Source organism: Rhizobium sp. RAF36, assembly GCF_052114105.1.
Taxonomy (GTDB): Bacteria; Pseudomonadota; Alphaproteobacteria; order Rhizobiales; family Rhizobiaceae; genus Rhizobium.
Genome location: NZ_JBFREC010000003.1, coordinates 671,909 through 729,579, shown reverse-complemented (window position 1 = coordinate 729,579; position 57,671 = coordinate 671,909). Strand labels below are relative to the sequence as shown.

General features: G+C 58.6%; 50 protein-coding genes and 1 pseudogene (2 of these 51 running past the window's edge). 18 read left to right on the top strand and 33 right to left on the bottom strand.

Annotated elements, in window-relative coordinates:
- Both AB4Z25_RS15055 and AB4Z25_RS15050 read right to left on the bottom strand, forming a co-directional pair.
- Positions 1-1,094, bottom strand: the 5' end (the start) of a protein-coding gene (locus AB4Z25_RS15055; protein ID WP_442208323.1) for a type II toxin-antitoxin system ParD family antitoxin. The gene continues 2,035 nt to the left of window position 1, outside the view; the window shows 1,094 of its 3,129 coding nt (coding positions 1-1,094); the start codon lies at positions 1,092-1,094; its stop codon lies off the left edge, out of view.
- Between the two features lie 333 nt (positions 1,095-1,427).
- Positions 1,428-1,577 carry a hypothetical protein gene (locus AB4Z25_RS15050; protein ID WP_162698781.1) on the bottom strand — a complete coding sequence of 50 codons (150 nt, stop codon included), beginning with the start codon at positions 1,575-1,577 and terminating at the stop codon, positions 1,428-1,430.
- Positions 1,578-2,114: 537 nt separating this feature from the next.
- Between AB4Z25_RS15050 and AB4Z25_RS15045 the strand changes: the two genes are divergently transcribed.
- Positions 2,115-2,633 carry a hypothetical protein gene (locus AB4Z25_RS15045; RefSeq protein WP_112390617.1) on the top strand — a complete coding sequence of 173 codons (519 nt, stop codon included), beginning with the start codon at positions 2,115-2,117 and terminating at the stop codon, positions 2,631-2,633.
- Between the two features lie 85 nt (positions 2,634-2,718).
- Complete coding sequence (locus tag AB4Z25_RS15040) at positions 2,719-2,916, top strand: DUF2934 domain-containing protein (protein ID WP_112390616.1); 198 nt, start codon at positions 2,719-2,721, stop codon at positions 2,914-2,916.
- Between the two features lie 411 nt (positions 2,917-3,327).
- On the opposite strand, the gene AB4Z25_RS15035 is transcribed toward AB4Z25_RS15040, so the two are convergent.
- Positions 3,328-3,576, bottom strand: coding sequence for a DUF6894 family protein (locus AB4Z25_RS15035; RefSeq protein ID WP_310300624.1), 249 nt, complete (start codon positions 3,574-3,576; stop codon positions 3,328-3,330).
- A gap of 728 nt (positions 3,577-4,304) precedes the next feature.
- A protein-coding gene (locus tag AB4Z25_RS15030) for an IS3 family transposase (protein ID WP_112390950.1) occupies positions 4,305-5,518 on the bottom strand; the annotation gives its coding sequence in 2 pieces (ribosomal slippage) (positions 4,305-5,182 and positions 5,182-5,518; 1,215 coding nt in all).
- A gap of 770 nt (positions 5,519-6,288) precedes the next feature.
- On the opposite strand from AB4Z25_RS15030, the gene AB4Z25_RS15025 reads away from it, so the two are divergent.
- Positions 6,289-6,792, top strand: coding sequence for a YciE/YciF ferroxidase family protein (locus AB4Z25_RS15025; protein WP_112386765.1), 504 nt, complete (start codon positions 6,289-6,291; stop codon positions 6,790-6,792).
- 66 nt (positions 6,793-6,858) lie between these two features.
- Here AB4Z25_RS15025 and AB4Z25_RS15020 read toward each other — a convergent pair whose 3' ends face one another.
- The 4 genes from AB4Z25_RS15020 to AB4Z25_RS15005 all read right to left on the bottom strand — a co-directional run bounded on the left by AB4Z25_RS15020 (position 6,859) and on the right by AB4Z25_RS15005 (position 10,267).
- Complete coding sequence (locus AB4Z25_RS15020) at positions 6,859-8,019, bottom strand: PAS domain-containing sensor histidine kinase (protein WP_112386767.1); 1,161 nt, start codon at positions 8,017-8,019, stop codon at positions 6,859-6,861.
- A gap of 8 nt (positions 8,020-8,027) precedes the next feature.
- The gene (locus tag AB4Z25_RS15015; protein WP_112446015.1) at positions 8,028-8,816 is read right to left on the bottom strand and encodes an alpha/beta fold hydrolase; all 789 of its coding nucleotides are present in this window, start codon (positions 8,814-8,816) and stop codon (positions 8,028-8,030) included.
- Positions 8,817-9,113: 297 nt separating this feature from the next.
- On the bottom strand, positions 9,114-9,638 hold the full coding sequence (locus AB4Z25_RS15010) for a 2'-5' RNA ligase family protein (protein WP_112386770.1): 525 nt from the start codon (positions 9,636-9,638) through the stop codon (positions 9,114-9,116).
- Positions 9,635-10,267: a TetR/AcrR family transcriptional regulator gene (locus tag AB4Z25_RS15005; RefSeq protein ID WP_112386772.1), complete on the bottom strand. Its 633-nt coding sequence runs from the start codon at positions 10,265-10,267 to the stop codon at positions 9,635-9,637. The genes AB4Z25_RS15010 and AB4Z25_RS15005 overlap by 4 nt, the downstream gene beginning before the upstream one ends.
- 88 nt (positions 10,268-10,355) lie before the next feature.
- Here AB4Z25_RS15005 and AB4Z25_RS15000 point away from each other — a divergent pair, with 88 nt between their 5' ends.
- Positions 10,356-11,129, top strand: coding sequence for an SDR family oxidoreductase (locus AB4Z25_RS15000; RefSeq protein ID WP_112386773.1), 774 nt, complete (start codon positions 10,356-10,358; stop codon positions 11,127-11,129).
- A 323-nt stretch (positions 11,130-11,452) separates the two neighbouring features.
- Here the strand turns inward: AB4Z25_RS15000 and AB4Z25_RS14995 are convergent, their stop codons facing one another.
- Genes AB4Z25_RS14995 through AB4Z25_RS14985 form a run of 3 tightly spaced genes read right to left on the bottom strand, consistent with a single transcriptional unit; the run spans position 11,453 to position 14,479 of the window.
- On the bottom strand, positions 11,453-11,851 hold the full coding sequence (locus AB4Z25_RS14995) for a cupin domain-containing protein (RefSeq protein WP_112386774.1): 399 nt from the start codon (positions 11,849-11,851) through the stop codon (positions 11,453-11,455).
- 54 nt (positions 11,852-11,905) lie between these two features.
- Positions 11,906-12,667, bottom strand: a complete 762-nt coding sequence (locus AB4Z25_RS14990) for an alpha/beta hydrolase (protein WP_112446016.1) — start codon at positions 12,665-12,667, stop codon at positions 11,906-11,908.
- A 36-nt stretch (positions 12,668-12,703) separates the two neighbouring features.
- Positions 12,704-14,479 carry a cytochrome c biogenesis protein DipZ gene (locus AB4Z25_RS14985; RefSeq protein WP_162698909.1) on the bottom strand — a complete coding sequence of 592 codons (1,776 nt, stop codon included), beginning with the start codon at positions 14,477-14,479 and terminating at the stop codon, positions 12,704-12,706.
- Between the two features lie 321 nt (positions 14,480-14,800).
- Here AB4Z25_RS14985 and AB4Z25_RS14980 point away from each other — a divergent pair, with 321 nt between their 5' ends.
- From AB4Z25_RS14980 to AB4Z25_RS14965, 4 genes are all read left to right on the top strand, one after another.
- On the top strand, positions 14,801-15,835 hold the full coding sequence (locus AB4Z25_RS14980; protein WP_112386777.1) for an alpha/beta fold hydrolase: 1,035 nt from the start codon (positions 14,801-14,803) through the stop codon (positions 15,833-15,835).
- A 119-nt stretch (positions 15,836-15,954) separates the two neighbouring features.
- The gene (locus AB4Z25_RS14975; protein WP_112386778.1) at positions 15,955-16,695 is read left to right on the top strand and encodes a response regulator; all 741 of its coding nucleotides are present in this window, start codon (positions 15,955-15,957) and stop codon (positions 16,693-16,695) included.
- Positions 16,692-18,017 (top strand): ATP-binding protein, encoded by a 1,326-nt coding sequence (locus AB4Z25_RS14970; RefSeq protein ID WP_112386779.1) that lies wholly within the window; start codon positions 16,692-16,694, stop codon positions 18,015-18,017. Before AB4Z25_RS14975 ends, AB4Z25_RS14970 begins: the two co-directional genes overlap by 4 nt.
- 157 nt (positions 18,018-18,174) lie before the next feature.
- On the top strand, positions 18,175-18,591 hold the full coding sequence (locus AB4Z25_RS14965) for an organic hydroperoxide resistance protein (protein ID WP_112386780.1): 417 nt from the start codon (positions 18,175-18,177) through the stop codon (positions 18,589-18,591).
- 688 nt (positions 18,592-19,279) lie between these two features.
- Here the strand turns inward: AB4Z25_RS14965 and AB4Z25_RS14960 are convergent.
- From AB4Z25_RS14960 to AB4Z25_RS14945, 4 genes are all read right to left on the bottom strand, one after another.
- Positions 19,280-19,744 (bottom strand): pyridoxamine 5'-phosphate oxidase family protein, encoded by a 465-nt coding sequence (locus tag AB4Z25_RS14960; protein WP_112386781.1) that lies wholly within the window; start codon positions 19,742-19,744, stop codon positions 19,280-19,282.
- A gap of 48 nt (positions 19,745-19,792) precedes the next feature.
- Complete coding sequence (locus tag AB4Z25_RS14955; RefSeq protein WP_112386782.1) at positions 19,793-20,023, bottom strand: hypothetical protein; 231 nt, start codon at positions 20,021-20,023, stop codon at positions 19,793-19,795.
- A 452-nt stretch (positions 20,024-20,475) separates the two neighbouring features.
- Positions 20,476-20,718, bottom strand: a complete 243-nt coding sequence (locus tag AB4Z25_RS14950) for a DUF6894 family protein (RefSeq protein ID WP_112446017.1) — start codon at positions 20,716-20,718, stop codon at positions 20,476-20,478.
- A 265-nt stretch (positions 20,719-20,983) separates the two neighbouring features.
- The gene (locus tag AB4Z25_RS14945) at positions 20,984-21,160 is read right to left on the bottom strand and encodes a hypothetical protein (RefSeq protein ID WP_162698873.1); all 177 of its coding nucleotides are present in this window, start codon (positions 21,158-21,160) and stop codon (positions 20,984-20,986) included.
- 464 nt (positions 21,161-21,624) lie between these two features.
- Between AB4Z25_RS14945 and AB4Z25_RS14940 the strand changes: the two genes are divergently transcribed.
- The 4 genes and pseudogenes from AB4Z25_RS14940 to AB4Z25_RS14925 all read left to right on the top strand — a co-directional run bounded on the left by AB4Z25_RS14940 (position 21,625) and on the right by AB4Z25_RS14925 (position 22,935).
- Positions 21,625-21,834: a cold-shock protein gene (locus AB4Z25_RS14940; RefSeq protein ID WP_037135461.1), complete on the top strand. Its 210-nt coding sequence runs from the start codon at positions 21,625-21,627 to the stop codon at positions 21,832-21,834.
- Positions 21,835-21,964: 130 nt separating this feature from the next.
- Positions 21,965-22,190, top strand: a pseudogene (locus AB4Z25_RS14935) (hypothetical protein).
- A 31-nt stretch (positions 22,191-22,221) separates the two neighbouring features.
- Entirely contained in the window at positions 22,222-22,578 is a 357-nt protein-coding gene (locus AB4Z25_RS14930) for a DUF6481 family protein (protein ID WP_112386786.1), read from the top strand.
- Positions 22,579-22,659: 81 nt separating this feature from the next.
- Positions 22,660-22,935, top strand: a complete 276-nt coding sequence (locus AB4Z25_RS14925; protein WP_112386787.1) for a hypothetical protein — start codon at positions 22,660-22,662, stop codon at positions 22,933-22,935.
- Positions 22,936-23,357: 422 nt separating this feature from the next.
- Here the strand turns inward: AB4Z25_RS14925 and AB4Z25_RS14920 are convergent, their stop codons facing one another.
- The 8 genes from AB4Z25_RS14920 to AB4Z25_RS14885 all read right to left on the bottom strand — a co-directional run bounded on the left by AB4Z25_RS14920 (position 23,358) and on the right by AB4Z25_RS14885 (position 36,314).
- Positions 23,358-24,233, bottom strand: coding sequence for a transglutaminase family protein (locus tag AB4Z25_RS14920; RefSeq protein WP_112386788.1), 876 nt, complete (start codon positions 24,231-24,233; stop codon positions 23,358-23,360).
- 87 nt (positions 24,234-24,320) lie between these two features.
- Positions 24,321-25,421 (bottom strand): extracellular catalytic domain type 1 short-chain-length polyhydroxyalkanoate depolymerase, encoded by a 1,101-nt coding sequence (locus AB4Z25_RS14915; protein WP_112446018.1) that lies wholly within the window; start codon positions 25,419-25,421, stop codon positions 24,321-24,323.
- 95 nt (positions 25,422-25,516) lie between these two features.
- On the bottom strand, positions 25,517-26,566 hold the full coding sequence (locus tag AB4Z25_RS14910; protein ID WP_112386790.1) for a fatty acid desaturase family protein: 1,050 nt from the start codon (positions 26,564-26,566) through the stop codon (positions 25,517-25,519).
- Positions 26,563-26,739, bottom strand: coding sequence for a DUF4167 domain-containing protein (locus tag AB4Z25_RS14905; RefSeq protein ID WP_112386791.1), 177 nt, complete (start codon positions 26,737-26,739; stop codon positions 26,563-26,565). The genes AB4Z25_RS14910 and AB4Z25_RS14905 overlap by 4 nt, the downstream gene beginning before the upstream one ends.
- Before the next feature lie 483 nt (positions 26,740-27,222).
- Entirely contained in the window at positions 27,223-29,520 is a 2,298-nt protein-coding gene (locus tag AB4Z25_RS14900) for a glycosyltransferase family 4 protein (RefSeq protein ID WP_112386792.1), read from the bottom strand.
- Entirely contained in the window at positions 29,517-32,756 is a 3,240-nt protein-coding gene (locus AB4Z25_RS14895; RefSeq protein ID WP_442208360.1) for a glycosyltransferase, read from the bottom strand. The genes AB4Z25_RS14900 and AB4Z25_RS14895 overlap by 4 nt, the downstream gene beginning before the upstream one ends.
- Complete coding sequence (glf, locus tag AB4Z25_RS14890; protein WP_442208322.1) at positions 32,749-35,097, bottom strand: UDP-galactopyranose mutase; 2,349 nt, start codon at positions 35,095-35,097, stop codon at positions 32,749-32,751. Before glf ends, AB4Z25_RS14895 begins: the two co-directional genes overlap by 8 nt.
- A 68-nt stretch (positions 35,098-35,165) precedes the next feature.
- Positions 35,166-36,314: a glycosyltransferase family 4 protein gene (locus tag AB4Z25_RS14885; protein ID WP_442208321.1), complete on the bottom strand. Its 1,149-nt coding sequence runs from the start codon at positions 36,312-36,314 to the stop codon at positions 35,166-35,168.
- 257 nt (positions 36,315-36,571) lie between these two features.
- Between AB4Z25_RS14885 and AB4Z25_RS14880 the strand changes: the two genes are divergently transcribed.
- Both AB4Z25_RS14880 and lov read left to right on the top strand, forming a co-directional pair.
- Positions 36,572-36,742: a hypothetical protein gene (locus AB4Z25_RS14880; protein ID WP_162698876.1), complete on the top strand. Its 171-nt coding sequence runs from the start codon at positions 36,572-36,574 to the stop codon at positions 36,740-36,742.
- Between the two features lie 119 nt (positions 36,743-36,861).
- Positions 36,862-37,908, top strand: a complete 1,047-nt coding sequence (gene lov / locus AB4Z25_RS14875) for a blue-light-activated histidine kinase (protein WP_112386796.1) — start codon at positions 36,862-36,864, stop codon at positions 37,906-37,908.
- 160 nt (positions 37,909-38,068) lie between these two features.
- Here the strand turns inward: lov and AB4Z25_RS14870 are convergent, their stop codons facing one another.
- The 8 genes from AB4Z25_RS14870 to AB4Z25_RS14835 form a co-directional block, all read right to left on the bottom strand.
- Positions 38,069-40,429: a PAS domain-containing protein gene (locus tag AB4Z25_RS14870; RefSeq protein WP_112386797.1), complete on the bottom strand. Its 2,361-nt coding sequence runs from the start codon at positions 40,427-40,429 to the stop codon at positions 38,069-38,071.
- A gap of 30 nt (positions 40,430-40,459) precedes the next feature.
- Positions 40,460-41,098 (bottom strand): chemotaxis protein CheX, encoded by a 639-nt coding sequence (locus AB4Z25_RS14865; protein WP_112386798.1) that lies wholly within the window; start codon positions 41,096-41,098, stop codon positions 40,460-40,462.
- Positions 41,095-41,478: a response regulator gene (locus AB4Z25_RS14860; RefSeq protein ID WP_442208320.1), complete on the bottom strand. Its 384-nt coding sequence runs from the start codon at positions 41,476-41,478 to the stop codon at positions 41,095-41,097. Before AB4Z25_RS14860 ends, AB4Z25_RS14865 begins: the two co-directional genes overlap by 4 nt.
- A 346-nt stretch (positions 41,479-41,824) precedes the next feature.
- Positions 41,825-43,783, bottom strand: a complete 1,959-nt coding sequence (locus AB4Z25_RS14855) for a chemotaxis protein CheA (protein ID WP_442208319.1) — start codon at positions 43,781-43,783, stop codon at positions 41,825-41,827.
- On the bottom strand, positions 43,784-44,650 hold the full coding sequence (locus tag AB4Z25_RS14850) for a CheR family methyltransferase (RefSeq protein ID WP_112386802.1): 867 nt from the start codon (positions 44,648-44,650) through the stop codon (positions 43,784-43,786). It abuts the gene before it with no gap.
- Positions 44,650-45,735 (bottom strand): protein-glutamate methylesterase/protein-glutamine glutaminase, encoded by a 1,086-nt coding sequence (locus tag AB4Z25_RS14845; RefSeq protein WP_112386803.1) that lies wholly within the window; start codon positions 45,733-45,735, stop codon positions 44,650-44,652. The genes AB4Z25_RS14850 and AB4Z25_RS14845 overlap by 1 nt, the downstream gene beginning before the upstream one ends.
- A gap of 2 nt (positions 45,736-45,737) precedes the next feature.
- The gene (locus tag AB4Z25_RS14840) at positions 45,738-47,171 is read right to left on the bottom strand and encodes a chemotaxis protein CheW (RefSeq protein WP_112386804.1); all 1,434 of its coding nucleotides are present in this window, start codon (positions 47,169-47,171) and stop codon (positions 45,738-45,740) included.
- 4 nt (positions 47,172-47,175) lie between these two features.
- On the bottom strand, positions 47,176-49,113 hold the full coding sequence (locus tag AB4Z25_RS14835) for a methyl-accepting chemotaxis protein (protein ID WP_112386805.1): 1,938 nt from the start codon (positions 49,111-49,113) through the stop codon (positions 47,176-47,178).
- 633 nt (positions 49,114-49,746) lie between these two features.
- Between AB4Z25_RS14835 and AB4Z25_RS14830 the strand changes: the two genes are divergently transcribed.
- On the top strand, positions 49,747-50,160 hold the full coding sequence (locus AB4Z25_RS14830) for a hypothetical protein (protein ID WP_112386806.1): 414 nt from the start codon (positions 49,747-49,749) through the stop codon (positions 50,158-50,160).
- 351 nt (positions 50,161-50,511) lie between these two features.
- Here AB4Z25_RS14830 and AB4Z25_RS14825 read toward each other — a convergent pair whose 3' ends face one another.
- Positions 50,512-52,491 (bottom strand): adenylate/guanylate cyclase domain-containing protein, encoded by a 1,980-nt coding sequence (locus tag AB4Z25_RS14825; protein WP_112386807.1) that lies wholly within the window; start codon positions 52,489-52,491, stop codon positions 50,512-50,514.
- Positions 52,491-56,138, bottom strand: a complete 3,648-nt coding sequence (locus tag AB4Z25_RS14820) for a FecR domain-containing protein (protein ID WP_112540851.1) — start codon at positions 56,136-56,138, stop codon at positions 52,491-52,493. Before AB4Z25_RS14820 ends, AB4Z25_RS14825 begins: the two co-directional genes overlap by 1 nt.
- Before the next feature lie 112 nt (positions 56,139-56,250).
- On the opposite strand from AB4Z25_RS14820, the gene AB4Z25_RS14815 reads away from it, so the two are divergent.
- From AB4Z25_RS14815 to AB4Z25_RS14805, 3 genes are all read left to right on the top strand, one after another.
- Complete coding sequence (locus tag AB4Z25_RS14815; protein WP_112540852.1) at positions 56,251-56,790, top strand: Pycsar system effector family protein; 540 nt, start codon at positions 56,251-56,253, stop codon at positions 56,788-56,790.
- 136 nt (positions 56,791-56,926) lie between these two features.
- On the top strand, positions 56,927-57,247 hold the full coding sequence (locus tag AB4Z25_RS14810) for a hypothetical protein (protein ID WP_442208318.1): 321 nt from the start codon (positions 56,927-56,929) through the stop codon (positions 57,245-57,247).
- Between the two features lie 394 nt (positions 57,248-57,641).
- Positions 57,642-57,671 carry the beginning of a response regulator gene (locus AB4Z25_RS14805; RefSeq protein ID WP_112386810.1) on the top strand. Its footprint extends 369 nt past the window's final position, so only the first 30 of its 399 coding nucleotides appear in the window; it begins with the start codon at positions 57,642-57,644; its stop codon lies beyond the right edge, outside the window.

Genomic DNA, 57,671 nt, shown 5'->3' with positions numbered 1-57,671 from the left:
GCGCTATTGGTCCATAGGATCCCGTGGACCGCGTCCATGGCGGTGCGGAAGCGCCCATTGCTGAATGCGATGGCGGCCTCGCGGGTCGCACGCTCCTCCACATCGATGCCGAGAATATGGACGCCCGGTATCGAACCATCGGGCTCGACATGCGGTACATACCGCACTTCCAGGCGCCGCACTGTACCGTCGGCACGCGGCATAGTCGTTTCAGCTGAAAATGTCTCGCCCGATAATCCACGATCGATCGAGGCTTTTCGGTCGGCGTAAGCCTGCTTGCCTATCATACTTTCTACGTGCTGTCCGACCATCGACTGAGGATCGATATCAAACCAGTCTCGGTAAGCGGCGTTTGCAAAGCGATAGATGTGGTCGCGATCCACGTAGGAGATCAGCATTGGAACGGCGTCTGTGACCCGACGCAGCTCGGCCTCGCGTGCAGCAAGCTTGGTCTCCGCGGTAACCTTCGCACTGTTATCGACGATCGTGCACATAACCCCGCCCACCGAACCGTTTGCGTCGTAGACAGGCGTGTAGAACAGGTCGAGCATCATTGTCTGAGGACCATCCGGTCGTTGAAAAACGATCGGTTGATCACGATGAACCACGGTTTTGCCGTTCAGGCCGACTTGCAGAATCGCCTGGTTCCAGTCCCAGACCTCGGGAAAGGCGGTTGCAACGGGCGTGCCCAATGCCATCGGATGACGCTCCCCTGCGATCTCCCGGTAGGCATCGTTGTAAAGCATGATGTGATCAGCGCCCCACATGAGCACCTTGGCGACCGGTGAATTTACAATATTGGCGACTGTCGCCCGTAATTCCGCAGACCATTCCTCAACCGCACCAAGGATATGATTGGCCCAGTTCTTGGATCGGATGAGGTTGCCACATTCCCCGCCGCCAATGGGCCAGCCGGTAGCAGGGGTTGGCTTCGGCTTTCCATCCACGTCCCTAAGGGCGCGAAGGCCCGCGCGCACGACCTCGCTGGCATTGGCAAAGTTGCCGGATGCGAGACATTGGTTGATGAAACCCTCAAGTTCGGGCGTAAGTGAAACGTTGCGGGATTGACGATTGATCATGGCTGTACGTGCCATTGCGAACTGACTGTGTCAACTGATGTCACGGTCCAGGAAATTTTGCGGATTGGTATAAAACTGACTTGCCAGATCCCCGCTCTATAGGGCTGATTTAGGAGCGATTTCCTGGAGCAGCGGGATGACTGGCACCTGACCGATAGCCGAACAAATCGCCCTCTCCATCCAGTCCATCACCGGACTTCCGAGACCACCGTACCGATCAATATCAGACCCGCTATACCAACGTAGATGCTCCACAGGACAGCTATAACCCGTGGATTCGTCTTCGCTCTTAATATGCGGCCATCTATTGGAGCATGGCGTGCTGAGACGTCTTTGAACCTAGACATTTTACGTTTTCGGCCCGTCTTTCGAAGGTTTTTCTCTGGCGTCTCGCAAGCCTTTTTCTGCCTGGTCCTTCAATTTCTCACGGGCTTCATCCGCCGTGTTGGGGTCGGTTCGTGCCGCGTCGCTGGTCGGGTCGGGGTTCTTATAGGTCATAGCTTCATCCTCGTTGCACAGCGAACAACCAAGGGGCGGTATAGTTCCCTCAGTTTCATCGCCTATTCTGGCACGGCGTTGACAAGGCTGCGTAGGTGTCGCTCGCGTTGGTTTGAAGCAAGACTGCGGTCACTACGTCCTATCGTACGAAGCGATGAAATCGTTATGCACTGAATCATGAGCGTATGGTCGGCATGGAACCGGAACCCTCAACTTTGGAACGTCCAGCCCCACCATACATGGCGCTGTGAGCGAGGATCATGCCGGGGCTTGGAAGATCGTAGACACGACGACGGGACTTCCAGCGGCAACCAACGGCAGAGATTTCGTTCAACTGAGCAAGGTCGATGCGAAGGAGCTAGCCGACGAGTTGAACGCGTGCGATGCCCAAGGAAATGCAGACCCGCTCCTGTAGAAATTCGCAGGTGGAGTCTTCTGCAGGGAACAAAGACGTGGTGAGAAGGTTTGCGTTCATACCTTCCTCTGTTACCAGCACATGCCGACCTAGCATCGGACGCGGTACGAAAGAGAATTTCCATGCATCGACACCTCACCCAGTCCTTAGCGACTGCGATCACACTGCTCGTCCTTTTGTCAGGCAGTGTTGCCCATGCCGATGAGGCGCCCTTTTTGAAATCTCTTTCTGGAAACTGGAGCGGCAAAGGAACCGTCAAGGTGCGTGTCAACGCCCCGACCATAAATGTCACCTGCCGCTTCAGGTCCGACACCAGCACCAATTCATTAGCCCTCGGTGGCAAGTGCACCAGCCTTGCCATCTTCTCGCGGGTCATATCCGCAAACCTCAAGGCGAACGGTGGCCGTTACTCCGGCTCTTATGTCGGCGCGGGCACGGGAACGGCCGGTCTCGGTGGGCAACGTTCTGGCGACACCATCAACCTCGGCATCACCTGGGCGAAGGAGGTTAACGGCGACAGGAAAGCGCAGATGACTATCGAAAAAATCGGCTCATCCGGAATGCGTCTTACCACCATTGATACGGATTCGAAGACAGGCAAGCCGGTCATAACCAGCCGAATTGAGCTTCGCCGAAACTGAGGCTCGAGAAAGCTTTTGTCATGAGCCCTCGAACGCGCCGCACGCCGCAAGACGACTTCATCAAGTTCAACATAAGGAACACGCCATGCAGCGGTCCCATGACGATCAGCTTCGAGCTCGCGCCTATGCCATATGGGAGCGCGAGGGGTGCCCCACCGGAAAAGCTCTGGAGCACTGGGCTCTTGCGATAAAAGAGATGGCCGGCCAAGCTGCTCCATCTCTTGATCAAGGGTCCTGGCGCACTCCCCAGGAAGATGGTCCCCAGGCAGACGGGAAATCCTGAGACTTTCTTCTGGCCAGCGACGCGTGAGAGGCTAGTCCGTCATGCCGTGTCAGCGCTGTGTTGTTTTTTCCAGCCGGCAAGGAGAAACTTGTAGAGGTTTCTACCGCGCGTCTTGACCCCCATCGTGATGTCTGTAACGAAAGGGAAGTGCCGCGAAGCCTTCGCCGCATATCGCTCTGCTGCCGGCCACGGAGAACGCGCCGCCGATCTGGCGGACTCATAAGATCATAGATGGGCTTCTTCATCTCTGAGAGAGTAAACCTCAATTTCCGCGAACCAGTAGTGCCGTGCAATGTTTCGACTGTTCCGGATGAAGTGGTAGGCAGCAGGAGGTTTCGCGACGTAGGGTAGGGGAGTGGCAAGCCTTACCTAGCGCCGCGAAACAAAAGCCGCCTTTTCGGTAAACCGTAGTCATTTCACCACTGCCATTAATGGCACTTCACCGACGACCTCACCGCGCTCGTCGCGGATCACAAATGTCATGCCGTCAATCGGCACTGCATGGCGAACGTACTCAGCCACCATGTCACGAGCTGCAGCAAGCGCTTCACTGTGGGCGGCATCAGATGAAGGCAAGTCTATGCCCTCAACGTCTTCTTCGAGGTTATCACCCTCCCGAATATCAAAATAATACCTCATCGCGTTGGAATGCAAACCCAAACAGAATAGTTCCGCGTTTTCAGTGGTTCGCACGCTATAGGACAGAAACCCTATCGGTAATTGCGCGTTAAGGTTCGTGAGCAAACAGTAATATGCCTACTCATGGAGGAGTCGATGTTAGCAAGTCACCTCGTAGATCATTTGAACGCAGCGAAGAAACTCGCGCAGTTAACGAACCAACCGTTTGTCGTCTACCTGATCCAAATGGCAATTGATGCAGCGATACGAGCGAGCCGCAAAGCGGCCTAAGTTCGCACGGCGATTGGGTGATTAAGGAAGCCACTGCCGCCTGTGATGACCCCATCAGAGAACTGTCGCGGCGACAGTCGTGGGGCTCTCTTCTTTAAAGGACCGTCCGCCGCAGGCTCGGTTGGTTCAGGGCTAACAGCGGACGATCCCATACGATGGCAGTGACACTCATCGTATTTCAACTTAGTTCAGGTCATCAGCGGGCTTTTGTAGAGCGCACAATGACCTCTAAACAAATGTCGCAATCGGTCTATATGCACGGTAACGGACAAAACGGTGGAGGGAAAGCTCTAGTTCCGAGAAGTTGAGAGCAGCTGCACTGCAAAGTGTGCAGTTGCTAATGCATCTAAGGGATTACCATGAACGTATCATGGATATGGACGGAACCTACGTTAGGTAAGTCAAAGAATCCAATGATCTTTTTTGATTGGCACGGTATAATTCTATTGGAGTGCCCCCCATTTCGCCGGACAGCTCAGCTATTGAGACAATGCTTTGATGAACTCCCTTGGGGAGGCCATTTTGAGCGCTGAGTGTGGATGGATTTCATTATAGTCTTCAATCCATCCGTCGATCTTCCGGAGAGCTGTGTCGGCGTCCGGAATGGATGAGATGCGTATGTAGTCCCGCTTCAAGGTTTTGACGAAGGCTTCAGACATGCCGTTCGATTGTGGGCTGGCCACGGGCGTGAAGCATGGGATCAGGTTGAGGGCTTGGGCAAACAGCCTGGTCTCCCTCGCGGTATATGCACTGCCGTTATCAGATAGATGTTCTATTGCATGCGGGGCGCTGATTGCGCCGAAGCGCTTTTCGACGGCCTCCAACATCATGTCTCGAATGTCGGAGCCGGATATCCCGGCATTGGCGACGGCTGCCCATGAGATAATTTCCCGGTCAAACGCATCGATAATGAACGCGAGACGAACCACCTCGCCATTCCAGCAAGTGAACTCAAGCCCGTCCGAGCACCAGCGGAGATTAGACCGCATCACCATGACCTTGCCGTCGTGGACACGACCAATTCGCACCGCCGTGTGTTTCTCAAGGATCATGGCGTGATTGGCCATGATGCGATGCACTCGCTTGCGATTGACGACGGGCAGATCGGCGGCTCGCCGCTGCCTGTTGAGAAGGGCAGCGATCCGCCGATAGCCATAGGTCGGCCGAGCATCCACGAGTTTACGAATGGCAGGCAGCAGCTCGGCATCATCCGCTTTGAGATATGATCCACGCGGCTTAGACTTGCCTTTAAGACGCTCCACGAGATTGGACCTCGATACGCCAAGGACGTCAGCCACGGTCTTCATCGGGAACCGTCCTTCGGCAACAAGATCGGCCGCGATATCGGTTTTTTTGAGTGGGCTTTGGAAAGAGCTTCGCGGAGAATCTCGTTCTCCAACGTCTTGCGCCCGAGGATGCGCTCAAGCTCGCGCACTCGATCTTCCAGCTTCTTCACCTCGGAATTGCCGATCACTGGCTCGTCAGAATCCACGGCCACCGCACCTCCCTCGCTAAGGAGCCTACGCCAGCGATACAGAAGATTTGGCGCAACTCCATGTCGCCGCGCCGCGGAGGAAACGGTCTCCCCGGCGGCATAGCTTTCCTCGATGATCTGCAGTTTGCGCTCCGTTGTCCAGCGTCGCCGCCGGACGTCACCGATCATCAGATCAACCTGTCGAAACTCGTTAGACATAAGCTTATCCTCAAGCCTGTGCTTGAGCCTTCCTGCTTATGCTGAGTGTCCGGTCGAAAGTGGGGGCAGTTCATCTATACAGTGTTCACGCATTCACGTCCGCACGATAGGTGACATACGTTGCGACGATTCCTCCATGAAGGGAAGCGAGCCCTGTTTGCGCGCTCGTCAATGACGACCGCGCCGGATCGATTGAGGCTCATCAATCTATCCCCTCCAATCAGGGTATGCTCAAGCAGCGAGTTGTCGCGTTGTCGACCGTGGTGGCCCGAAATCTTTCACTGGAGCATTCGCCGGGACGAGCAACGGATATGATTTCCCGGCGTCGAGCCGTGCGCCGCTCCTGTCCTTGGCGGCGCTGCTGCATTGCGAGCCAGCCCATGGGGCCTTTTCCACCATCCCATCCGCGATTGTGATCGCCTTGACGCCTTAACTCCTGCAGGCGCCTCAATCTGGCCGGCTATGTCAAAAGGCAAGGATCCGTCTGGCTTCCGATGTACGAAGGCCAAAGGTCTGCGCGTGCTCCTGGATGGCGCGGGAAGGACGGAGTCTAATCTGGGTGAGGTCGATAAGTGCGGTCATGCGTGGAACTTAACCTCTCGGGGTCGGTTCATACGTCACGGTCGTGATAGTCGCGATCGAAAAAAGTCTCTCCGACCCATCGCATGATGTTCGCTCGGCGCCTTCGATGCGCGATCACAGCCTTATCGACCGCCACCCTGACGAAGCGGTGCATTCCCAATAGAGATACAGAACCCCAAGGAGCTATCATGGCCAAGGAATCCAAAACGCTTGACGTCCTCTTTCACGACACCCTGAAAGACGTCTATTTCGCCGAACACAAGATCGTCGCCACGCTTCCCAAGATGGAGGAGGCAGCCCAGAGCAAGCAGCTTAAGGGCGCCTTCGTCAAGCACCTGGGAGAGACCAAGGTTCATATCGAACGTCTCGAGGAGGTCTTCAAGATCATCGGAAAGAAGCCGGAACAGAAGACCTGCGATGCCATGATGGGCATCGTCAAGGAAGGTTCTGAGGTCATGGAGGAGTATGCCGGCACACCAGCTCTTGACGCCGGCCTTCTCGCCGCTGCACAGGCAGTCGAGCATTACGAAATGTCGCGCTACGGCACGTTGCGCACATGGGCGCTAGAGCTTGGGATGAAGGAGGCAGCCAAGCTGCTGCAGACGACGCTCGACGAAGAACAGGCCACCGACCTTGCGCTCACATCGATCGCCACCTCTGTGGTCAACCAGAACGCCGAAAAGGCAGCCTGACCAACACTCGGCCGTTTGCGGGCGGCCGAGCCACAACCCCGTGCAGACGGGTAGCAGTCTTAGTTCCTATCGGACGCCGACATTGTCGTCGGCGATCTGCGCAAGCGGCATCGTGAAGGTGAAGCGGGTCTCGATGGCATCAGACGCAACGTCCAGCCTCCCACCGTGGGCGCGAGCGATTTCCGATGCGATATGAAGGCCGAGGCCCAGCCCCTGACGATTGCCGCTAGCCTCCCCGCGGATGAATGGCTCAAAAAGGCTTGCCTGCACGTCCTTGGGAATCGGCGTGCCCTGGTTTGCTACCCAGATCTGAAAGTTCTCACCGCTCACGCCAGCGAATATCCTGATTGGTGCGTCAACCTGTCCATAGGTGATTGAGTTCCCGACCAGGTTGGATACCATTTGGCCTATTCGTCCTCCATCGCAAGCGACAGGCTGATCGAGATTGATGTCGGCCTCAATGATGCGATCAGGATCGCTGGAACGGAGTTCGTCGACAACGTGGAGAATGATCGGGGCAAGCTCTTCCGGCCTGATCTGCAGACCTATTCCGCCTCCGAGGCGACCCCGCGCGAAATCAAGCACGTTGTCGATGAGATCGGACATCCTCTGGACGCTACCCTGCATGAGGTCGAGTAGTGTGGTTGCCTTTGCCGTCGCCGTTTCCCTTCGAAGAAGGCGACTTGCGGCGCTGATCGATGCGAGCGGATTTCGAAGGTCGTGGCCTAGAACGGCAATAAACTGTTCTCTGAGTTCGGCATTCCTGTGCTCAATATCGAGTTCTATCTGCATTTCTGCGCCCGCGGCATCGGCCGCCGCACGGGCATCGACGAGCTGGCGTTCGTAGCGCCTCCGTTCGGTTGCCCGAAAGAGCATCACACGGGTAAAGAGAAGCTCGTTGTCGGCGTTGCGCTTTTCCGTTGCGTTTGCGATGACGGGAAACCTGCTCCCATCCTGCAGTTTGAGATCGAGCGCGACCTCGTCGAAATGACCCTGCAGTCGAAGAAGTGGCGCAAAGTGGGTTTCGTAGAATATGCGGCCGGCTGTGTTCAGCAGGTCGCGCATGCGTTTTCCGAGGAGATCTTGCGCCGGAATACCCAACCACCTCGATAACGTCTTGTTGGACTTGATGATAAGGCCATCCGGCCCGAGCGAGAGATACCCGCAGGGCGCGTTTTCGTAGAGGTCTTCCAGATCTTCCGTCTGCGTGTCGCGGTCAGAATCCATCAAGGTTCTCAAAGGAAGTCACGGATCGCGGCGATCACTTCGCGAGGCGCGCTCAGGTTTGGGCAGTGTCCAGTTGCGTCCAAAAGAACAATCTGGCTGCCCGGTACGTGTTCATACACATAACGACCGACGCCTTCGGAAGCGATGATGTCATCGCGGCTTTGAAGTACGATTGTCCGGGCCGTTACATTCGGAAGGTCGGCGCGATTGTCGGAAGTGAAGGTGACGCGGGCAAACGCCTTGGCGATCTCCGGATCGGTTCGACAGAAGCTGTTCGTCAGTTCCTCGCCCAACTCTGGTCGGTCTGGGTTGCCCATGATCGCAGGCGCCATTGCCTCGGACCATCCCATGTGATTGTCATCCAGAAATTCCAATAGCTCTTCGATCTCCGCAGGTCCAAAGCCACCAACGTATTCGGCGTCGTCGATGTACCGCGGGGATGGGCCCACAAGGATGAGGCTCTCGAAAAGGTCAGGCGCTTTCAGCGACGCAAGCACGCCGATCATCGCGCTCACGGAATGGCCGACGAATACCGCGTTGGAAAGTCCTATCTCCCGGCCGATCTCGACGACGTCATCAGCGTAACCGGACAAACTCGAATACTTTGCCGGATCGTAGGCGGAGAGATCTGAGTGACCCGCCCCGACATGATCGAAAAGTAGGGTCTTGAAGCCAAACTCGAACGCGGGGGCAACGAACCTCCACATGTTCTGATCGCATCCGAACCCGTGGGCGAAGACAATCGTCCGCGTGCCGTTACCTTGGATATGTACGTTGTTGCGGACAACGACTGACATGGTTCCCTCTGGTTACCCTGTCTAGCGTGTCTCAAATAACTCGGGATTTCGAGCGTTTCGAACCTAACCCCCACCCAAGTTTTGTCAAGGAAGCACGGGTTGAAGGTTCACATCCTTCAAGAGGAGCTTAGAACACTTGAGCCACTCGGTTGACGCGATCGCTTCCGTGATGCCCACATGCCCGAGGGACCAGTGATTCCGGTCGCGTTGACTGAAGCCGGAGAGCCATTCGCCCACCTGACATTTAAGAGTTTTTCGCCCGGTTCCGGGCATGATTGGCAATATTCCGTTTTGCCCTCATCCCAAAGGCCGCGTGTCGAAAGGCAAAAATTTCAAATGCTCCCACGGCCCCCCAAGATAGTTCCACAGATCGAGGCCGAGGATTTCAATGGTGTGGGGTTCTAAGCTCGTGGTCAGGTCGCGATAGAGCGCGTCGGCGGTTGCTCTCGGCGCCTTATTCTGGATTGTGATATGCGGCCGCCAGGTCTGAACGTCCTGCGAGCCCAGCCACGCGACGAACTCGGCCTTCAGTCCTGCTCGGATGTCCTCCAACTCTGGGCATGTGACGATGAAGGCGACGCCTGCGCCGAGGTGTCGGAGGCTGCTGACCGTCGCTGTCGTTACTCTCGCCTGTGCCGCAACGTTAGTAAGCGTTTTACAGATCCTGTCACGATACTCGCCTGGCAGCCTGTGAAACACTGTCAGATGCGCGCCGAGAACATTGCGGTCCGGGGGAAAATGCCTCTGCCGAAGGCGATCGAACGGCTCGATATCCCTCTCGGCTATCCTCGCGGTGACAATAAGTGGCTGACGGGTCTTCAATCCAAGCTTCCGGTGACGGTCGTGCGTTTCCCGGGCCAGGCTGTCAGGGCGACGTCGATCAGCCGTTTCAGAAGCGCGTTGCAAGCACCATCGCAGGCTTGGGCCGACATGCCCTGAATGATCGCTCCATAGAAGCGTGCCAGCGTGTCGGTATCAGTCCCGGCTGGCAGTTCGCCCTCGCTGACGGCGCGATCGAAGCGGGCTTTTAGAACCTGCATCGATGCCTCTCGAAGGGCTGCCGTCATTCGAGCGACCGAGGCATTTTCTTCCGCATGCTGCAGAACTGCGGTGGAGACCATGCAGCCCGCGGGCTTGTCCGGCTGGGTATCGCCATCGGCAATATTGTAAAGGTAGCGACCGAGTGCCTCATAAGCGGGCAGGGCGGATGCCAGGATTTCCCCTCGGCAACCGCTTTCGCGGGCGATGCTGAAATCCAGCGCCTGTCGATACAATTCCTCTTTCGAACCGAAGGTTGAATAGAGCGTCGGCGGGTTGATCCCCATTGCTTTGGTCAGGTCGGCGGTCGACGTCCCTTCGTAGCCTCGTTCCCAGAACAGGCGTGCCGCGATGTCGAGCCCGGTGTCGCGATCGAGCACGCGGGGCCTTCCTCGTTTACGAACCGGCTCCATTAAAATAGTGGTCCCTATTTAATTGTTGACAGATATGTTTCCACCCTTAATATAGCGATCACTATTTTAATTGGCAACGGAGTAGATCATGTCCAGGAAACTCGCAGACAAGATTGCGCTTATCACCGGAAGCTCACGGGGGATCGGACGGGCGGTCGCGCTCGCTTTTGCAAAGGAAGGTGCCGCGCTGATCGGTGTGCACTACACCGCCAATCCGGATGCGGCCAAAGCCACCGTGCGGGAAATCGAGGAACTGGGCGTCAAGGCCGTCGCGGTAAAGGCTGATCTGCTCCAGGGCAAGGAGGCGGCCGACAGCCTCTGGACACAGTTCAGCGACGCGGCGCGTGCGCAAACGGGATCGGTCGGGCTCGATATTCTAGTCAACAATGCGGGCATTGCGCCTGCGGTCCCGTTGAAACAGACTAGCGAGGTTGTCTTCGACGAGGTGATGACTATCAACTACAAGGCGCCATTCTTCCTGATCCAGGCGGTAGCCGATCATATTCGCAACAATGGCCGCATCATCAACGTCTCCACAGGGTTCACCCGGATCGCAGCACCCACCCACCCGGCCTATGCTGCTTCCAAAGGCGCGCTGGAGACCCTGACGCTCGCACTGGCGCCCGACTTCGCGGTCCGCGGGATCACCGTCAATGCGGTCATGCCAGGGGTTACCGAAACGGACATGAATGCCGAATGGCTGGCGTCGCCGGATGCCCGCGCCGGCGCCGAGGCACTGTCGGTCTTCTCGCGTGTCGGCCGTCCTGACGACATTGCAGATGTGATCGCTTTCCTTGCATCGAACGATGCCCGCTGGACGACCGGGCAGATCATTGATGCCACGGGTGGCGCCCGGATCTAATTGATCCAAAGACTTCGCGATCTCTTCAGGCCATCAGAGGAGTCGCCATGGGGCGTATTCCCAACGAAATGCCGAAAAGCCCGCGCCCCGTCTGACCGTTAGACCAGGCCGCGCTTAGCGACAAGTGACCTTCAGCAAGTCGTGGAGATTGGTGCGATTACGCGTACGAGTGAATGTCGGCATACCCGATATTCGCTTTTGTCGCAGAAACAGGTACTGCAAGTGGGTGAACGACTGTTCGCTTCCTGAAACTGCCGGACATAGCCAACGCATCTCGTCGAATGCGCGGGAAGCCAAAGCTCCCGCGCATTCGGCGCAGCTTCTCACTTTGACTGAACCACAAGGGTCTTTCCGTCTTCCACAATATAGGTTGCGAGCTCTGATGCTTTGCCGGTGCCGACGTTTCGAGCTGAATGTACAACGCCGGTCGGGATGAATAGCGACTGACCGGCAGAGAGGATGACCGGCGCGCGCCCGTCTAATGTGTATTCGAGAGTTCCTTCAATCACAAAAGCAATTTCTTCACCGGGATGGGAATGCCTGGCGGCCAACACCCCGGGCGAGAAATCGACACGAACCTGCACGACCTCGTGGCCAGGCACATCGATGTCGTTTTTAATAAGATCGGTGCGTCGCAAGGGCTCTACGGCGAACGCAGGCGATGATGCCGCTCCAATGATTGCGAACAATAGGACGGCGACCGTTGCAGGTGATTTTTTCATGGCTATCTCCTTTTTAATTATGTTGAAGGTTGAGGATGTCGCGAGTGCTGTTGCTCATTGGCCGCCAATCTGCCGCGCCGCGGCTTCGATAACCTCGGCAACCTTTTCAGGCTGCGATGCGAACACGGCATGGCTTGCCTGGATCTCCGTCACATGGCTTCCGGCGCGCTTTGCCATGTCCCGTTCGAGATCAGGATTGATCGAGCGGTCTTGGGTGGCGACAACCGTCCAGCTTTTCTTGGTCTTCCATGCGGGATCGCCGACCTTTGCGGAGAAGGCGTCCCTGGATGCGAAGACCTGTGATTTTGCCAGGAAGGCGGCCTCGTCCTTCGGCAGGTCGGCAGCGAAGTCGTTGGCGAAGGCGGCTGGATCGAGAAAGAGATATTTGCCGTCCTTCGTCTCGCGGATATTCATACCGCCGGCCGGCTTGGAGCTCGCGAGACTGATAAGGCTTTCGCCCCTGTCCGGCTGGAAGGCCGCGATATAGACGAGACCCGCGACATGAGGGCTGTTGCCGGCTTCGGTGATGACCATACCGCCATAGCTGTGGCCGACGAGCAGTGTCGGGCCGTCTTGGAGGTCGAGGACCCGGTTGGTTGCGGCGACATCGTCGGCGAGCGAAGTGATCGGCTCCTGCACGATCGTGACATTGAAGCCGCGCCTTTCGAGGATTTCGGTTGCTTGGCGCCAGCCAGAACCATCGGCGAGAGCGCCGTGGACGATGACGATGTTCTTCACTTCGGCCGCTTGGGCCACAAAGGCAATGGCGCTGGTGACGAAAGCAAGGGCGAGGGTGGAGAGATAGTTGCGTTTCATGGTGGTGCTCCTGTCTTTTTAGGTTAGGTGAGGGATTCAACCGAAGGTGAAGGCGTAGGCTTGGACGCCGGGGTCGAGGAAGCGGATCTCGAAGGTGCGCGCGTCCACTTCGCCGGTCTGGCGCACCAGTTGGTAGAGCTTCGTCGTGGTTACCGTGCCATTTCCATCCGCATCGATATCGCTGCCGCGGTTGGCTTCGGGCGCCTTGCCGTCGACCGTCACTCGAAATCGGACCGGCTTTCCATCTGCCCCTGGGCCGAGCACGAGGTGCAGGTCGCGGGCGCTGAAATGATAGGTGATACTGCCGCCCGCCCGATCGAGGGTCGCCTCTTCGGCGCCGACGGTCCATTTACCGGAAAGGCCCCACTGGTTGAGACCTGGTTCGGTGACCGAATAGTCCCTGCTGGCATCCGCACGCATGCTCTCGTTCGAGGCAAAGCTGGTGGCCTGTTGATAACCGATGTAGGTTTCACCCGAGCGGACATGTTTCAGGTCCGCACTGGCCTCCACACCTTTTGCGTCAGGTGCAACCGGCGCGCTTTCGGCCATTTCACTGCCAGCCTCGTGCAGCAGGCCCTGGATTGCCTGTTCGGTCGGGCCGTAATTGCCTTCGCCGAAGTGATGGTACCGGATCTGGCCCTTGGCATCGATCAGGTAGTGAGCCGGCCAATAGCTGTTGGCGAATGCGCGCCAGATTCTGTAGTCGTTGTCGATTGCGACCGGATAGTTGATCTGGAAATCACCGACAGCCTTTTTGACGTTGTCGATCTTCTTCTCGAAGGCGAATTCCGGTGCATGCACACCGATGACGACCAGACCCTGGTCCTTGTACTTGTCGGCCCAGGCCCGAACGTACGGCGTGGTGCGGATGCAGTTGATGCAGGAATAGGTCCAGAAATCGACGAGCACGACCTTGCCGCGAAGCTGCTCCGTCGTGAGCGGCGGCGAGTTCAGCCATTCGACGGCGCCATCCAGTGAGGGTGCGGGGCCTTCAACAGGCAAGTCACTGCGGAACGGTTTGGTCGCATCGGTAAGACCGATCGACTTGTCGTTGCTCGCAACCTCCGGCGGAATGCCATCGGTCGGCTCAACATTCAGCCTGTCCAGGACCGCTTGTTCAAAAGACGCGTTGCTGGCATAGGAGAGCCGCGAAAGCAGCCCCGTGTCGAGGCCAAGTGCGATGACGGCGACACCGGCGATGACGGCGGCGCCCAGGCCCTGGCGTATCCGTTCGCTGACAACGAGCGATTTCTTCAATCCGGCAAAGATTTTTCCACCGACGGAAAGCGCGATTGCCAGCGAAGTGGCGGCGCCGGTTGCGTAGGCGAGCAGCAGGATACTTGTCTGCAGATTGGCGCCCTGGAGGGCAGCACCAGTCAGCACGAGACCGAGAATCGGGCCAGCGCAAGGCGCCCAGAGAAGCCCGGTCGCGACGCCGAGGATCAGCGCGCTTGCGGCGGTCGGCGCAGCACCGGGCTTGCCGGAAGCGTTTAGCAGGCGGTTGCCAAAACCGACGACCGGTTGGGTCATCAAGCTGGCGATACGCGGCGAAATCAGGCTTAAGCCTAAGATCGCAAGCAGGATGAGCGCGGCGAGGCGACCATATTCATTGGCATTGATTGCCCAGCTTCCGCCGACGGCTGCAAGGGTCGCCACAAACGCAAAGGTGGTGGCCATACCGATCAGCATCGGCAGCGTACTGCGCACGAAAGGCTGCCCGGCGCGGGCAAAGACGAAAGGCAGGATGGGGAGGATACAGGGACTGAATATGGTCAGCACCCCTCCGAGGTAGGCAATGATAAGAAGTGTCATCATCGTTTCCTTTGAAACCGGGTGATCGGGCACTGGACGGCGATGTGGCCCGACCAGCAACTGCGCCAATCTGATCGAGGCGATGTATCCCGGATGTGTCCGGTTCGGAGGCAATATGTACCGAAGTGTAGGAAGAGCGCCTGTCTGCAGCCCTGCTGAAGCAGATGGAGCAGATTCCGTTTGAGGAGGCAGCCAACTGTATCAGAATGTATCCCGCAGGCCGGAGGCTACATCCGGACGCAATAATAGCGGATATCGGAAACACTCGGGATACATGCCGGTTGTTTTCTCCATGTCACTAACTCGAAACGGAGAGAGACAATGTCCAGCGAAATCAATCTTCAGCGCCGTCACTTCTTTGGTCTTGCCGCAATGACAATGGCAGCGGTCGAATTCGGCCTGAGCAGCGCTGCTGCCGCCAAGGCAGCCGCACCGGCCGTCAAGGCCGGTTCGCATGCATCTTTCGCGGCGTTGAAGCAGATCAAGGCCGGCGAGCTCAATGTAGGCTACGCCGAGGTCGGTCCCGCCAATGGTTCGGTCGTGCTGCTGCTGCATGGCTGGCCCTACGATATCTACAGTTTCGTTGATGTGGCTCCCGTGCTCGCCGATGCCGGCTACCGGGTGCTGATCCCCTATTTGCGTGGTTATGGCACGACCGAATTCGTCTCTGCCGATACACCGCGCAACGGCCAGCAGGCCGCAATAGCCACAGATATCATCGCCTTTATGGATGCGCTGAAGGTCGAGCGCGCCGTCATCGGCGGTTACGATTGGGGCGGGCGCACTGCCGATATTATGGCTGCGATCTGGCCGGAGCGCTGCAAAGCGCTGGTTTCTGTCAGCGGCTATCTGATCGGTAGCCAGGAGGCCAACAAGAAGCCATTGTCGCCGCAGGCCGAACTGTCGTGGTGGTATCAGTTCTATTTCGCCACCGAGCGTGGCCGCGAAGGTTATGCCGCGAATACGCACGATTTTGCCAAGTTGATCTGGAAGCTCGCCTCGCCGCAGTGGGATTTCGACGACGCGACCTTCGATCGCTCGGCCAAGGCCTTCGAAAACCCCGACCATGTTGCCATAACCATCCACAACTACCGCTGGCGGCTTGGCCTCGTCGATGGCGAGCGGAAGTATGATGAACTCGAAAAGAAACTTGCTGCTTTCCCGGTCATCACCGTACCGACGATCACCATGGAGGGCGACGCCAACGGCGCGCCGCATCCGGACCCTGCGGCATACGCCAAAAAGTTCACCGGTAGATACGAGCATCGCACCATATCGGGCGGCATCGGCCACAATCTGCCGCAAGAAGCACCACAGGCCTTTGCCCAGGCCATTCTGGACGTCGATCGTTTCTAAAACCTGTCCTGACAGCCGTGAACAGAATTGTCTGTTTCGCGGCTGCCGATTCAGAGTCAAAAGAGAAAGCGGCGAGTCTGCCATTCGCCTGACCGATAGAAGGATCCGGAAGTTCGAACATGGAGCATATCGACCACATCCTGATCGTTGATGACGATCGTGAAATCCGCGAGTTGGTTTCGAGCTATCTGACGAAAAGCGGACTTCGTACGTCCGTCGCGGCCGATGGACGCCAGATGCGCAGTTTTCTGGAAGGCAACACGGTCGATCTGATAGTGCTCGATGTCATGATGCCAGGCGATGACGGGCTCGTGCTTTGCCGCGAGTTGCGCGCCGGCAAGCACAAGGCGACGCCGATCTTGATGCTGACGGCTCGTAGCGACGAAATGGACAGGATCATCGGTCTCGAAATGGGCGCCGACGACTATCTGCCGAAACCGTTTGCGGCGCGCGAACTTCTGGCGCGCATTAAAGCTGTGCTGCGCCGCACCCGTGCGCTGCCGCCGAACCTGCAGATTTCGGAGGCCGGACAGTGGCTCCGTTTCGGCGACTGGCGCCTCGACACGATCGGCAGGCACCTTCTCGACAAGGACGGGACCGAGATTGCGTTGAGTGGCGCCGAATACCGGCTACTGCGCGTCTTCATCGATCATCCGCAACGGGTGCTTAACCGCGATCAGCTGTTAAACCTGACCCAAGGCCGCGATGCCGAACTCTTCGACCGCTCGATCGATCTGCTTGTTAGCCGCGTTCGCCAGCGGCTGGGGGATGATGCGCGTGAGCCGACCTATATCAAGACGGTGCGCAGCGAAGGTTATGTCTTTGCTGTTCCGGTGGCGATAGAAGAGGCCAGATCATGAGCGCAGCTGTTGCTATTCGCTCCGGATTTTGGCCGAGCACCCTGCGGGCTCGGCTTTTCGTTATTTTGTTGCTGGGCCTGGCTGTTGCCTATGGCCTGTCGTTCACGGTCCTGTTCGTCGAGCGTTCCATGTCGGCCAAGGCCGTCATGCTTGGCACACTGGAAAGCGACGTCGCAACCTCAATTGCTGTTCTCGACCGCCTGCCGGCGGATCAGCGCGCCGACCTGCTCGACCGACTAAGCCGCGGCAACTATCGTTTTGAGCTTGGGCCGGGACTACAGGGCGTGCCGGACAATTCTAGCAAGGGTAAGGAAATCGGCGGTCGAATCCAGGAGGCGATCGGCGGCACCTATCCGATCCGCATGGAATCCATCCCCGGCGATATCAGCCGCCTGCAGGCGCATCTGACACTGAGCGACGGAAGTCCTTTGACGATCGATATTACGCCGCGGCCTCCGATGCCACTCGCGGCATGGTTGCCATATGTCCTTGCCATCCAGATGGTGCTCCTGGTGCTTTGCACATGGGTCGCCGTGCGTCAGGCGATCCGCCCGCTGGCTGCGCTCGCGGCCGCCGCCGACGCGCTTGATCCCAACAAGAAGGGACCACCGCTCAGCGAGCGGGGTCCGTGTGAAGTGGCGCATGCGGCACGCGCTTTCAACGCCATGCGTGAAAGGATTTCCCACTACCTCGAAGAGCGGGTGCAGATCCTTGCGGCGATATCGCACGACCTGCAGACGCCGATCACGCGGATGCGACTGCGCGCCGACATGGCCGACGATTCCCCCGAGAGGGACAAACTGGTCCGTGATCTGGGTGAAATCGAGCGGCTCGTGCAGGATGGGATCGCCTACGCCCGCAGTGCGCATGGCAATGGCGAGAAATTTTCGCGCATCGATCTCTCGTCCTTTATCGACAGCATCGCCTACGACTATCAGGACATGGACAAGGCCGTCAGCGTTGCCGGTCTCGTGCAGGGCATTGCATCGACCAAACCGCATGCCCTTCGCCGCATTCTCACGAACTTTATCGACAATGCGTTGAAATTTGCAGGTAGCGCCGAAATCAGCGTCGAGCGGAAGAAAGAGGGTGAGATTGCCATCACGGTGATGGATCGTGGTCCCGGTATTCCGGATGCCATGCTGGAAGCTGCCATGCAGCCGTTTTTCCGGCTGGAGCAGTCCCGCAATCGCGAGACTGGCGGCACAGGGCTCGGCTTGGCCATCGCCCAGCAGCTGGCGGCTGCAATCGGCGGTTCCGTCCGGATATACAATCGTGACGGCGGAGGCTTGGCAGCCGAGGTCAACATTCGGGCCAACTGATTTTCTTCCTGCTTTGTATGCGAAGTATCGAGATCTGCCGACGGTACGCTTTGATACAGTTCGGCCGATTTTAGAAACATAGGGGATACGTCAAAGGGTCAAAACCACTCCGTCACCAGATGTCGCAGATCGCGGTATCAAACCAAGGAGTGTTCCCATGATCACGATTGAAAATGTTCTCTATACCGGCAAAACCCGCACCACCGGCGGCCGCGATGGCTCAGCCCGCAGCAGCGATGAGCAGCTCGTCGTGAAGCTGTCTCCTCCGGGCAGCGTCCATGCGGGCACCAATCCCGAACAGCTCTTCGCAGCCGGATGGTCAGCCTGCTTCATCGGCGCGATGGGCCTTGCCGCCGGCAAGCGCAAGCTCCGTCTTCCCACCGATACCGCCGTTGATGCGGAAGTCGATCTCGGCATGACGGGCGATGCTTATTTTCTGCAGGCCCGCCTCAATATCAGCCTGCCGGGTCTGGACCCGGAGCTCGCTCGGTTGATCGTCGACGAAGCTCATCAGACCTGCCCCTATTCCAAGGCAACACGCGGCAACATCAACGTTGCTCTGACAGTCGTTTGAGCACACCCAGGAGATCTTGATGAAACATATCCTGTTGGGCACATTGGCGGCTATCATCTTTGCTGCACCCTGCGCTTATGACGTCCTCTCGCAAGAACCCTCGCCGTTGGCTGGTCTTGTTGCTGTCGTAGCGGTTGCTGGTCAATCCCACTGGTAACCGGCACCCGGTCGCGGCACGGACAAGCGTCCATCGCAACTTGAAACGAAAGGACTGCAGATGCGAATCCGCCGTCGAAAGAGAGCCGCCGTTTGACACGGCGGCTTTTCGGTTTGAACTTACGTTTCCTGCTTCTGTACGCCTTTTAAAGAATGATCTGGTCGTCCTGGCGGATCGCAATGAGGCGTTCAGATTGCCGGCCGGCCGCGGTGACCAGTTCGTCCATGGTGACGGTCCGGATCCGCAAGATACTATGAAGCCGGTTTTCGCTCCACGCGATATGTTCCTTTCCACGGTCATATCGACAGGCTCAAGATCAAGGCGGGGAATTTTCATTGGCGTCGGTACGGTTGCGCGCACTGGCCTGAAGTGCCGGGAGTAAACGCCCGAGATTGAACCAGCATAAGACAAGCCATGGAAGCCAGACTTCCGATGGCACGTTTCCAACCGCGGCCATGTTTGAAGGACTACCCTGTCCAGCGTTCAAATTAATGGAGGCTTCGCGCGGCTTACGCAGGGTTGAAAACGCTGCTATCGCCCACTCCCAGGTGCCGCGTTCGACTGGCGTCCGGACACCACGTCGAGCGACAAGCTAAAGAAGATCGGACCGCCGCTAGCCGTTTCTCTTCCCGCGCTTAGTTCGAAGGTCCCGGGCTCCCACCAGAATGGGCGTTTCTGCAATAAGGCCCACGCATGAATACGTTCATTGCGCCGCTCGGGCGTGTCCGGCAGTTCATCGAAGTGGCCTTGAACAAGCACGCTTGTCCAATTTCTGTCATTCGCCAATTCTTCAACTTGCAGGCTCGCAAGCGGTCTGCGCCGCAGGTATTCGATTTTCCTCCCCGCCATCGAGAACATAAAAACCTTGTTGGCATCATATGCGTAGTGAACGGGGATCACATATGGGTAGTCTTCCCCCAGACATCCGAGATGTCCAAAGGTGTGCCTTTCGAGAAATGATATACACGCGTCTTCGGTCATTCGTCGCAGGTCCATAATAACCTCCCGCTCTTGGTTAGGTTGCGCCTCAGTGTTGCCCTGGCGTTATGACTTGGCGTCTAGCGCCGCTTCGATTCGCTTCAAGCGATCGATGGTGCGGCGCTTGAGGTCGTAGAGCCGCAGCAGCAACTCTTTGTCCAGGTCAACGGGTTTGCCGTTGCCGCGCGACTTGGCAACAATCACTTTCTGTTTGGTTAGCCACTCATCCACTTTCGCGGCTTTGCCCTCCGCAAATCTCAGATTTCTTAGTTTGTACCGAACGCACTTCATGTTCATTCAAACCAATTCGGTCGTTCGCAACGTCGTTGCGCCCCGCGCGACCAAACAAGAGACACCGCCGGTACCCGCTTAGCTGAAGTCTGCATGAATGTGTGCGCCGGCGAGGTGCCGGTGTCGAGGTGAGAAAACGTGTCAAGCGCGCAAAACATCAACATCCAGCCGTCTGCGCTGAGCTGTTGCCGAGCTGACTCAGAGGCCCGGATCTCCCAATTTTCGAACTCGAGTTTCAAGCGATCGAGATCATAGGAGGAAAATCTGCCGTTGTGATCTAGCCGATCAGTAAGGAGCATTGTCCTTCTCCCCAAGTTGGGGCGGGAGCACTGCGCTCTCAAGCGGCAGTGCCCGATTACGTGGCTGCCGACCGAACTACCCTAGGCTTGTGCACTGCGAACGCAACAACTCATTTGAATCGGCGATCAAGGTGAGATCCACTTGGCCGTTGTGCTTGATCATCTATCGCGAAACAGTTTTGCAATCACAGCATCGACCCGTACAACGCCCACCTCGCTGCGGTCCGCGCATATCTGGATACCGCTGATCGTCCAGCGACGCGCAGTGCCAAGCGCATCGACCAAGAGCCCATGGAGACTATTCTCGGCGGCATTGCGCGCTTCAAGAAATGTGGTGAATTCTCTGCCGTCTTCGTCTTCAATTGTGTGGTCGAGGTGCAGGATGTGGAAATGGTAGCGCACAGGCCAACCTCGCGGAGATAAAGAGGAGCCTGCTCAGGGTTCAGGCAGGCCCCTGGTGAAAGACCCCGCGATACAGGAATATTGAGGGCCAGACGGGTACGAACTGTCTGTGCGAGACGATGTTCCCGCTCTAGCAAAATAAATGTCCGATATCGGACATTTGTAGACACAGCAGAGATCACTATTAGCTAGACTTAAGTGATCACGAATGGAACGTTGCGCTTGTACTTTAACCGGCGCATAACACCCCATCGAGGCCAACCTTTCACGGGAGGCTCCGACTGGAAGTGACCCCGCTTCCGACCCAACGTGAAAGGACGCACCATGTTTGGCTACGTCCGAACGCGCCATCGAAAGCAGCAAAGCCGATCATCTCGCGCAGCAAATCGGCATCAGCGCTCTTCTCAACGAGTGAGCGCAGGTTCATCATGTCATCGGTCATCGATAGTGTCCCTAAGGGTGGTCATAAGCAACCCGACCCTACCGGAAATCACCGATGGCTATGAAATCCAGCTACACCACTCCTTGGGACACGATCCCATCGTCGGAATTTCGCGAGACCAACTCCCTGCTAGTTCCCGGCGCAACTCCTCCTCTTCGACCCTATGATCGAAACCATCAGGCCAGCTCGGAAAGATCATGCAGATCAATCAAGCGCACAATTCCAAGAAAATCATTTTCTTTTGATTGGTATGGACGCAAATAATTTTTAAGCGGAAAAAGATTAGTTGACCCATGTAGGAAAATAATCTATTGATGTGTTCATCGATCTTTTGCTTGCCGAACTTTGTCTACTGCGCGATTGGCACCGCGTTCTAAGCGAACTTCCTCTCAAAAATAGTCGTTATCACCGTCCGCGAAGCGTTGCTTTAGCGGTCCCTACTCTATGCTTTGAAAGGGTTCATCATGACCACAGGCACAGTAAAATGGTTCAATTCCACCAAGGGCTTCGGCTTCATTCAGCCTGACAACGGCGGCGCTGACGCTTTTGTCCACATCTCTGCCGTCGAACGCGCCGGAATGCGCGAACTCGTCGAAGGCCAGAAAATCGGCTTCGAGCTCGAGCGTGACAACAAGTCCGGCAAAATGTCGGCCTGCAATCTGCAGAACGCATAATTCGGTAGCTGCTGTCCCTTTGACCACGGATGTACTGGCATTGCCGGAGGCACGTTATCAATTCAAGGCCAGGCGTTCTGCCTGGCCTTTTTCTTTTTCGCCCGTCCATCGGGCACGTGATCGGAACCATGTGACAGAGAGATTTAGCAAATCCCGCCAGCAGGCGGAAATCGCCTTTGGCAACGTCCAGACGCAATTTCTTGCGAAGCACAAGGCCGTGGAAGAAGTTCAGTCCACTGATAAGGCCCGTGATGCGAAGACATTGAGGCTTCGCGAAGCGCGCTTGGCGAAGGAAATGGACGATCGCGCCGCGCGCGACCTCCGGTGTTCTAGCGAAGCGCGCCAGATCTAAATGATCAACGGGCAACAACCTTATGAGGATGAAATTTGAAGAAGCCTAAAACCACTGACCTTGTTGACCGGCGCACCGCAGCAGCGGATGCTAGAAAAGACCTTGTCAACGCCTACCGTGCCGCACAGGTCGCAGATATGCCCGCCAGGGTCGCCAAACGGGAAGAACGAGCAGCGATTGCTTCTGCCCGGGAAATGCGCCGTCTCCAACGTGAGCGCTTGAAGGTGGAAGAACGTCACCGGCTCGCAACCGAGGAAGTAGACCGGCAGACTGCGGCGGATGCGGCTGCACTTGCTGATGCCGACCGCATAGCGAAGGTCGTCAATGACGAAGCGGAGCGAAAGGCCGAACGCGATCGGCGCTACGCCAATCGGAAGGCAAGACGAGCGTAATTTCGCCGCCATCGATCGATTGGCCCTTCGCCTTGCTCATCTCGATGGCGAGGTGAGACCACTACCACCATAGGAGCATCCATGGTACCGGATAAAAATGAGCTCCAGGCGATCAACACGTCCTGGCAGATCGCGATCCAGGAAATTTTGCGGATGGTCATCCGTGACATGTATCACTCTGGCGGCGAGGCAGCGTTCAAAACACATATCAAACGGATCGAGGAGGCAGCGGTGGATAGCATCCACTCTGACCTCAGGCTGCGCGGCACTGATGAATGGACGGAAGTCTTGGTCAAGGAACGGGCAAGTAACTTCGTCACGACCCTGCTGACGTCGTTCACCTATGATCGCGCCTGAGAAAGCCTATCTGCCGATGGAGCGTGTGGGCCGAATGCTTCACGCCGCCAGCAGCTGGTCACCTTTCAATGTCCCCAGGGTGATTAAACGCGCATACTTAAGTTCGTCAGCTTAAAAAAATGAAATGCGCCTTGCTTAAATAAAGTACGGGCTTTCGCGCCATTGCCGTCCGAGCCGGTGATTGTGCTTTCACTATTAGAGCGTCTGAGCTTGGAGAGCGCTCGTTAGATCGCTTGGATGGTATCACAATGCTGCTGCCGCGAAAGGAGCTGCTTCCTCTAAACGAAGGCACCGATCCCCCGCCTCTCAGTTCATGACAGTCAGCAAATAGATGGGCCAGGGTTTCGGTCTCCATCATGAGCGAAGGGTGGGCGAGGCTCGAAATCAGCCAAGCCAATACGATCGTTCTCGTGCCGCCTGGCCTATGCCGAGACGATTGCTTTTACTTCTATGGTCACGTCCATCGACCGGAACGCGTCCGCCGCGCCCGCGAAGCTCCCTGAAACCGGAACGGCCTGGGCGATGTCGCGGCTCACGGCGACCGGGATCAGGTTGGCGCTGCCCATACTGCGGTTCGTCGGATCGAATGTGATCCAGCCAGCGCCTGGAAGGAAGACCTCTGCCCAGGCGTGCGTCGATCCACAGTCCGTGGAACCGGTGAGGGAGCTGTCCGGATCGAACAGATAGCCTGAGACGATCCGGGCGCCAAAGCCCAGGGTGCGGACAGTTTCCACGAATAACACGGCAAGGTCCCTGCAGGAGCCCCAACGCCGATCAAGGGTGATCAGCGGCGCTTGCGTGCCTTCCTCTTCCCGGCTCTGGTAGGCAATGGCCGATGCGATACCCAGACTGATATCCTTGAGGAGCGACAGTGTATCCGTAGGCCTGCCGGCGACGAAGCCGCGCGCCCATGTCGCGAGGCGGTGCTCGGCATCGTCATAGCGCTGAACGGTTAGCGCTCCAAGGTCTGTCCAATCGCTCTCTGGGTAGAGGAAGGGATAGTTGATCGCCGAAGCCGCGATGTCGAACACGGGCCACGCCGGTGCCTTCAAATCCACGGTCGCCGAGCTGTTCACAACAAGGCTGTCGCTGGGCGTCTGAAATGTCGCTAAAGCGATTATATTGCCGAATACGTCTTGCGACCAGCTTAGCTCAGCCTCGGGGGAAGTGGAAATTTCATGGCTCAGCAGCCTGAGCTCGCGGCCCTCGCGCGGCCTGAGCATAAGGCGGTGCGTCGACAACGATACGGTCTGTCGAAAATTGTAGGTAGTACGGTGACGAATACCAAGCATCGGCATGAAGAGCGAACCCCTGAAAGTTGACGGCAAAACCCCCGCCCTTGACCTGGGGCAACAGCTTGTCTTCTGCACGCCGCGCCAGTTCAATCAACGCATCAGCCCGGCTGCACGAAGCGCATCGTTGATCACCTTGCCAACACCTTGTTCGTCGCGACCTGCGGCATCGCGAGCCGGGCCGGGTTTTGCATAGGCCATTGCCTTGGCGATCACAGCTTCAATGCCTGAGGGCGCGGCTGTGAACTCCGGGCCACGCTGATATGCGTCTTCGGCGATGGCGACATCAGCATCATCGGCAAGACCCCAAGACCTGGCAATACGTGCGGTCGACGAAACACCTGCCTCCAGCATAAACGGCCCGGAATTTCCCAGTGGAGCTTCAGCCGCAAATGACAAAGGAACACCATGAGCCATGCCCGTGATGAGATTGACCTCGATGACCTGCCTGCCGCGTTCATCGAGCCAGACCTTACGACTATGGCCATTGATCGTTTCGATCACATCAGGTGTGCCGGAGACGTGGTGCACGCCGGCCCACTGTTGGACGATCTGCTCTGCGTTGACGGGCTTCACCGTCTGGTCATGTGTTCCGTGCCACACAGAGATACGTGGGTAGTCCCCCAGCTTGATTGCCGCGGTCGTCAAGGCCAATTGCAACTGGCTGACGCTCGGGGCTTTATGGCCTCGCATCCGCTCGAATGCCTGCCCCACACCTGAAGCGATCCCATAAGGGAGCCCGCCGATGATCGCGCCGGCCGCAAACAATTCGGGATAGGCTGCCAGCATGACGTTCGCCATTGCGCCTCCGGCCGACAGTCCGGTGATGGAGACCTTGTCAGGATCCATTCCGTGCGACACAACGACGTGGCCGATCATCTCACGGATTGACAGAGCCTCGCCCGCATCGCGCCGAATATCGCCCGGCTCAAACCAGTTGAAACACAGGTTGGCGTTGTTCGCCCGCTGCTGCTCGGGAAACAGGACCGCAAACCCTTTTTCTTCCGCCAGCTTTGACCAGCCGGAACCGTGGTCATAGGTCGCCGCATTCTGCGTGCATCCGTGCAGGACGACAACGAGCGGCGTTTTGGGAGCAAGGATGGTCGGCAGATAAAGCCAGCATCTGAGCAAGCCGGGGTTCGAACCGAAGTTCTTCAGCTCGGTCAGCTGGCGAGAATTCTTTTGCTGGATCACGTCCGTCTCCTCTGTCCAATAGGACACTCGTTCGTATATGGGCGCGAATGCTGCGCCGCACAATTTTTTCTGCAAAGGTATCCTGTGGGCAGATCTCAATGAGTTTCCTCGGCGACCCGTGCGATACCGGCTGCCTCACGAAAGGAGATCAACCGCCGACTACTTTCGTCCCACAGGACTAGCTTTACGCATCTGAGGCTTTGCCCCAGCGTGATCCTGCCGATTTCGCCGAGTTCCGGGTGGTTCTGTACGACCTCCGGCAGGCGATAGTAGGGGACCTTGCTTGAGAGATGGTGCACGTGGTGGATGCCGATGTTGCCAGTCAGCCAGCGCAGAGGTTGCGGCAGATCATAGTACGAAGCACCGTGCAGGGCGGCTTTTGGAAACTGCCATTCCGGCTCTTTCGACCAGTGTGTCTCCTCGAATTGATGCTGCACGTAGAATAGCCAGACGCCAATCGAACCGGCAAAAAGGACAATCGGTAGGTGGACGATTAGAAAGGAGACAGGGCCGATCACCCAGATCAGGAGCGCGGCAATCGCGACAACTGCGACATTGGTGGCCATCGTCGACACCCATGGCAGCATGCCATTGCGCATCATGCCCATCGGCAGGCGCTGCTGAAACAGGAAGAGCCAAGCCGGGCCTATGCCAAACATCACCAGTGGATGCCGGTAGAGACGATAGCCGACCCGTCCCCACCGAGACCGTTCATAATATTCCGTCACAGTAAGAGTGGTGATGTCTCCGACGCCCCGCTCATCGAGATTGCCGGCTGACGCGTGATGCGCAGCGTGCGCCCTGCGCCAGTAATCATACGGGGTCAGGGTAAGGACGCCTAAAACACGGCCTGTCCAGTCATCGAAGTGCCGCCGGGCGAAAAAGGAGCCGTGGCCGCAATCGTGCTGGATCATGAATAGCCGTAGCAGAAATCCCGCTGCAGGCATGATCAGGACCAAACCCCACCAGAAGCCGTAATGGACCGCCAACCAGGTCAGCGTCCAGAAGGCGGCGAACGGGATGGCTGTGACCACCAGCTCAAATACGCTCCGGCCCGCATGCGGCGTGCGATATTTTGCAAGGATTTTAAGCCACGCCTTTTCATCCCTGCTCTCAGGAGCGGTGTACATTGGCTTCGTGTTCATTGTGGCTGGCCAGCTCTCTGCAGGGCGGCCGTGCGATAAAAGTGTTCCGCGTGCTGAGAGAGGTTCTCGGCCTCGATCCGGTCACCGGTCTGGGCGGCCTCTCGCGCCAGAAGCATATACTGCTCGTATCGCCTCATCAGGCTCTGCGAATTGGTTGTTGCGGTGGCATCCATGCTGGCGCGTGCCGGTCGGCTGGCCGACGAAGGGGAATTTTGGCTTGGTGATTTCAAAAAAATAATTCAAGCCGTTACAAGGCTTGCTCCATAAACGTAATGATTTCGGGAAACTTCGACCGCTAAGTGCGGGCTACTTTGTCATCGGCATCGCCGCCTCGGCGCGGCATCGCAGTTCGCTCACCATGTATCGCGTTAATGCGGCCGTTTGATGTTGTCTAGGTGTCTAGCCGCGCGCGGCACGCTTCCAGTTTCGTGAGGCGGCTCGACTAAACAGATCGAGACACAAGGCCTAAACTTTCGGTTTCTGAAAGCGTCTCGGTTCAAAGCCCGCCTTGGAAGTCACTATCGCGCAGTCGAAATTGGCGGATTGATACCTACGGCGAAGGTCTCACGCGTCCCAGACTGACTGATTTGGCATCGAGCATGGATATCCTACCAAAATTCCCGCGCCAGTGAACAAATTTTATACCCAGACATTGGTCAGTGAGTGATTGCTGGCGGGCCTGTTATCCTCGCCGCCTGCGTTACTATCGCGTTCGGGATCGGCCCGACTCGCCGGATAGCCGAAGACAACGCCGCATCGGCTTGCCGCCCTCCGATCGACACCTCTGCAGACAGGAGCCCGTTTTCACACATACGATTGTCGTCCCATCCCGGATGATCGGCGATTGGATATAGACATAGCCCTTCCAATGGCACGCCTGCTTTCATCGCCAAGCGCGCCTGTGAAGAAACATAGCTGTACCACGCAGCGCGTCGTTCACCCTCGATGCCCGTTTCTGCGATTATCAAAGGCCTACCATAGCGGGCATAGGTCTCGATCAGGATATTGCTAAACGGCTTATAAAGAGGATGACCGATGTCAATCGGCGGACCGCCATGGATCCACTGATTATTGAAGTAGTAATTAACGCCGATGACATCGAGATAGCGCTCCTGGCCGCCGATCTGCGGCCAGAGGCGGCCTGAGATCAGGTCCCACCCCTGAAATTGTGATTGCCGATGACTTTCGGCAACGCCCCGTTCCCATGGGCGAGATGGGTCAGTGATGACGTTTATCACCGGATCGCAATGGACGAAACGCGCTCGGCCGTCTGCGGCAAGGATCGCTTCCATGGCAGCGATCGCAGCGCGTGCCAGTTGCACCTTCAGCTCGAACCCACGCCCGCTAGCAAAGGGATTGAGGTACCCGGCGTCGCCACCCCCCCATGAGAAGAAAGAAATCTCGTTGACGGGACAATAAAACGGAACTGTGTCGCATTCTTCCCGAACAATTTTGGCACATTCGCCCGCAAAGCGTGCGAAACGGTCAGCGAAGCCCGGTGACCAGATGTCCAGATCGTCGGGCCAGCCATAATGGAGCAGGTCCCAGATCACCTGCGTACCGGTCGTTTGCGCCGCTTGCAACATGGGCCTAATGCTTGACCAGTCGTAGTGACCGGCCCGGTCGATCAGGTGCCAGCGAAAGCCGTCGCGCACCGTACGAATGCCGAACTCCGCCAGTTGACGATAATCCTGGGCGGCATGGCGGTCGTGGCCGATCGCGGCAAGCATGTCGAGCCGGCGGCCGACCTTCTCGTCCTTATGGGGACGAAGCCGGTGGCTCGAGCATTCGAATCCGCCCTGCAGGAAGGATTGAAAAAGGCCGGTTGGCCCCGACGGCACCCTTTCTGCTAGCACGTCGGAAAACAGTTTTCTCCAGTGGGGGACCACAGCTTCCGTGGCATAGCGCTCCTTGACGCTATCCCGCAGTGCAGCGCCGAGCGACCGCCGCAGTGCAGGGTCATCGATCAGCCGGGCGATGTTTTTCGCCACGGCCTCAGGGTCGCTGTAAGAAACAAAAAGACCGGAAATCTCGTCTTCGATCTGCTGCAGCGCGCCGTTGTCGGGCGTTGCGATGACTGGAAGAGAGGCGGCCCCGGCCTCGGCGATCACATGCGGCATACCTTCGCCGCGAGAAAGCCAGACGAAGATGTCGAAGGCAGACAGTAGCTCGGGAACATCCTTCCGGTCGCCGAGAAACTGCAATTTCGCTGCCAGTCCACGCTGCTGAGCCAGCGCCTTAAGGCGGTCAGCATACTCCGGCATGAAGGCGTCCGGGCCGCCGACGATCACAAAGCGGGCCCGGCTGTCGCGCAGGCCGACAAGGGCGGCAGCCTCGATAAAATCCTCGACATTCTTCTTGGGGTCGAGCCGGCCGACCCAGCCGATCAGCATCTGGTTGTCGGTTATCCCAAGCGCCCGCCGGGTCGCCCCACGGAACGACGGGTCGAAACTCGCCAGATCGACCATGGACGGGATCTCGAGCGCATGATGCTCACGCCCCGGCATATGCGATGCCGCGGCGTCGCGAATCGAACGGCAGACGCCGATATATCGGTTCGTCAGGTGTTTTGGTCCGGCCAAGGCCTCCGAGACGAGCCCGCCATGCTCGACAAGCGGGGGGCGCAGGTGCAGCCGTTCCAGGGCCGGATAGATATCGGCGACGTTCTGGCATGACACCACGATATCGTAGCAAGGGATCTTGGCAGCCAGATAGTCGACGGTAGCTTCGAACGACAGTTTGTAGGGTGTCGTATCGACATCGACGCCAAGCGCGGCCAGTTGTTCATGCGTCTGCTCCGGCATGCCCGGCTTGCGGAAGCAGGTGACCACGTCGATGCGAAAGCGCCGCGGGTCGAGATTTCCGGCCAGCAGCCGCACCTCAGTTTCCTCGCCGCCGACCACCAACCAGGCAAATACGAACAGGATGCGGATCGGCGCGGTTTCCTCTGTCATTCGCCTACCTGGAAGACGACCTGCAGGAAATCCGGCCGGTTTTCGATGAGGTCGGTTAAAAAGGCCGGCGCGTCGGTCATCGGAATGACATGGGTGATCATGTGCTCGCGGATCGCGCTACCCTCACGTCGGATAAGATCGACAGTTGCCAGCGCAAGCCGTCGGCGGTTCCACAGCGGTGCTAGTCCACGAGGCACGCGGTTGATCTGGGCACAGCGTATGGTGAGGCCATTGTGGTGAAACTCCTCCCCAAGTCGGAGCGCCTCGGCGCCGCGTTGGTAGAAGGCGAGGTCGATCACCGTGCCCTGCGGTCGCAGGGCCTTTAGCGCGGTATGCAGGCTCGCGGACTGCGCCCGGGTCTGGAATACCAAGTCGGCGCCCCGGCCCATCGCACCGTCATGCCAACGCGCCTTGGCATGCTGCCAGGCCTGATCCTCCGTCATAGCCATCAGTCCCATCGCCTCCGCCTTGCCGCGGCGGAACTCGGAAGGGTCCGTCACGAGCACGTCCGAGGCACCGAGCGCGCGGGCAAACAGCGCCGTTATCAGCCCCACCGTACCGCCGCCGATGACGATGACCGGGCGATCCTTCACGCTGGCGCCGAGGAAGGGCACTTGGCCTCCGAAAGCCTCAGCGTCGGCATGCAATATGCCGTTGGCGCAGATTGGACCCATCTGCGCGACAAGCACGCCGAGCAGTGGATCTATGTCCTTCGGCATCGGCACCAGAAGGTCATTGAACGGGTTGGCGGTGTGCCCGGACTTGTGGGCATAGGTCGTGGCAACCACATCCCCGTCTGAGAAGCCGTGTGCGCGCGATTCCGCTACGCGCGCAACTTCCATATAGCCGAGAAACGGCACCGGGAAGTGAAGGTCCGCCTCGTTCTCGATGAAAGCGCCGCGCTCCCCATCGAAACGCGATCGAAAATAGGGATTGGTGTTTTTGAGAAAGGTCAGTTCGGTCCCTGCTGAGAGGCCGGTGTAGAGAGTGTCGAGGCGAACCTCGCCATTCGCTGGCGGCCCTTCATCATATTCGAAGAAATACGGGCGGCCCGGTGCCTCGACGCCAAGCGAGCAGATTGTCCTGTGCCCCGGCGCCAGTTCGAGCGGCGGCGGTTCTGGGCGTCGCTGGAACTGCAGGGGAGCCGGGTTCGGTCTTTGCGTGCTCGGCGGATGGAGCCTGACGACCTGACCTGATTTTGCCGAGGACACCACGGCAAGTGCAAGCCGATGCGTCGTTAGCGCTTCCGCATAGGGACAACGTATTCGGTTTTCGCCGCCGCGCACTGCGTCGATGAAATCTCGGTCCTCGCGCCACACCGGGTCGCCATCGGCCCCGCGCACCGGACGTCCTCGGCCGACATCCACCATGATCTCACGGTCGGTCAACTCGATCGCCAACTGGTTTGCGAAGATGTGCAGACCAACGCGATGGTTCCATCCGAGCAGGCAGGTGGAGGCAATGTTTGCAACGACACCGGTTTCGAACGTTAGGTTGGCAGTCGTCACCGTTGGCACGTCGAGATCTGGAAAGTCGGTCCGGTCGAGATGCCCGGCACGCCCGTAAACTTCGGTGACTTCGCCCACCAGAAATCGCGCAAGATCGAGAAGATGGGTCGTCTGCTCCACCATCTGTCCGCCCGACTTATCTTCCTTCCACCACCATTTCGGCGGCGGAGTGGAATCCAGCCAGTAGCCGGACAAAAGTTGCGCCGGATTGTCCTTCAACAAGCCGCGCGCTTCGTCGACGATGTCCAGATAGCGCCAATGATAGCCGACGCCGGTAATCAGACCCCGAGCGCTCACCGCCGCCGAAATCTCCTCCGCGATTGCCAAATCGAGCGCCACCGGTTTTTCGACGAAGAACGGAATTCCCCGCTCGACGAGCGCGCGTTCCGGTTCGCCATGGGCAAAGGGCGGGACGCAGACATACACGGCGTCCGGACTGACCGCGTCGAGCATCTCCTTATGATGGGAGAAGGCTTTGGCGCCAAAACGCATCGCGGCCGCATCTGCCCGGCCAAGATCGGGATCCGCAAAGCCGACCAGTTCGACGTCGTCAAAGCCGGCGATGATGTCGAGGTGTCGTTGTGCGATCCCGCCGACGCCGATAAAGGCCAGACGTGTCTTTTGCATTGAGAGATCCTTTTGCGTTGGGCCTGATTTTCCTGCAAAGCGGCCGTAAATCGCGCCGGTTTCTGCCGCCATCCGATCGGCAGAAAAGAGCTGTCGGAAGCGTTCTCCCGCGGCGGCGCCGACGCCAGCCAGCCGAATCGGATCGGCAAGCGCCAAAATGATTGTATCGGCTAGCGACTGGACATCGCCTGGCACTGCAAAAAACGGGTGTTCTTCGCCGAGCGCTTCCAGGGTACCGCCAATACGCGTCGCGACCACAGGCGTACCAAGCGACATCGCTTCCAGCACGACGAGCGGCAGCCCTTCGAACAGTGACGGCAGGACGAAGAGATCGCTGCCTGCAACGAGCTCAGCGACATCTGCACGCTGGCCCAGAAAACGGATATGGGCGGCTACGCCGAGACTTTGGGCAAGCGCCTTGAGGGTCTCCTGTTCCTCGCCCGATCCTGCCAGCAGAAGCATGGTGGAGGGATGCCGCCTCAAGACTTGCGGCAAGGCGCGCAGCAATGTCGCATGATCCTTTTGCGCGGTCAGTCGTGCTACGGTCAGCAGAACAGGCGCATTGTCGGATGCGAGGTTTTGTGTCCGTTCCATCGCTGCTGCGATTGGCTCACGCGCATAGATGCCATTGCGGATCACCGTCAGTCGGTCCGTTGCGATGTGTGCCTCGTAACTGGCTAGCGAAGCGTCGGAGACGACGATGTGATGGGAGATGTTCCGCGACGCAAGGCGATAGTCCTCTTGTTGCCGATGGTTGGTCAGAAGATAGGGCAGGTGTTCGGTGCGGATGACCGGAATGCCCTTTGCCACGCCGACTGCGCTGAGATTAAGTCCTTCCCAGCCTATTCCAGCATGAACATGAAGGAGATCGCTACCGGCCTGAGAGAGCCAGTCTGCGAAATCCTCTTCATCGCGGGCAAGCCGTATCCTAACGCCGAAACGCGCGGCGCGGGGCAGTAGACCATTGCGATCCTCCCCGATCAGCGCAATCGTCACATCCCACTCGTGAGCGCAGCCGCGCGCAAGCGCGAGCATGTGCTCGCCCATTCCCGACGGGTCGAGACTATCCGTCGCCAGAACGATATGTGCTTTTTTAGTCAAGCTGCGAATCCGCCATGACGCTATGTCCCAGCCGCTTCTGTAAGCGCCGGTGCGTCGCAAGGGCCTGTCCAACAACCTGGTCCATGTTGTAGTATTTATAGGTGCCAAGCCTGCCCACGAACGTGACGTCGCTCTGCACCCGCGCAAGGGCTTCGTACTGCCGGTAAAGTGCCTGGTTCTCAAATCTGGGGATCGGATAGTAGGGGTCGCCTTCGGCGCATGCGAACTCGTAGCTGATGCTCGTTTTGGGATGAACCTGACCGGTCAGATGCTTGTATTCGGTAATGCGTGTGTAAGGCACGTCTTCAGAAGGATAGTTGACTACGCCGACGGGCAAAAGTCGTCGTGCGTCATGCGTTTCGTGCCGAAATTCGAGGCTGCGATAGGGCAGGTGCCCGAAGCAGAAATCGTAGTATTCGTCGATCGGACCGGTAAAGATCGTGTGTTTCGCCAAGGCGTCGTTACGCAAGTCGGCGTAGTCCGTATCGAGCAAGACCGTGATGTTCTGGTGGTCAAGCATGCGCTCGAACATCCGCGTATATCCGTCGCGCGGCATCGCTTGAAACATGTCAAGGAAGTAACGGTCGTCGTCGCTGGTGCGGGTCGAAATCCGTGCCGTGACGGAACGGTCGAGTTCGGAAGGGTCAAGACCCCATTGCTTGCGCGTATAGCCCTCGAAGAAGGTCCTGTATAGCTCGCCGCCAACCTGCGACACAACGACGTCTCGCGATGTGCGGATCGGCTCGCAGGGTTCGGCGCGGCTTGCCAGAAACTGCGCAGCCTCTGTCTCGTTCGAGAGGTTGAGGCCGAACAGCCCGTTCAGCGTCGTGCGGTTGATGGGAATGGGCAGCCTCAGATCGCCAACCTGCGCCAGCACTCTATGCTCATAGCCCCGCCAGGCGGTGAACCGGGAAAGATAGGCGAACACGTCCTCGCTATTGGTATGGAAAATATGCGGCCCGTATTTGTGCACGAGTATGCCCGCCTCATCGCGATGATCATAGGCATTTCCGGCGATATGCGGCCGCCGATCGCAGACAAGGACCGAACGGCCGTCGCTGGCGAGACGTTCGGCCATCACCGATCCGGCAAAGCCGGCGCCAACTACCAGGTAGTCGTAGCCCCGACGAACCGAACTGCGGTGAAACGCGAACGATGCGTCTCTCGAAACGGCAGGCGGGTTTCTGTCAGCAACCGCCTGCTCGACGAAATGTGACATCGAGCGAAAGGTGGCATCCCAGGACGAACTGGCAAGTGTGACATCCGCTGCCTTCCTCCATGCGTCACCTGAACGCGAAAGCGTCAGCGCGGCGTCGCAGGCTCGCGCAAACGCGACAGCGCCATCGGCTAGGAAAACGCCCTCGACATCGCCGTAGCTGCGTTCTACGTCTGTAATGCGGGTGCTCACCACCGGCCGTCCAGCCGCAAGATATTCGGGTGTCTTGGTGGGACTAATGAAGCGGGTTGCCTCGTTCAGCGCAAAAGGCATTATGGCCGCCTGCCAACCGGATAGGTAGGCCGGGAGATCCTTATAGGATTTCTGCCCGAGATAATAAATGTTCGCTGCCTTTGGCAGATCTTCGGGCGAAATCTTGACTACCGGACCGATGAAAACGAACGAGTGATCCGGCCGGGCATTTGCCGTCTCGCGGATCAGATCGAGGTCGAGCCGCTCGTCGATCACGCCATAATAGCCGAGCCGGGGATGCGGGATCGCGGCCTGATCTGCCGGGTCCCCCTGTACCTCGCGGGCTCTGCGGAAATGATGCGCGTCGACGCTGGACGGGAAGGCATGGATGTTGTCGTGCCGGTGCTTCTTCGCCTCGTAGAGACTGGCGCCGCCAGTGAAGACGGCATCAGCGCGCGCGATCAGCGCATCTTCCGTTTCCTTCAACCGGGGCGGCGCGAACTTGAAATTGGCCAGTTCGTCCATGCAATCGTAGATCACTGCTTCGGCATCCACATGTCCAGCGAAGCTGAACATCATAGGCGTGTAAAACCAAAGGACCGGGCGGCGTCCGCCGCCTAGCGCAATCAACTCGTCAAGAAGTTCACCGAGCGCCTTTTCCTGCTCAGCCTCGCTCCACCAATGCGGTATCCGCGGCCGGACAGCCTTGACGTTGGTATCCACGAAAGGGTGGATTTCCAGATAGGCGAGATGGTGGTCGGTCGGGATGAATTCTTCGAAGAAGAAGACCTCCCGTTCGCGAGAAAATCTCTGCATCAGATGCTGCGGTCTCTGCAGCACGAAATCCCATCGAAGATGCGAAAAACAAACGAGGGGAGGGTTACGGGAAGCGCAGGGTTCAGGCGTCTGCAATGTGGAATTCAACACGTCCATCAAACACCTCGTTACTTCATAACCCCAACTTCGGTTCCTTGCGAAAGTTCCGTCGGGCGAAATGGGCGTCAGTTTTCGGTGCCTGTGATCAACTGCCTGAGTTTGCGTGCGCTATGCGGCCAGGTCCAGCGAGCGAGCACAACGACGCGAGGACGCAACGTGTCTGCACATCCAAGCAAGTCGAGAATACCCTCGTGAAAGTCCATCGCGGACGCCGTGCGACCAGTTTCCGGGGTCAGGTACTGGAGCCCGCAGCAGAGCTCGCTGTTGGCCAGAACCGGAATGCCTGCCAGCATGTATTCCGTCAGGATTGCCGGCGCTCCGTCGTCTATACCACAGACAACGCCGATCCGTGCCCGGTTCATCAGGCGATTGACCTCGTCGAAGGGAACTCCGGGCGGTCCGACGAACTCGACGTCGATGCCCAGCCGTTGTGCGTGGTTGCGCAATTCCGGGACGAGTTCGCCATAGCCGGATACGCACAATGCGCGCAGCGACCTTGGAAGCCGCGCGAGCGCGTCGAACAGGATATCGTGTCGTTTGTAGTGCTGCGCGGCTGCCACGTAGATTATGTCGTGCGTCTTCGGGATGTTTAATGGGCGGAATGTCACATCGGAGGCGAATTCAGGACCGACCGGCATAACCTCCGTTCGCATTGCTGGATGACGGGCCTTCACCACGTCCGACTGCCATTCGGCGCCGGTCAACACGAGATCGAAATGACGGCTCACCTCCGAGGGCACCCGAAGCGCCGGTGCATCGATAGAATTGTAGATCTTGAAGCTGTCTTGGCAGGCAAGAATGATGTCTTCGCAGACACCAAGGCCCCACACGCAGAGAATGTCCGGTGGCCCAAATGCCGCAATATGCCCGAGCATATCGTTCGATGCGAAAGGGGCTTCCGGTCCGTTCATGCGAAACGCACGGCGCGTAAGAAATCGACTACCTGTCGTCCAGTCTGGAGGCGGCGCATTGCCACGCCAGTGCGTCCAGATTTCACAGCAATCTACAAGACCGTCCTTGAGTGCGGCCAACGGTAACCGTTCGAGATATCCTCCATCGACCGTCACGGCTCCAAGGTCCGAAACCGGCTTGGGGAAGCAGCCTCTCGACCCACTCAGCCATTGGTGGCGATATGCGTTTACGGACGGAATGTCGTCATCACCCAACGCTCCGTCCTGATAGTCGCTAATGATGACGATACGGCGCAGCTTCATAAACATACCTAATTGATGTCGACACGGTAGTCTGTGAGGCGGCACTACCACTTAACTTCCAGAGAAGGATCCAGTTCCGAGACGTCGCTGCTGCGGACGTGTGTGACACTAAAGAGCTGATCGAATTCGTTGTGATCGAATTTTTCTTCAAAAGCTCGAGCTCCACTGACAACGCAAGCTTTCCGTAAATGGGCGGATAAGGCGCGATGGCGGAACCCGCGAGCGTCGCAGTAGTTCATACGAAACAGAAGAATCCGATGAGGATCGTCTTGGTCACCATCTCGATCGTCGTGCTCATGATGGCCGTCATTGCCGCAACCTGCTGCCATCCCCGTTACGAAGCTTCCTATCCGAAGCCGTACGACATCACGGAAAATAGATCGAGTGATCTGACCTGCGGTGCCGCAGAGCCTGCTTATAGCGTTTAACCGAAGACTTGCATGTTCCAAACGGTCTCGGACCTCAAGACGCTGCCCGATGTCGTGTTCGGCGAAACATTTGTCTGGCTTCGACGTTGTATTAATCCAGTGAGCACACAGGGTGAGCCGTGATCGAAGCCAAGCCGTCAGACATTCATGGGGACAAGCCGGCCGCGGCCTCCACACAAGGGATGGTCGATCACAAGGAGCTCGCTGCATTCGCGTTTCAGCGAACGCGGATGCCTATTGTGGTCGCGGATGCCCGTCAGCCCGACTACCCACTTGTTCTTGCAAACGAAGCTTTCCTTCACCTCACCGGCTATGACGCGCAAGATCTCGTGGGACGGAACTGTCGGCTTCTGCAGGGAGAGAACACATCGAGAGAGTCTGTCGCCCAGATACGGGCCATCATCGGCGCTGAGCGCGAGGGCACAGTCGAAATCCTCAACTATAGGAAGGACGGAAGTGCCTTTTGGAACCAGCTTCATCTCAGCCCCATCAGGGACGACGACGGTCGTCTTGCCTATTATTTTGCGTCCCAGATCGACGTCACCGAATATCGGAAGGTCCAGACGCTCGAAGAGGCTGAGCACCGTTTGCTGCTGGAGGTGGACCACAGAACGAAGAACGTGCTGGCCATCGTCGATAGCATCGTGCGCCTGACACGATCCGACAACGCCGCTGCCTATGCCGCGTCCGTTCAGCAGCGGGTTCAGGCGCTTGCCAGAACCCACATGCTGCTCGCCGAGAATGGCTGGCAGGAGGCCTCGCTCCACGACATCATATCGCTGCAGATCAGTGCCTACGGGGCTAAAGCTGTCGAGATCAGCGGTCCGTCGGTCATGATCCCCGCGCCTTCGGTTCAGCCACTCGGACTGGCAATTCATGAGCTTGCCGCAAACGCTGCGGTGCATGGAGCGCTCTCGCATCCTGAGGGAAGCCTGACTGTCACCTGGCGACAGGCGGACAACGGGCTGACGATTGAGTGGCGCGAGCAGGGCATCAAGAACGGCGCTACGCCCCGGAAGGGCTTCGGCACTGTTTTGCTTGGCGCCGTGCTGGAGAAGCAACTTGGTGGCAAAATAAGTCGGGAGTGGCGCGACCAAGACCTTCACGTCAGGGTCGAGCTGCCGTCGCTGAACCGTGTCGGCGCCAGTCTCAGATCCAAACCTTGACACCTGCTGTCGGGACCGACGAAGAGCGAGCTGTTGCAGACGGAGGCGCAGTCTGGTCGGCGGAAAGGTTTGCGAACGCTTTCCCTCCACGGAATCACTTCGTCGATCCGACTCTGCCAGCCATTACGATGGAAGCGAGTGTGGACGTCAGGTAGGCATCTCAGCCGATAACCGTCAGCATCATTCTCACTTTCTGGGCAAGATCATCAATCGCAAAGGGTTTTGTGATCATCTCCATACCAGGGCCGAGAAATTCAGCTCTGGCGGCGGCGGCTGCGGCGTAGCCGGTGATGAATAGAACTTTCAGACCGGGACGGGCGGCGACGGCGATTTCCGCGATTTGGCGCCCGTTCAATCCCGGAAGGCCAACGTCCGAAACCAGCAAATCGATACGTTCAGACCCTTCGATCACGGGCAGGGCTTGGTTGCCGTCAACTGTTTCAATCACGCGGTACCCGAGCTCCTTGAGTACGTCGACGACGAGCATGCGAACGGAGTCATCATCCTCGATAACAAGGACGGTTTCCCCGTCGCCGCGCGGCAGGGAAATTGCGGGTTTCTGTTGGGTGGGCGCCCCTGCTTCGGTTGCCGTTCCTCCCGGAAGGTACAGCTTGATCGTCGTGCCGATGCCGATTTCGCTATAAATGCGGGCATGGCCCCCCGATTGCTGCGCAAAGCCATAAATCATCGACAAACCGAGACCCGTACCCTGTCCGATCGGCTTTGTCGTGAAAAAGGGATCAAATGCCTTATCAATCGTCGCTTGCGACATGCCCGTGCCGGTGTCACTCACGGCGATCACGACGTAATTCCCGGGTTCCAAGGTCTCGCCGTGGGCGAGGTCGGCCTTGGTGAAACCAACATTTGCAGTCTCAATGGTCAACTGACCACCATCCGGCATCGCATCGCGGGCATTGATGACCAGATTGAGGATAGCGCTCTCGAGCTGGTTGGCATCGGTGATCGCGTTCCAGGTCTCGGGTGCCGGAATAATCTGCAGTTTTACCTGCTCCCCAAGGGTCCGACGAAACAACTCCTCCATGGAAACAACGAGTTTCGTTACGTCGACAGGTTGCCGATCAAGGGACTGGCGGCGGGAAAAGGCAAGTAGGCGATGAGTGAGTGATGCAGCGCGATGCGCGGACGATGTCGCTGCATCGATAAACTTGTCGAGATCATCGGTTTTTTTGGCAGCAATCCGTCTCTTGATGATGGATAGAGCGCCGATCACCCCCGTGAGCATGTTATTGAAATCGTGCGCGATACCACCAGTGAGCTGACCAACAGCTTCCATTTTTTGAGCTTGCCGCAATTGGGCTTCCGTTTCCTCAAGGACCGCTTTCTGTTGCTTGTCGAGCGTGACATCGCGACCATATGCGTAGATGCGGTCGTCTTCGCGGGAGGTCATCCAAGAAATCACCCGAGGCGAACCATCGTGATGGGTGAGTCGCACTTCAAGCGCTGTATGGGTGTTCTCTGAGGCCCTCTTTAGGTCGGGCTGCGTCTGGTCACGGTCCTCCGCCCAGACGAAGTCGAGTACTCTTTTGCCGATGACCTCACCCGGTATGTGACCGAGAATGTCACGCCAGGACGGGCTGACATCCCTGAACACCCCATTCGTATCGATTACGACGAGAAGGTCTCGCGAGTTTTTCCAGACGCGGTCCCGCTCACGAATGCTGTCACGCGCTATCTCGGCAAGCTTCTCGTTGGCATGCCGCAGACTTTCCTGCGTTTTCCTGGCATCGGTTATATCAAAGATGACGCCGACGTAGCGCCGGCCGCTGGTCTCGATGTTCTCCACATATTCGCCGCGGCGTGCGAGCCAGCGCTCTTCTCCGTCGTCGGCGCGCGCGACCCGAAACTCGATGTTATGTTCGCTCTGAAGACTATTGGGATCGCTGAGATCAATAATAGGTTTGTCGCCGGGATAAATGAGGTCGTTGAGGGTCTTGACCGGTAATATTTTTGTCGGATGTAGGCCGAACAGTCGACAGAACTGTTCCGAGACGCGGATCGTGCCGTAGCCGACGATATATTCGAAAGTACCGATGCCGCCTGCAGACTGGGCGATGCGAAGTTGCTCGTCGCTGCGCTTCTGTTCGGTGATGTCGACAAGAGTGCCGACGAACTTTACCGGCTCGTCGTCTGCGTTGCGGATCGCCCGTCCGCTGGCACGGACCCAGCGATAACCACCATCGTTGCGCAGCAGCCTATATTCCTTGGAAAAGACCTCCGAGCCGGCCAGAATCCCCGCAACAGCAATTTTCACCCGCTTCAGGTCGTCGGGATGGATGGAGGCGAAGAACCGGTCGGTCGCGACGCCTTCGGCCAGCGCGACTGGGTCTTGGTCGGTTATGGAGGCAAAACGCGCGTCTGCCACAAGGCGCTTTTCGGCAATATCCCATTCCCAGCTGCAAGTCGCGCCAGCTGCTTCCAGAACCAACTGCAGACGTCGTTGTGCCGCGTCCATCTGCGAACGTTCACGGTCGATCACCGGGTTATCGGCACTATTTGTCATGAAGTTCGCCAATGCTAATTCGGGTTTGTGCTACTCGGTATCCGTCATTACACGGTCGATAAAATCGCCAATGAGCTGCTTCAGCTTCTCCATGGACGGCAAGTCCATGATCATCGCGATGTAGCCGCGGATATCACGTTCCCGGACAGAAAAGTTAATGTACAGGAATAGCACGAAACTTCCTTCGCCGCTTCGGTTGTAAACCTCGAAGAGCAGGCTGCTGTCGCCGCGCAGCACATCTGGGAGCGACATTTTCAAGCTATGCTGCAGCATGTTCGCCATGGAGCCGAGACAGCCGTTGAGTATGACGTTGCCGGTCTCGGCGAGCGCCTCGTCTTCCATCTCGAGAAGCTCTGCCTCTTCCATTTCATCACCAACAATGGCGCGCACGAGCGACAGGCCGTTGCTTTGCGGGAAGATCAGCAGCGCCCGGCCAGAGAACGGGCCCTCGAACTGCTGCTGCACGGCTATGAGAGCTTCGCTCTCCCGTTGGCCGATCAGGGACGCGGCGGATTTCCTGGTAACGATCTCGACCGATGGCACCGAAAGGATGACTTCTTTTTCGACCATCTTGCGCAGGCTTGCGGCCGCGCGGCTGACGCCGATATTCACGAGTTCGGTCAGCGCGTCGCGCTCGAGTTCGTTGAGGTCGATCGTATCGTCCGTCATGTGCCGGCTTTCTTGAGCCGAAGAGCGGCCCCTGCAATAAAAGGGCTGAGCGCGTCCTGTGTTACCGGCTTGGCGACGAATGTGGCGTTAAGGGCACGCACGCGAGCGACAATTTCGTCCTGGACGTTCGCGGTAATCACCGCGATCGGCATGTGAGGGTGGGCGGACCGCAGCTCCGATGCCAGCTCAAGGCCATCTTTATCCGGCATATTGAAATCCAGTATCGCCACGTCGATATGCTGGGAGCCCACGAGCGTCAAGGCATCCGCAGCACTGCCGGCTTCGACACGCGTCCAATCGGGCTGCAAGGCGGCAATCGCCTTGCCCGCGACAATGCGAGCCAGTTTGCTATCATCCACGATCAGGACTGTAACAGTCATTTCATTCCCCGACATATCATTGCGAACCTATGCATACTTATGACCTGTAACACGTATGTTTGTGCAGGAGCATTCGCTCGTTGGATAGCCTATCACTGGCCGGATTGCCTGCAACAAGCGTAAATTTCTCGTAGCACACTATCTGATATCAAGGATGATACAGGGGGGCTCATAAGAGTTGGCCGGAAAACCATCAATGCTTGCAAAAGGGAAGTGTGGATCGTTGTCGCGGCGCTCAGGTCTATATGTAGGTCGGGATGGCGATCCATGTAGTCCACCAGTGTCTCGACTTCCTCGACGCCACATTGACCTTCCAATCGAATTGCCTTGTCATCGACGCTTATAGTCATTGTATCAGCTCCTCCAGATCGAGCACGAGCAGGACCCTGCCGTCGCCGAGTAGGGTGGTACCAGCTATCCCCGTCACTCCCTGAAGGAAACCGGATAGCGGCCGCGTCAGGGTTTCGGCCCGTTCTGCAATTGCATCGACCACCACGCCGATTTGGTCTTCCCCGGCCCGAACCACGAGAACCTTCAGGTCCGCGGACGCTGCGCCGGTCTGCGGGATCTGAAGCAGGTCGGCGAGATAAAGCAAGGGGATGGTGCGATCTCGCAGGATGAATGCGCGGCCGGCCCTGATCGGCTGAACGGCCCGCAGCGGTAGTCTCTGGGTCTCAACTATGTCGGAAATGGGGATGCCGTAACGTTCGCCTCCCACTTCGACGACCATCAGTTGGGTCATCGAGAAGCTGATCGGGAGCCTGAGCGTAAAGGATGTTCCCGATCCAAGCGCAGTTTGCATGTCAAGTGTACCGCCGAGCCGGTGGATGGAACGTTGCACAACGTCGAGGCCGACGCCGCGGCCCGAAAGGTCGGATACTGCCGACGCGGTCGAGAAACCTGGCGCGAAGACAAGCTGCAGCGCATCCCTGTCGGGCAGGGAGGCCGCCCTGGTTGCGGTCAACAGGCCCCTGTCCACGGCGGTCTTGCGGATGCGCTCCGGGTCCATACCCCGGCCATCGTCGGTCACTTCGATTTCGACCTGGTCGCCGCGCTGGCGTGCGCGCAGGAGGATGCGCCCTCTCGCCGACTTCGACGATTGCAAGCGTTCGCCGTCGTGTTCGATACCGTGGTCAAGCCCGTTTCGAATGAGGTGGAGCAGCGGTTCGAACAGGTTTTCGACGATTTCCCGGTCGGCTTCGACGGTTTCGCCTTCGATCACCAGATCGAGTGCTTTGCCGAGCTTCGTGGATGTCTCGCGGACCAGCCGCGGAAAACGGCGGAACGTCTGCTCCAGGGGGATCATCCTGGCCTGGGTGACGGCGCTGTAAAGCGAGGCCACAAGCCGTTCGATCTCCTCGTGGCTGGAGCCGATGCGTCTAGCAAGCGCGCCTTCACCATGGTTTTGCGCCTCCTCGGCGAGTGGCACGAGGCCGTTCTTGGCAGTGACCAGCTCGCCGGCAATCTCGATGAGCCTGTCGATTCGCGCCGAATCCACCCGCATAGTCGCCTGGCGATCAGTGAGGCGTTGCGGCGATCTATCAATTGCGGCGGATGTCCGTTGATCGCCCGGCCGGGGCAGTTCTACCAGCTTCACCTGATCGGGGATCAGGCGGAACTCTGGTTCCAGCTTCGACAGCGGCCCACCGCAAACGGCCTCGATCACCAGGCTACAGCGGAAGGGATCGTAGTTTTTCGGCAACGGAGGCGGCTCTGTAAGCGAGAGTGACAGATGTTGAAGGTCCGGCAGGCGCGAGATGGTCGCCAGAGGATCGTCGCCGTTGAAAAAGCATTCAGGGTGCGGTTCGTAGCGAATGGCGATCACGGTGCCTGGGGTGCCAGAGGACGGTAGGCGTTCGGCAAGTGCGAGCGCCCATTCCGGTATTGTCGTCGAGGAACGGATTGCCTCAACGGTTTCGCGCGCGGTCATCTCGCCTTTCAAAAGACCGAAAAGCCGGGAGGCTTGTTTGTCCTGGGCGTCGGACAGATGGCCGGTTTCAACGATCGCGTCGATGCTGTCTTCCACCCATTCGACCACCGACAGAAGTGGATCGACAAGGGTCGCATCCACCGCGATCATGCCGGCGCGCGCGTGGGACAGGAGGTTTTCGGCGTGATGCAGCACGTCCTTCATCGGGCCGAGGTCGAAAAGGCCCACGGAACCCTTGAGCGTATGGATTGCCCGGAAAGCGCTTTCCAGATGTTCTCGATTGCCGGCGTCGGCCTCCAGCGCCATCAGGTCGTCTGAGGCCTGCTGGACGAGCTCGCGCGCCTCGATGGCGAACTGTTCGATCAATTCATCCATCTATATATCTCTCGTCTCGCGATAAACGATGGCATCGGGAAAGCGCACCGTGTCGAAGGACTTCGACATTCTCGACATAGACTCCGTATGGCCAAGGCAAACATAGCCGCGGGGATTCAACATTTCGCGAATGTTTCGTGCTGCGGTCTCGCGGGCCGCTTCGTCAAAATAGATGAGCAGGTTGCGGCAGAATATCACGTCAAAATGACCGAGCGCGGCAAGGCTCTGGCGATCGATGATATTGCCCTTCGCAAAGGTGACGGACTCCCTCAGATCGCCGATCAGCCGGCGCTGCTGATCCCGCTCTGGTTCGAAATAGCGGTCGAGAAGATCCGGGGACAGCTTTGAGAGCGCCCGCTGGCCGAAATAGCCATCGACCGCGCGGCGCAGGATCTCTGTATCTATATCTGACCCGACGATCTCGATATTATAGGCATCCACGAGCGGCCAGTTTTCGAGCAGCCAGATCGCGATGGAATACGGTTCCTCGCCGCTGGAGCAGGGCATGGACCAGATGCGGATCCGGTCGCCCGGACCCTTTGCGCGGATGAGGTCGGGAAGGATCGAATTGCTCAGGCACGAAAGCTGGTGCAATTCGCGATAGAAATACGTCTCGTTAATTGTGAAGCTGTTGATCAGCAGTTCGGATTCACCGAAATCGCTGCGCAGTATCGAAATGTAGTCCCTGACGGATCGCGCCCGCCGCTGGCGCAACAGGTCCGTAATGCGGCGCTCGATATAATAGCGCTTCGTCTCACCAAACACCATGCCGCTGCGCTTGTAGATGAGGGCGCAGATTTCCTCGAGGTCAGCCGCAGACAGAGGCTCCAGCCCGTATTCTTTCGAGGTGATCGGTGGCATGGCCATCAGCAGACCTGATCCATCAGATGTTGCCCGATCTGGTCGAGCCGCTTCACCTCGCTCGCTCCGCCGCGCTGCACCAGCTCGCCCGGCATTCCCCAGACGACGGCGGTCTCTTCGGCCTCGGCAATCGTATAACCGCCGGCTGATCTGAGATCGGCCATAGCCGCCGCGCCGTCATTGCCCATGCCGGTCATAAGGACGCCGATCAAGGATCTTGCCGGAACATGCTTCATGGCCGAGCGCACCATGCGATCGACGCTCGGATGCCAACGGAACTCGGGATTGTTCGGTGCCGCCATGGCGACCAGATTTCCGGCGCGGGAAGAGATGAGGATATCGGCGTCACCCCTGGCGATGTAGATATTGCCCGGATCCAGACGTATCGGCCGGGTGACTTCTGTGACGGTCATCGCACATATCCTGTCGAGACGCTTGGCAAGGGCTCCGGTGAAGGAGGCGGGCATGTGCTGCGCGACCACGACCGGCCATTTAAAGTCGGACGGCAAACGGGTAAGCACCGCGTCCAGCGCCGGCGGGCCACCTGTCGACGTGCCGACCAGCACCAGCCCGTGGGCCGCCGCGTCTTGGGTCACGGGACTAGAGGTGGTGTCGCGAAGCTTGGACGAGGATACCGGTGCAGACGGCACGGACCGGGCGAAACGGACGCGCTCTGCGAGCCGGCGGCTGCGCCGGATGCGCACCGAAGCGGCGATGCGGACCTTTTCGACCAGGCGAGGCGCCAGTTCCTCGATGCCAAGGGAAATGGCGCCGCTCGGTTTTGCGATGAAATCGACAGCACCGATCTCGAGTGCCGCCAAAGTCTCTTCCGCTCCTTCTTCGGTGAGAGAGGAGACCATCACCACCGGGCAGGGGTGCTCTAGCATGATGCGGTCGAGACATTCCAGGCCGTTCATCCGTGGCATGTGGATGTCGAGCGTTACGACGTCAGGGCGAAAGTCCGAGATGATCTTCAGCGCCTCATCGCCATCGCGGGCGAACCCGATTTGGAAATCAGGCTCAGTGCCGAAAATCTGGCCGAGCAGCTTCCGCATAAGGGCGGAATCTTCGACGATGAGGAGACGGATCATAGTCAGGTGCCGCCCGTCTTTTCCCTGGTGCCGGCCTTGCCTTCGGTGATGGCGGCAACCACGTCCCGCTCTGCCTTCGTCAGAAGCTCCTGGGGATCGACCAGCAGTACCATCCGGCCATCGGCCTCGATATGGGCGATGCGGTCGAAGACATCCGTCTGTTGAGAAGCAAACTCGGGAGCTACGGAAACGGCCGCCGCCGGCAGGGCCTTGACCTCCGACACGGTATCGACGACGAAGCCGGCCTGTAGCTTGCCGATCGTCACCACGATGGCGCGCGCGGCGGCTGTCTGCATCGAGGCCGGGCTGTCGAAGCGACTTCGCTGATCGATCAGGGGAACGGCCCTGCCGCGCAGGTTGATGACCCCGATAACGAAGGCAGGCGCTCCTGGTATGCGAGTGACATCGAGTGGCACCCTGATGACTTCGTCCACCGAGGCGATCGGAATGCCGAAGTTTTCCTCGCCCAGCTGAAAGATCAGGACTTGTTCCACTGCATCGTCCGCTTCAGGCGCTGTGTCCATTGGTGCGGCTCCTGTTTTCTGGCCGATGACCCTCGCGACCTCGTCGTGAGCGAAAAGCTTTTCCGGTGACAGGATCGAGATCAGTCGTCTGCCATCCGCAATCCGGCCGATCGCCGCAATCTGGCCATCGCCGCGCCCACGCTGCAGGACTTCCGGCACGGGATCGATGGCCTGCTCGGGCAGGCGATAGATGACGTCCATCGCGTTGACGACAAGACCGAACAGATCACCCTCATGCTGGACAACCACGACTCGTGCATTTTCCGCTGTCGATCGGGTGATTTCCAGGCCCATCAGCGAGGCGAGCGAGACCAGAGGCAGGAGGCTATTGCGCAGGGACATAAGCCCCATCACCGCTCCCTGTCCGTTGGCAAGGACCGCGACGTCGTTCGGCATGATAGCCACTTCTCTCACGTGTTTGAGCGGCAGTCCGTAAAGCTGGCCGGCGACGTGAAACGACAAAATCGGCGCCAAAGTCACGCTTGCCTGGCTGCCTGCATCGGGTGCGATAGAGCCCGTTCGCCCCGCCTGCGCACGCCGCGTGGTCTTGAACGCGGCATCGAGAAGACCGCTCAAGCCCTCGAGCGGTGCTGCGGTGGTTTCTTCCGAAAGCGTGAGCACGTCATCGACGAGCAGGCCAACCGCTCCACCGTGATCATAGACGATGATCTTGCCGTCGTGAGGGGAAGCGCTATCGTCGCCGCTTAGGATCCGCCCCATCGACAGGATAGGTATCGGGCGGCCGCGCAGACTGGCAATGCCACTCAGGGCCGCGGGAGCGTTCGGCACCCGGGTGATGTGGCCGGCCCTGACCACTTCCAGAACCCGATCGGCGTCAATCTCGTGGCGTCTCTGTCCAACCCTGAACGCAAGCCGGCGTCGCAGGTCCGCCTTCGGGGGGGAGCTTTCCATCGTGTCAGCTTCCAGACATCTGGAGTTCGTCGGCCAGCGACGCGATCTCCTCGACGGCCGCTGCCAGGTCTTCTGCCCCGCGGGACTGCTGCCGTGCCGCGGTGGCGGCCTGCTCCGAGGCTGCGCTTGCTTCCTCGGCGACGGAGGCGATCTGCTGAGTGCCGACCTGAACCTGCTTGGCCGCAATGAGAATTGCCTGCGCGGCTTCCAGGATTGTGGCATTGCCGCGCACCGTCGTCTCGATATCGGCTTCTGCTACGGACAGAAGATCGACGGTCAGCTTGCTCTTGGCGATCTCCGCCTCGGAAGCCACCATAATCGCTTCCAGCTCGCGCTGGACCACGAGGATCTGGATCTGGATCGACCGGACAATGTCCTTCACGCCATCGATATTTTCTGCTGCGTCCTGGGCGAGCTTGCGGATATCGGTAGAGACCACGGCAAAACCGCGGCCCGCGTCGCCGGCTCTCGCCGCTTCCACCGAGCCGCTGACGGCCAGCATGTTGGTCTGGACGGCGACAAGCACCATCCGGTCGACGGTGCGTTCGATCTGGAAGCCGATTTCGCCGAGCAAATTAAGGTCTGACAGTGCGTTGCGGGTTTCTGTCAGGGCATCGGAGATGCCGGATGCAAGACCCGTCAGGCCCGTTTTGTTTCTTGCCAGCAACGCCTTGATTTCCTGAGCTCGCTCGCTTGCGTTTTCCGCACTGACCTGGGCCTGTGAGGCGCTTTTCTCGATCTGGACCATCGCGGCGTTGGCCTGCTGCGTGGCGGCCGCTTGGGCCTCAGCGCCGCGGCTTATCTGCTCGACGGCGATCAGGATCTCGCTGGCGGCGCCGGAAAGCTCTTGGACGGTCGCGGAAAGTTCCTCGGCGGCCGAACTCAGTTCTTCCGCCCGTGAGGCCCGGCCCCCTTCATTCATGAGCTCGTCGGCAAGGATGGCTAGCGATTGGGCAGTCTTTTGGCTTTCCTCCAGCGCCGAACTCTGCTGCAGGACGGAGCGTTGCGCCTCACTGGCCGCCGCGGACTGTTGCTCTGCGGCTGCCGCCACCGTTTCGGCACCTTTCTGCGCCTCGCGGGTGGCCATCTCCGCCTCGACAGCGGCGATGAGGATAGTCTGGCTGCTCTGCGACAAGGAGGTCAGCCCCGAGCGGACGGCGTGCAGTTTTTCGGCGACCGCCCGTCCCGATACCGTTTGTTCCCGCGCCTTAGCCGCCGCAGCGTTCATGCGCTCGGTAATACGACGGACCCCGTCGACAATGGTCTCGGCATGCTGGTTGACGTTACGCGAACTGCGTTCGGCGACTTCCGCCAGCAAACGGACTTCGTCGGCAACGACTGCAAATCCCCGACCTTCTCCACCGGCGCGGGCGGCCTCGATCGCGGCATTCAAGGCCAAGAGGTTAGTGCGATCCGAGATATCGGTAACAGCGACCGTGGTCGCGGCAATCTTCTCAGCCTGAGATTGAAGTCTTTCGATGATGGCAACGGATGCGATCTGTCGCGAAGCGTTCGTGTCGATGGCGGTGACCGATGTGTCGATCTGTGCGGCGGCTTCCAGCACTGAAGCCTGCAGCCTTTCGGTCCGCGCCCGTGCAGCCTGGGCTTCGGACCGGGCATCACCGAACCTTGATGAAAGTTGCGTGGTTGCGGAGAGGGACTCATGGGCAGCCCCTGCTGCTTCTTCAGCGCCGGTAGCAATCTGCTCGAGTGCGCGCTGGAGTTGCTCGGCTGCCGCTGCCGCCTCGGCGACACCGGTCGACAATTCTTCCGTTGCAGCACCAATGCGCTCGGCCGCCTTCTGCTGGCGAACGCGGGTGCGATCTTGAGAACGGCGGGAGGCCGCCGATTTGTCGCCAACGGCGGTTGCCGCCGGAGCGGATGTTACCAGTTTGCTGGAGGCCGGCTTTGCGCCCAGTTGGGAGGTCTTGACCAGTGCCATAGGATTTCCGTTGTCTTTGGGCCTCGGATGCGCGCCCACGACGGAAGGCGCCGAGCAAGCACAAGGCAGCTAACTCACTTGATTTTTATGGCTTAAAGGGCTTGGCAAAGCAATCTCTCTTGCCCTGCTAACGGACCAGCTCGCGGATATGGTTTATGACGTGACTGACGTCACAAGATTTGGCAGAAATGGAATTCCGGCCGGAAGGCCATTGCTGGGAACCTTGAGGAAGCCCGACGCCACCATGATCGCCATTCCGGAAGGGAGCCATGCACGACCTTGGCCAGCCCCAGCCGTTTGAAGAGCCAGGCATGTCGATGCCAGCTAAGATCGCTTCGATATCTGGGCAGTCATTCAGAACCGCCGGTGCTTCATCCGCGGTCGCCGTTTCCAAGCTCTTCCATAAGGTTCATGCGGATTAGGAACTCGTCCTCACTAACCGACACAAGATTTGCGTCAGTGGCCATGCCGAGATCGCACCCAAGATTGAAGTGGGTAATTTGCATTGGAAACGCCAAATCATCCAAACGGTTCGAGGTGGGTAAATACTTTCATAAGGGACGTGGTCGGCTGTAGGCTATAGGCTCACCACTGTGACAGGGGCGGGCCTTATTCGGTCTTGGGGAGCGGGGAATGAAACAGTACAGTTGGACATTAATGACGCCGGGTTCGCCGCCAGTCGTCGGGCTTGGTGATGTTGATGAAATCGAGCATTCCCTTTCTCTGATGACCCTGCCAGGACTTTCCTCGCCCAAGGCGCTGATCGACCACCTCCAGAAAAACGAAGATGCGAACGGTGCGGCAGATTTTCTCCGCGGCTCCGGTACGATCGAAGCGTGGAGCTTTGCCTGGATCCTATCTTCGACTAAGTCCCACCGCCCAAAGCTAAGAAGTGATCTGGCCGTCATCAATACCCGCCGACCTCATCATATGGGAATGTTGGAAGCTGGGGAGGTGTTCGGCGGCTTAGCAAAACATGATGGCGCGAACCCCATTTATTTTCAAAGCCCTAGGAACATACAGAGGGTGAGACTGTTCTCACCCTGATCACTCGACACACAAGTGTACTCAGTCGTGATGACCTCTCGGTCTTTGTCGAGTGATTTCCTGTATCCTCAACTATAGCGTCACCGTAAAAGGTGGCGCTTTTTTGTTGGAACCATCGAATGCAATCGTGGTTGTAAGCAGTGGACGTCGTTAGAATGCCCTCCTGACGCGTCCGCGCGCTGTGACCTCAACCGCAGCAGAACCCTTGCGGTTGCAGCCGTAAGGGTTTTTCCTTTGAGTCGCCCGCCCAAACGGGCCGGGGCTGCTAGCGTTACAGCATCGTTTAGGTTGTCGGGAGTACCATGCGGGCGCTGCGGCACGTTAGCCGATAAATCAAACGCGCGCGCGGGACTACCGGTCGCGCGCAGTGCGTTCATGATGGCGCATGATCGTGTAATAGCCCGATAGCTCCGGTATCATCCCGGCCATTGCATCGAAGCGCGGATCGTCTTCCCGCAATTCGCCCGCATATTTCGCCTGGAGAAACTGGGCGTGCGCCGCCAGTGCGTCCTCCTCGGCACGGTGCAGGATGGTGAAAACGGGAGCGGGAACCGTCTTGCCCTTGACGATGACACGGTCGAGCTCTGCGATCGTATACCGGCCGCTCACCAGGGATGCGGTGGTCTCGCCAAGCAGCAATGCAACGCCATAATTCTTCGAGGCGCCTTCGAGGCGCGAGGCAAGATTGACGCTGTCGCCGAGGCAGGAATAGTCGAAGCGGCGGGTGGAGCCCATGTTGCCGACGACGCATTCGCCAGTGTTGATGCCAACGCCCATCTTGAGGACATGCAGCTGCATGCCGCTGGCTTCGGATTCGGCCTCCAGCTCCAGATTCAACTTGGCAATTTCCTCCTGCATGGCCAGCGACGCGACGACGGCATGCATCGCGTGATCGGGATCGTCGAGCGGCGCGTTCCAGAAGGCCATGATGCAGTCGCCCATATATTTGTCGATCGTGCCGCCATGGTTCATCACCACTTCAGATAGTGGCGTCAGTAGCCGATTGATCAGCGCGGTCAGCTGTTCGGGATCGTCCCTCAGCGTCTCGGCGATGGTCGTGAACCCGCGCACATCGGAGAACAGGATCGAAAGGGTTCGCCGCTCGCCGCCGAGCTTAAGCTGCGAGGGGTCTTCAGAGAGGCGCTTGACGAGGTCGGGCGAGAGATATTGCGAGAAGGCGCGGGTGATCTGCAGCTTGTTGCGCCGCTCCTCGGCGAAGTCGAATGCCGTCTGGCCGAAGACGACGGCGATATAGGCGATTGACGGGCCGAGCGGCGAAACGAAGATATGGCCGAAGCGGATGCCTACGAAACTTGCGGCCGAGAAAAGGCAGACGGCAGTAACGGCCGCCGCCATCGCTAGCCAGCTGGTCGAGCGAAGGACGCTTGCAGCTGCAAGCACGGCGGCCACAAGGATCACTAGGGCGACGAGTGGTAGTCCGGCTTTTTCGATGAAGAAACCGTGGACGATGTTGTCGTAGATCGTCGCCTGGATTTCGACTCCGGCGACCAGCTTGCCGGTGTGCACTGTATAGGGCGTCGCGAATGTATCGGCGCCGCCTTTGTCGATCTCAGGCGCATTTTGTAGGCTGAGGCCGACCAGGACGATGCGATCCTTGAAAAAATCCGGAGGCAGAAAATTCTGCGGGTCAAGCGCCTGATAATAGGACACGGTGGGATAGCTGCGAGACGGTCCGAAGGACTGGATCATCGCATTTTTTGACGTCTTCATTGGCGTCCTGCCAGCTGCAGCAGCCAGCGTTACGGCAAATCCGTCCTTATAGGACGGAATGGTGCGGAAGATGCCGTCGCCGCCGAGATCAATTGAGGCGATCCCGGTTCTTGCGCCGGCAGCGGTAAATTGAGGCAGTGGCGTGGTGCGAATGAGCTGGTCTGCCTGCGGCGCCTGGATCAGCGTCTCGTCGCCGGCCAACACGACATCGGGGCCGACAGCTGCGGTCACCGCGCCGTCGTTATCAGGCGACGAGGGTTCAGCCATGATGATATCAAGCCCGACAGCCTTTGCGCCCGCAGCCCGCAGGGCGGTGATCAGGCGGGCGTGCAGACTGCGTGGCCACGGCCATTGTTCGTTGATCTGCGCCAGTGCCGGCTCGTCGATCGCGACGATCACAGGCGCTTCCTCGGGTGGCAGCGGATCATCGACGGTCGAGAGATAGTCGAAGCTCCTGAGCTCCAGCAGCGACCATGCCGGCAGACGCGAGAGCAGCGAAATCGCCACCAGTGTCACCAGTACGAGGACGGCTAGTCTGACCGGACGGCTGGAGACGGGCCAGCCGGTTGGGCGGGTGGATTGTGTCTTTCTGCCCGGCATCAGAAGCGGATCTTCAGGCTGCCCTTGACCGCGCGGCCCCAGCCTGGAACACCAGGCGCCACCTCGAAATCTTCGTCAAGAAGATTGAAGGCCGAAGCTTCGAGGGCAAAGCGCTTGTCGATCGGCTCCCAAATCAGGTTGGCATCAAGGGTCCAGTAGTCGTCGAGCACCTCGGGGCCGAGGATGCCGCCATCACCTTGACGCTCTCCGGTATAGTTCGCTGCAAGCGTTGCCTTGACGTTGGCCTCATTGACCCAGGTCAGAGCGAGTTGCCCGCTTCTCTCCGGAATGTAAGGCAGCGCCTCGTCAAACCCGATGCTGCCAGCATCCTCGTTCTTCGAATGAGAATAGGCCACGGTTGCTGAGACACCGAATCCATAAAGGAGGGCGACGTTTGCGGTTGCGCTAACGCGATCGACATTTGCTTTGCTGATGGTCAAGCCACCCGGAAGATAGGGGAGAAATGGACCGCCGACCGGGTAGGCCAAATCGAGGTCACGAATTTCCTGATGCTGGTATTCGATGCTAGTGAACAAGCGTTCAGTCCATTGCGCGTCCCACTGAAGCGCGATCGTATCGGTGTATCCGTCGATGCCCGAATAAGGTTGATTGGGTTGAATGCCAACGACGCCGATCGGCGACAAGGTCGGGGAGCCCATATCATAGCTTTGCCGCATGAAAGCAGCGCGCAGCCATTGGCCGTCGAGCGGCGCCCAGGCAATGCCCAGGCGTGGCTCAAGCCGCTTCACATCCGTCGAGCCGCCGTCTATGGCCGTTCCGAAGAGTGCGTATTCCGCCTTTAGGTTTGGTGTGATGTCGTGAAGCAGATCGACGTAGGCTCTGCCGATTCCTATCCGCTCGTCGACCGATGTCCCAAGCAGCGAATCGTCGGCTTTAATATCGACGAACCCGCCCTCTATGCCGTAGCGCCAGGTCAGATCATCGACGCCGTAAAGATGGTTGATTGCTGCGACGTAATTGCGCTGCAGACTGTCTGCGATGCGCGGCGGTGGGGCGATGACTTCCTGCTCTACGTTTTGCTCGGTGCTGGTGTAGAAGAATGCGGCATTGACGACGTTGCGATAGCCGAACGTATGGCTCCAGCCGATACCCGCGGCTGTGGATTTCGTATCGATATCACCGCTCTCGTTATAGCCCGCAGCCGGAAAGTCGATTGCCTGGTCAAGCTTGCTGTCGGAGTGGTTGGCGTAAAGCACGAACCGGTCGTCCGGATTTGGCGTTGCCGTAAGATAGCCGTTGCCGGAAAGGCTGCGGATATCCCCATCAAGGCTGCCGGGGCTAGCGAAAGGGGTTGTCAGGAATGAACCATAGTCACCGCCGTAAGGCGTCTGTTCCCATTTCAGGTTCAGATAGCCGCTGACCGGGAACGGCTCGTTGGCAAAGCCCTGCAGTTCAGCCTCGCCGATCGGCTTGGTTTCACCGGAGGAGTTGATCACGCCGCCGCCGATCGAGCCTTCGAGGAACGGTCGGCGTAGTAGATTGGCCGAGCGCGAGCGGCCGGACAGCATGTGCGGGTCAAGAAGCAGGCCCTGCAAGAGCGCCGAAAAGCTGTTGGAGTTCAGCTTGTAGAGATCGATCTCGTCGTCGAAGATCTCGTTAGTGGCGAAGGGGCGAATATTGCCGCGGATAGACTGGTCAACGTAGCCGCTGCCGGCGAAGGGATCGAAGACCGCGTCGCCGTAATATCGGCCCCAAGCATTCAATCCGCGCAGGCGGAAGGCGTTATTGAGCGTTGAGCCGGCATCCTGATTGGCGCCGAGCGAGCCGTAATGGCCGCCGCGCGCCTTCGACCGCCGCAGGAACTCCTGGGCGTAGTCCAGCGCGCCATCGGAGTCGTAGTCGTCGATGGCAACGGCTGTGCGGAAGGAGGAAATGACCGGGTCGTTCCTGTCCAGTCTGTCGGCATTGTCGAGCGCTTGTTCGGATAGAACACGGTCGCCCTTTTCGTAGTGACCGGCAGCGAGCATGAGCTGCGCCTGGGAATGCGCCGGATTGGCGGTCGAGGAGGCCAGCAGGTCGTCGATCGCCTTGTCCATCGCGCCCATCTGCAGATAGTAGCGGCCGCGGGCCAGGAGGGCGATGTCGAAGGCCGGGTCGGCGGCGAGCGCCAGATCGATTTCGAGCTTTGCTTCCTTCATCCGCGACTGGTCGAGATAAAGGATCGCTAGATTGGCGTGGCCGATAGGATCGTCGCGGTCGAGTTCGATGGCACGTTTCAGCGCCGCTTCGGCTTCGCGCGCTGCACCACGGGCATTCTGCAGCAGGCCGAGGTCGTTCCAGGCCATGGAGGAGCCGGGGGCCACCTTGAGCGCGGCATTCAGATCGCTCAGTGCTCCCTCGAGATCGCCCTGATAATCGGCGCGCATGCGGGCGCGGGCCTGCAGCGCATTCGGATCGTCCGGGTCGATCGAAAGCGACCTGTCGATCGCCTCCTGCATCTGGACGCGATCGTTGATCAGCAGCGCCAGCTGCGCGCGCAGGGCAGGGAGCGTCGAGTCATCGGGATAGCGCGCTTCGGCCGCCTTCATCGTTGCGATCGCAGCCGGAATATCTTCCAGGAAGCCTGCCGTATAGGCTTTCATCACGGCGGCGTAGGGGCCGGTGACATTGGCCGGTGGATGTTCGTTGCGGGATGGATCCTGCAGCGAGCGGGCGTAGTAGCCGCCATAGGCGGCGATGCTGCGGCGGAGCGGATCGAGGCCGCGTTCGGCTCTCACGAACATTTTCGCCGCCTCGCTGTAGCGCTTTTCGGCGCCTGCAATCAGCGCCTCAATGAGATCGGCACGGGCGCGTTGTGTTGCGGACAAGCGTAAGGCACGCGCTCTCGCAAGCGAGTTCAGCGCCTTCTGCCGGCCGTCGAGCGATATCTGTATTTCCGCCAGCGTCAGCCAGTCTTCGGCGTTTCGCGCCTCCTCGGCCTTGTCCTCGATACGGCTGCGTTCGCGGCGCATCGTTTGCACCGGCAGGGGGGAGGCCGGCATGAAGGTGAAGCCGCTGCGCAGCGTCAGGTAGAACAGCATCTGCTCGCGATCGTCAGGCGTGACGATGACGAGCTTGCGTGGCGCTTGGCCAATCGTCGCCACCGCGCCTTCGCCTTCGGCTACCTGCACGCTGCCATAGTCGTTCTTCAGCTCGACCTGGCCCTCGAGCACGATCAGCGAAGTCTGGTCGCCCTTGACCGTCAATGTCCAGTCGGTGCCGCGGATGGCGGCGGCCGCCGCCGGCGTTTCCACCGTCAACCCCGTGCCGCCGCGCTGGGCGCGGGCCCACATGGTTCCGGATTGCAGGTTGAGAACGGTGTCGCCCTGCCGGGCCATCTGCTTTACCTGGAGCGCCGAGTTGCGGCCTAGGCGCACCTGGGTGCGATCTGCGAACAGTATAGCAAGCTGGCCGGTCGCATTGGTGCGCAGCACGTCGCCGCCAAGCAGATCCTGGTGAAGATCGACATCCTGCCAGTTGGAAAGATCGACGAAGCGGACTTCCTCGCCCATCTTCCGGTCGATCACCGATCCGGCAGCCGGCTCAGCACGAGACAGCGGCTCGGCACCGGCCGGCAGCGCAGCAACGGATGCGGCCACCGTCAACACCATCATGGCGGACATGGAATGTGTAAAGCTACCCCTCATAGCAAAGCGTTTGTCCTCGCCGTCGCGAAAAGTCAATAGAAGTTGTACCGCTCATCTTGCTTTGGCGGCTAAGTGTAATATCAGGGAGACACTTGACGGTGGAGATGTTTGGGTGAGCGATCTTGAAGGTGCTACTGAGTTGATGGAAAGTTTTCCTTCGACGAATGTCATAGGATCGGAATATTTTGATCATATCAAGAAGATAAACGATATCTTCTACGACCAGATCAAGATATCTGATCAAAAGGCGGCTTACATCTTCACCTTCATGCTTGCGTTCCTCGTTAGCTCGGGGGATGTCAGGGCCGTCTTTACATGGACGCGCTATGTCGGTGGCGATCCAAAGACACTGCTGTTCTCCGGGCTTCTGGCTGCGGCATCGGTCTTCTCGATTCTATCGGCGATACTCGTCGTGTTGCCTCGTCACGTGAACAAGTCGACTTCGATGTTCTGGGGAAGCTGGGGCAAGCACCGGCAGCTTTTCTGGGAAGCGGCTGCGCGCCACGACCAGCGTTACCTCTTTGCCGAGTATCTCGACAACGCTGATATTCTCTCGGCGATCGCTCGCGGCAAGTACCGCTGCGTGACGCTCGCCTTCCGCGGACTGATGGTGACTGTAGTCGCCTATGTGATGTTGCTTATTGCGGCCTGATAGTCTGCGCATGACGGTCCCCCAGCGTACTGCTTAAAGCCGGTCTCCTGAAGTGGTCTCGTACCATCCGTTCAATGGTAGGCCAAAAATCGGCCATGGCCGTCGCTATCGAAGGACCATACCGCTCCATCACGCTATGATCGTTGAGGCCGCTCTCGTCCTAGGTTCGACGCAGAGCGATCTCGCTGCCAAAGCAGGCGTATCCTATAGTTCGCTGCGCCTTTTCAAGGAAGCTGGCAAGATCTCGATCGAAGCCCTGGTCAAGATTGCTTTCGTGCTTCGTGCCGAAGTCGAATTCGGCCAGTTGTTCCCCCCGCAGGCGCCCAGAACCATTGATGACGTCATCGACCGGCCACTGAGGAAAAGGGCGCGTAATCGTGAAATTCGAACCTGTCAACAAATGGCTGTGATGATTGATCTGGAGGGGCGGTCGCGCAAGCTCGGTACCTTGGCGTGAAGCGGCACCGAGAGGCGAAGCAATTTCGAATATGCGCCCGACATTATAGCCATGCCGCTGCTGATCGCCAAGGCAGCTTCGATACCAGCACGAATTGCGAACGAGATCATCAACGAGCTTCGAGCAACCGTGGGCCGTTGGCCCGCCTTCGCCTCCGAAGCCGGGCTGCTTTTATCCCGGTTGAAGGAACTAGGCCGCATATTGAACAGCCGATGAGGTTTCTGGAAGCAACCGAGGCTGACCAACCAGACAATAAACGTTCCGGCATCTGGCTCGCGGCATAGAGCCGTGGTTCATTCGTATTTTATTAAATATGTCTGCGAATACTCCTGTCTGAAAGACGATCTATTCGGGTCGCTGCGAGTTCATCTCGTGACCACGGAGCGAAACTGACATGTATCAGCGCACAGTTCTCATCGTTGAA

Coding starts and splice junctions, on each gene's coding strand:
- AB4Z25_RS15050 (WP_162698781.1), bottom strand. CDS start 1,577: ATGACCTATAAGAACCCCGACCCGACCAGCGACGCGGCACGAACCGAC.
- AB4Z25_RS15045 (WP_112390617.1), top strand. CDS start 2,115: ATGCATCGACACCTCACCCAGTCCTTAGCGACTGCGATCACACTGCTC.
- AB4Z25_RS15040 (WP_112390616.1), top strand. CDS start 2,719: ATGCAGCGGTCCCATGACGATCAGCTTCGAGCTCGCGCCTATGCCATA.
- AB4Z25_RS15025 (WP_112386765.1), top strand. CDS start 6,289: ATGGCCAAGGAATCCAAAACGCTTGACGTCCTCTTTCACGACACCCTG.
- AB4Z25_RS15020 (WP_112386767.1), bottom strand. CDS start 8,019: ATGGATTCTGACCGCGACACGCAGACGGAAGATCTGGAAGACCTCTAC.
- AB4Z25_RS15015 (WP_112446015.1), bottom strand. CDS start 8,816: ATGTCAGTCGTTGTCCGCAACAACGTACATATCCAAGGTAACGGCACG.
- AB4Z25_RS15005 (WP_112386772.1), bottom strand. CDS start 10,267: ATGGAGCCGGTTCGTAAACGAGGAAGGCCCCGCGTGCTCGATCGCGAC.
- AB4Z25_RS15000 (WP_112386773.1), top strand. CDS start 10,356: ATGTCCAGGAAACTCGCAGACAAGATTGCGCTTATCACCGGAAGCTCA.
- AB4Z25_RS14995 (WP_112386774.1), bottom strand. CDS start 11,851: ATGAAAAAATCACCTGCAACGGTCGCCGTCCTATTGTTCGCAATCATT.
- AB4Z25_RS14990 (WP_112446016.1), bottom strand. CDS start 12,667: ATGAAACGCAACTATCTCTCCACCCTCGCCCTTGCTTTCGTCACCAGC.
- AB4Z25_RS14985 (WP_162698909.1), bottom strand. CDS start 14,479: ATGACACTTCTTATCATTGCCTACCTCGGAGGGGTGCTGACCATATTC.
- AB4Z25_RS14980 (WP_112386777.1), top strand. CDS start 14,801: ATGTCCAGCGAAATCAATCTTCAGCGCCGTCACTTCTTTGGTCTTGCC.
- AB4Z25_RS14975 (WP_112386778.1), top strand. CDS start 15,955: ATGGAGCATATCGACCACATCCTGATCGTTGATGACGATCGTGAAATC.
- AB4Z25_RS14970 (WP_112386779.1), top strand. CDS start 16,692: ATGAGCGCAGCTGTTGCTATTCGCTCCGGATTTTGGCCGAGCACCCTG.
- AB4Z25_RS14965 (WP_112386780.1), top strand. CDS start 18,175: ATGATCACGATTGAAAATGTTCTCTATACCGGCAAAACCCGCACCACC.
- AB4Z25_RS14960 (WP_112386781.1), bottom strand. CDS start 19,744: ATGGACCTGCGACGAATGACCGAAGACGCGTGTATATCATTTCTCGAA.
- AB4Z25_RS14955 (WP_112386782.1), bottom strand. CDS start 20,023: ATGAACATGAAGTGCGTTCGGTACAAACTAAGAAATCTGAGATTTGCG.
- AB4Z25_RS14945 (WP_162698873.1), bottom strand. CDS start 21,160: ATGACCGATGACATGATGAACCTGCGCTCACTCGTTGAGAAGAGCGCT.
- AB4Z25_RS14940 (WP_037135461.1), top strand. CDS start 21,625: ATGACCACAGGCACAGTAAAATGGTTCAATTCCACCAAGGGCTTCGGC.
- AB4Z25_RS14925 (WP_112386787.1), top strand. CDS start 22,660: ATGGTACCGGATAAAAATGAGCTCCAGGCGATCAACACGTCCTGGCAG.
- AB4Z25_RS14920 (WP_112386788.1), bottom strand. CDS start 24,233: ATGCCGATGCTTGGTATTCGTCACCGTACTACCTACAATTTTCGACAG.
- AB4Z25_RS14910 (WP_112386790.1), bottom strand. CDS start 26,566: ATGAACACGAAGCCAATGTACACCGCTCCTGAGAGCAGGGATGAAAAG.
- AB4Z25_RS14905 (WP_112386791.1), bottom strand. CDS start 26,739: ATGGATGCCACCGCAACAACCAATTCGCAGAGCCTGATGAGGCGATAC.
- AB4Z25_RS14900 (WP_112386792.1), bottom strand. CDS start 29,520: ATGACAGAGGAAACCGCGCCGATCCGCATCCTGTTCGTATTTGCCTGG.
- glf (WP_442208322.1), bottom strand. CDS start 35,097: ATGGACGTGTTGAATTCCACATTGCAGACGCCTGAACCCTGCGCTTCC.
- AB4Z25_RS14885 (WP_442208321.1), bottom strand. CDS start 36,314: ATGAAGCTGCGCCGTATCGTCATCATTAGCGACTATCAGGACGGAGCG.
- AB4Z25_RS14880 (WP_162698876.1), top strand. CDS start 36,572: ATGAGGATCGTCTTGGTCACCATCTCGATCGTCGTGCTCATGATGGCC.
- AB4Z25_RS14870 (WP_112386797.1), bottom strand. CDS start 40,429: ATGACAAATAGTGCCGATAACCCGGTGATCGACCGTGAACGTTCGCAG.
- AB4Z25_RS14865 (WP_112386798.1), bottom strand. CDS start 41,098: ATGACGGACGATACGATCGACCTCAACGAACTCGAGCGCGACGCGCTG.
- AB4Z25_RS14860 (WP_442208320.1), bottom strand. CDS start 41,478: ATGACTGTTACAGTCCTGATCGTGGATGATAGCAAACTGGCTCGCATT.
- AB4Z25_RS14855 (WP_442208319.1), bottom strand. CDS start 43,783: ATGGATGAATTGATCGAACAGTTCGCCATCGAGGCGCGCGAGCTCGTC.
- AB4Z25_RS14850 (WP_112386802.1), bottom strand. CDS start 44,650: ATGGCCATGCCACCGATCACCTCGAAAGAATACGGGCTGGAGCCTCTG.
- AB4Z25_RS14845 (WP_112386803.1), bottom strand. CDS start 45,735: ATGATCCGTCTCCTCATCGTCGAAGATTCCGCCCTTATGCGGAAGCTG.
- AB4Z25_RS14840 (WP_112386804.1), bottom strand. CDS start 47,171: ATGGAAAGCTCCCCCCCGAAGGCGGACCTGCGACGCCGGCTTGCGTTC.
- AB4Z25_RS14835 (WP_112386805.1), bottom strand. CDS start 49,113: ATGGCACTGGTCAAGACCTCCCAACTGGGCGCAAAGCCGGCCTCCAGC.
- AB4Z25_RS14830 (WP_112386806.1), top strand. CDS start 49,747: ATGAAACAGTACAGTTGGACATTAATGACGCCGGGTTCGCCGCCAGTC.
- AB4Z25_RS14825 (WP_112386807.1), bottom strand. CDS start 52,491: ATGCCGGGCAGAAAGACACAATCCACCCGCCCAACCGGCTGGCCCGTC.
- AB4Z25_RS14820 (WP_112540851.1), bottom strand. CDS start 56,138: ATGAGGGGTAGCTTTACACATTCCATGTCCGCCATGATGGTGTTGACG.
- AB4Z25_RS14810 (WP_442208318.1), top strand. CDS start 56,927: ATGATCGTTGAGGCCGCTCTCGTCCTAGGTTCGACGCAGAGCGATCTC.